The following is a 54,444-nucleotide window of genomic DNA, read 5'->3' on the forward strand; positions in this document are numbered from 1 at the left end:
GCCTCGTCGATGATGATCGTGTCGTAGGCGCGCAGCTCGCGGTCCGTCTGGATCTCGGCGAGCAGGATGCCGTCCGTCATCAGCTTCACGAACGTCGCGTCGGGGTTCACCTGGTCGGTGAAGCGGACCTTCCAGCCGACCGCCTCGCCCAGCGGGGTGTCCAGCTCCTCGGCGACGCGCTCGGCGACCGTCCGGGCCGCGATCCGGCGCGGCTGGGTGTGCCCGATCATGCCCCGGACACCGCGCCCCAGCTCCATGCAGATCTTGGGGATCTGCGTGGTCTTGCCGGAGCCGGTCTCCCCGGCGACGATCACGACCTGGTGGTCGCGTATCGCCTCCAGGATCTCGTCCTTCTTCTGGCTGACCGGGAGCTGGTCCGGGTACGACACGGCGGGTACCCGGGCGGCACGCAGCGACAGCCGCTCGGCGGCCTTCGTGGCCTCGGCGGCGATCTCGTCCAGCACGGACTGCCGGGCCTCGGGCTTGCGGATGCGACGGGCACCTTCGAGACGGCGGCCGAGCCGGTGCGCGTCGCGGAGCGAGATCTCTCCGAGCTGGGACTGGAGATCGGCGAAGGAAGTAGACATACGGAGCCCAGGATCTCACCCGGGCCCGACGAACGGCGAACGCATTTCGTGCGGTCCCGGTCACCGCGTCGGCACGTCACCACATCACCGCGTCGGCACGTCACCACATCACTGCGTCGGCGCATCACCGCGTCACTGCGTCGGCGCATCGTCGCGGCGGCACGGCACGGGGGCGTGGAATCGCAGCACGTACCATTTCGGGCAGCTGAGTCCGTAGCCCCGTCTCCCCGTTGCTCCAGCCCGGAAAGGCCGGTCGTCGTGTCCCGTACGCAGTGGTGCTGCCTGATGGCGGTGGTCGCGGTCGTACTGGGGCTGTTCTGCGGACCGGCCGCGATCGTCCCGGGCGGTCCCGGCGGCGGCGCGTCCGTGACCGCGGCGGGGACGGTGGCCGTGCCGCCCGGCTCCGGTCCTGTCTCCCGTCTCTCCCGTCCCGGCCCGGCGGTCGCGCCGGCCGAGCACGACGTCGACTCCGCTTCTGCTTCCGGTTCCGGTTCCGGTCCTGTGGTCGCGTCGGCCGGGGAGCGGCAGCGGGTGCCCGGGTGCGGCAGGGGCGGGAAGCGCGACGGCGGTGGGCCATCCCTGCCGGGCCGGGCCCGTGCCTCGTACGACCAGGCCCCCGGCCTCGCCGAGTGGGGGCTGCCCGCGGCCATCGGCCAGGAGCCCGTCCACCCGCCCGTGCGGATCGGGCTGCGCGGCCCGGAGCCCGCCGCCCCCACCCCCGTCGAACTCTCCGTGCTGAGGGTGTAGAGGACCGTCCCACCCGGTCCTTCCCTCCCCTTTCCTTTCTTCCGCCCCTTCAGCACGGAGTCCCGCATGTCCAAGCCCACGTCCTCCCGCACGTCGTCGTCCAGGAAGCCGGTGCTCTACGGCGCCGGGGTCGTCCTGGCCGCCGCGCTGCTCGGCTACGCCTCCTACCGGGCCACCGCCCCCGATTCCACGGCTGCCGGCACGTCCTCCTCGGCCGCCGACGTCACCGCCGAGCCGGACGCCGACGTCTACCCGGAGCTGGCGAAGCTGGCCCGGCGCGACGCGGGCGACAAGCTCGCGCAGGGCCGGGCGGACGCCCCCGTGGTCCTCATCGAGTACGCCGACTTCAAGTGCGGCTACTGCGGAAAGTTCGCCCGCGACACCGAACCCGCCCTGGTGAAGAAGTACGTCGAGAACGGCACCCTGCGCATCGAGTGGCGCAACTTCCCGATCTTCGGCGCCGAGTCCGAGGCCGCCGCCCGTGCCGCGTGGGCCGCCGGGCAGCAGGGCCGTTTCTGGCAGTTCCACGCCGCCGCGTACGCCGAGGGGGCCAAGGAGAAGGGCTTCGGCGAGGACCGGCTGAAGGAGCTCGCCCGGCAGGCCGGGGTCGCGGACCTCGCCCGGTTCGCGCGCGACGCGGACAGCTCCGCCGCCTCGGCCGCGGTGGGCAAGGACCAGGAACAGGGGTACGGGATCGGCGCGACCTCCACCCCGTCGTTCCTGATCAACGGCCGCCCGATCGCCGGGGCCCAGCCCCTGGAGACCTTCACCCAGGCCATCGACGCGGCGGCGAAGCAGGCCCGCACGACCGAGGAGGCCAAGGGCGGCAAGGACGCCGAGGGCGACACGGACAGCGGGGACGCCAAGGACGGCGAGGAGCGCGCGAAGTGACGGCCGACATCGGCTACTTCGCCGCCTTCCTCGGCGGGCTGCTCGCCCTGGTCAGCCCGTGCAGCGCCCTCCTGCTGCCCGCCTTCTTCGCGTACTCCATCGACTCGGCCTCACGGCTCCTGGCCCGTACCGGCATCTTCTACGCCGGTCTGGCCACCACCCTGGTCCCGCTCGGCGCCGCGGGCTCGTACGCCGGGCGGCTCTTCTACAGTCACCGCGACGCGCTCGTCCTCGGCGCGGGCTGGCTGATCATCGCGCTCGGCGTCGCGCAGATCGTGGGCCTGGGCTTCGCCTCGCGCCGGATCGCCGCCCTCAGTGGCCGCATCCGTCCCACCACCGCCCTGTCCGTCTACGCGCTGGGCGCCGTCTACGGGCTGGCCGGATTCTGCGCGGGCCCGATCCTCGGCAGCGTCCTCACCGTGGCGGCGGTCAGCGGCAGCCCGGTCTACGGCGGACTGCTGCTCGCCGTGTACGCCCTGGGCATGGCGGTCCCGCTCTTCCTGCTCGCCCTGCTCTGGGAACGCTTCGACCTCGGGCGTCGCGCCTGGCTGCGCGGCCGGACCCTCAGGATCGGCCGTTTCGAGGCGCACACCACGAGCCTGCTGTCCGGGCTGTTCTTCATCGGTCTCGGCGTGCTGTTCCTGGTGTACGACGGCACGACGGCGCTGCCCGGCCTGCTGGACGTGGACGATTCGTTCGCCGTCGAGCGGTGGGCCCAGCGCATGGGCGAGTACGTGCCGGACGCCATGGCGCTGGTCGCCGTGGTCGCGGTGGTGCTGCTGTTTTTGGTGGTACGGGCGTGGCGCGGCCGGGCCGGTGTGAACTCGGCGGACCGGGAAGAGGCCTGACACGACGAAGGCCCCGTCCACCGGACGGGGCCTTCGAATGGTGGCTGGGGCCGGGATCGAACCGGCGACCTATCGCTTTTCAGGCGATCGCTCGTACCAACTGAGCTACCCAGCCACGCAGCTCATCAGGGCTGCAGCGGTCCTGACGGGATTTGAACCCGCGGCCTCCACCTTGACAGGGTGGCGAGCACTCCAAACTGCTCCACAGGACCAAGCTGTTGTGCGACTAAGTGTCGCACAAGGTTGTGCGTGCCCCCAACGGGATTCGAACCCGTGCTACCGCCTTGAAAGGGCGGCGTCCTGGGCCACTAGACGATGAGGGCAGAACTGCTTTTCCTTCGACCCTGGGGTTTCGGGACGGTCGAGTCCTGACCGGCGCCCTTGGGCACGTCGGAGACTGTACTACGGCGTTTCGGGCTCAGCCAAACCGAATAGGTGAAGGGGTGCGCCGGGCGGGTGTCCCGTCGGTGGACGGCGGCTGACCTCGGCCGTCACCGCCCCGGGGCGGTCCGGGCCGCTCCCGCCACGGGGCGGCGGGCGGCGGGGGCGCGGGGACGCTCCGGACCGGGGTGTACGGGCGGGGCGTACGGGACAATGGCGGGGTGCTGGAGATGACGCGCGAAGAGTTCGAGGAACTGGTCGCCGAGGCGCTGGACCTGATCCCGCCGGAGCTGGCGCGGCTGATGGACAACGTCGCGGTGTTCGTCGAGGACGAACCGGACCCGAGCGATCCGGAGCTGCTGGGGCTGTACGAGGGCACCCCGCTGACCGATCGCGGCGAGTGGTACGCGGGGGTGCTGCCGGACCGGATCACCATCTACCGCGGGCCGACGCTCCGGATGTGCGAGTCCCGCGAGGACGTCGTCGCCGAGACCGAGATCACCGTCGTGCACGAGATCGCCCACCACTTCGGCATCGACGACGAGAGGCTGCACGCACTCGGCTACGGGTGAGCCGGGGCGGGGGCGTGTCCCCGGCGGGGGGCGGGGAGTTGGGCACGGAGCCCCGCCCGCTCCTTCCCGTACCGCTCCGCTCCCCTCTCGTGCTCCCGGAGGTGCCTCCCGTGCGCCAGTTCCCCGCCCCCGTCCGATGGGCGGCCGTCGTCGCAGCGACGGTCGCCGCGTCCACAGGCTGCATGAGCGTCGGTGACGGCGGGGGGAGCGGCGGGAGGCCCTCGCCGTCCCCGACGCCGTCCTCCGGATCGGAAGGGAGTGCGGCGCAGCCGGACGGCGGCACCGTGGCGGGCACCGGCCGGGTCCGTGCCGGGGGCGGCCGGGCCGAGGCGCACTCCGACTCCGAGCGGGGAGCCGCTGGCTCGCCGGAGCCCAGCGGTTCCGCCTCCACCGGGTCCCCGGGCGCTCCCGGCGACGGCCGTCCGGGAGCGGAGCCGGGCGGTCCGGAACCGACGTGGGGCGGCGGGACGCCGACGCCCCCGGCCTCGTCGCCCGGTCCCGGAGTGCCGCAGCCGTCCGATACGCCGACGCCGTCCGAGCCCGCGACCACCGAGCCGCCGGTCCCTTCCGAGCCGCCGCCCTCCGGTACGCCGGCGCCGCAGCCGTCCGGCTCGCAGGCCGCCCGGCTGCGCGGCCACCCGATGAGTGCCCCGTACGGCCCGGCGGTGCTGCGCACCCCGGAGGTGTCGCCGCAGGTGAGGCCGGTGTAGCGAGGGGCCGGAGGAGGCCGGTTTGCGCAATGTGGGAGGGAGTGCGTATGGTAGTAGATCGTTTGATCCCATTGCCCGGCGCCGAAACAGAAGCGCGCCGTGTGGCGCGTACTCTCCCTTGCCGTGGCTGGACCGCATTGAGGCGGTCGAAATTGCGAATCACGGAGTTACGGGCGCGTGCCGAGACTCCGGAAGGTTTCGCATTTCGCATGTCAATTTCCAGTTCTGACCGCACCGTCATGCCCGAGAGCATCGAGAACGACGAGCTCGTCGAGGCCGCGGAGGCCGTCGTCGCCGAGTCCGCCGACTCCATCGAGGCGGACGCCCCCCTGGCCGAGCAGGCCGACTCCGCCGACGTGGACGCCGAGCCGACCGTCACCTTCGCCGACCTGGGCCTGCCCGAGGGCATCGTCCGCAAGCTCGCGCAGAACGGTGTGACGGAGCCCTTCCCGATCCAGGCCGCGACCATCCCGGACGCCCTGGCCGGCAAGGACATCCTGGGCCGCGGCCGCACCGGCTCCGGCAAGACCCTCTCCTTCGGTCTGCCGACCCTGGCCGCGCTGGCCGGCGGTCACACCGAGAAGAAGAAGCCCCGCGCGGTCATCCTGACCCCGACCCGTGAGCTCGCGATGCAGGTCGCGGACGCGCTCCAGCCGTACGGCGACGTGCTCGGCCTGAAGATGAAGGTCGTCTGCGGCGGTACGTCGATGGGCAACCAGATCTACGCCCTGGAGCGCGGCGTCGACATCCTCGTCGCCACCCCGGGCCGGCTGCGCGACATCATCAACCGGGGCGCCTGCTCCCTGGAGAACGTCCAGGTCGCCGTCCTCGACGAGGCCGACCAGATGTCCGACCTGGGCTTCCTGCCCGAGGTCACCGAGCTGCTCGACCAGATCCCGGCCGGCGGTCAGCGCATGCTCTTCTCCGCCACGATGGAGAACGAGATCGGCACGCTGGTCAAGCGCTACCTGGACAATCCGGTGAGCCACGAGGTCGACAGCGCCCAGGGCAACGTCACGACCATGACGCACCACGTCCTCGTCGTGAAGCCGAAGGACAAGGCGCCGGTCACCTCCGCCATCGCCGCCCGCAAGGGCCGCACCATCATCTTCGTCCGCACCCAGCTGGGCGCCGACCGCATCGCCGAGCAGCTCGTCGAGGCGGGCGTCAAGGCGGACGCGCTGCACGGCGGCATGACGCAGGGCGCCCGCACCCGGGTGCTCGCCGACTTCAAGGACGGCTACGTCAACGCGCTCGTCGCGACCGACGTCGCCGCCCGCGGCATCCACGTCGACGGCATCGACCTGGTCCTGAACGTGGACCCGGCCGGTGACCACAAGGACTACCTGCACCGCTCGGGCCGTACCGCGCGGGCCGGCAAGTCCGGTGTCGTCGTGTCGCTGGCGCTGCCGCACCAGCGACGCCAGATCTTCCGCCTGATGGAGGACGCGGGCGTCGACGCCTCGCGCCACATCGTCGGCGGCGCGGGCGCCTTCGACCCGGAGGTCGCCGAGATCACCGGCGCCCGTTCGCTGACCGAGGTCCAGGCCGACTCCGCGAGCAACGCCGCCAAGCAGGCCGAGCGCGAGGTCGCCGAGCTGACCAAGCAGCTGGAGCGCGTCCAGCGCCGCGCCGGTGAGCTGCGCGAGGAGGCCGACCGCCTCGTCGCCCGTGCCGCGCGCGAGCGGGGCGAGGACCCCGAGGCCGCGGTGGCCGAGGCCACGGCCGAGGCGGAGGCCGCCGTCGAGGCCGCCGTCTCCGTGCCGGAGCAGCCCGTCCGCGACGACCGTCGCGACGAGCGCGGCAACTTCGAGCGCCGGGACAACCGCGGCCACGACCGTCCGTCGTTCAACCGCGACCGCCGGGACGACCGCGGTGGCGACCGGGGCTTCCAGCGCCGTGACGACCGGCCGTCGTTCAACCGGGACCGTCGCGACGACCGTCCGTCGTTCAACCGCGACCGCCGGGACGACCGCGGTGGCGACCGCGGTTTCCAGCGCCGTGACGACCGGCCGTCGTTCAACCGGGACCGTCGCGACGACCGTCCGTCGTTCAACCGCGACCGCCGGGACGACCGTCCCTCCGGCGGCTTCCGCTCCTACGACCGTCGGGACGACCGCGGTGGCCGCTCCTTCGACCGCCGCGACAACGACCGTCCGTTCAACCGTGACCGTCGTGACGACCGTCCGTCGGGCGGCTTCCGCTCCGGCGGCAGCGACCGTCCGTTCAACCGCGACCGTCGCGACGACCGTCCCTCCGGTGGCTTCCGCTCCGGCGGCGACCGTCCGACCGGCCGCCGTGACGACCACCGCTCCGGTGGCGCCGGTTCCTTCGGCCGCCGTGACGACAAGCCGCGCTGGAAGCGCAACGGCTGACCACGCCGACGACCCGAGGGCCCGCTGAAGGCCCGTCGAAAGCCCACGGAAGCGGGCCCGCTCCTCACGAGCGGGCCCGCTTCCCTTTTCCCCGGACCCGGCGGCGAAGGCGGTTTCGCGCCACGTACGGGAACCGGCCCACGCCGCAGGGGCGAACCCCTTCCCCACCACCCGCGGAAGCCGCTCGGTACGCGCCGGGGGAGGGCCCGGAGGCCGCCCGGACCCGGCCCGGCACCCCGCAGGAGTGTCGGGATTTTGCCGTGACGGGGCCCGGTAACCGATACCCGATCGGCGGCCGGGTCGCGGCGGGCTATGCTCAGGGGTGATTCGCCGAGGGCCGTTAGCTCAATTGGCAGAGCAGCGGACTTTTAATCCGTTGGTTGTGGGTTCGAGTCCCACACGGCCTACGCACGGCGGGGGAGGGGAAACCCTCTGGAACTGCCACGGAGCGCCCCACCCGGTTTCGACCGGGTGGGGCGCTCCGTCCGTCACCGGCCGGTCCCTTCACCGGAGGTCGTGGTCGGCCGCGCCGGTGCCGAGCAGGGCGAGGCCCACCGGGGTGAGGCTGTGGCGCACGGAGTTGCGCAGCCGGTCGCTGGAGACCAGGCCGGCGTTGCGCAGGACGGCCGCGTGCTCGCTGGCGGAGGAGAGGGAGATCCCGACGCGCCGGGCCAGTTCGCTCGTGGTGCACTCGCCTTCGAGGGATTCCAGAACCGCGGCCCTGGTGTGGCCCAGGAGCCGTGCGAGGTGCGGTCCCGCCGGGTCGGGCGAGGACGCCGCGGCGGGGACCACGGCCCGCGCGGGATGGACGAGGGTCGGCGGCAGGGCCGGGTCGGCCAGGGCGACCGGTGCCCGGTGGCAGAAGTACGACGGGATCAGGAGCAGCCCCCTGCCGTCCAGGCACATGTCCGTCTCGACCGGGTAGTCGGCTTCCAGGACGGGCGGACGCCAGCGCAGACCGGGGTCGAACGTGCGCAGCATCGCGTCGGTGCCCCGGAGGAACTGGGTGCGCAACCGCCAGGCGCGGTCGGCCTCGATCCGCGCACGGATGCGCTGCCACATCCCGCCGAGGGCGTGGTGCCGGTATGTGCGCAGTGCCTCGCCGAGGCGGTGGAGCACGGGCGGTCTGCCCTCCGCGACCGACCGGATCCAGGGGTCGGGCGGCTTGTCCTTCGTCAACCGGGCCAGCTGGGCGTGCAGTTGGGGCCGTGGTGTCGACAGCAGGGCGTCGAGTCCCGTCTCGAACCCCTCGGCGCTCTCGACCGGGGTGAGGAAGTCCGGGAAGTAGCCACGGGCCGGGACCAGGGGCAGCAGCAGGCGCAGCGGGGCCCGGCCGTTCCTGATGACGTGTTTCTGCCAGTGGAGCATGGCGGGGTCCGACTGCCGTTCCTGCAACTGGTGCAGGCTCAGTACGGATTCCCAGAGCGGGTCGGGACGGTCGGCGACACGGGTACGGGCCAGGTCCCCGGCCGTGAAGTGGATGCGCAGCATGTGTCTCCCAGGTGCGAGACGCGTTCACCGCTCCCCCCGAGCGGCGCTGACACCACCACGTTCCGGTGACGTCGGTGTGGTGACCTTGTGGCAACGGCGGGTGCTGGGGCAAGAAGGAGCGAGGCATTGGGACGACGGGACGCCTGAAGGGGCCTCAACTGCCGCCTTCGGGCCGGGTGGGACGGCGCGGGACGCGTCCCGTGTCCCCTCGGGGGAAGACCGGAACAACGGGAGGACAATGAGGTCCGACAAGAGGATGCCGGGACCGGCGGAACTGGCCGAACTGCTGGAAGAACTGAAGCAGCGCAGCGGGCGCAGCTACACGGCGCTGGCCCACCGCACCGGCCTCGGCCGGTCCACGCTCCACCGCTACTGCCGGGGCACGACCGTCCCCGGCAGCTTCGGGGTGGTGGAACGGGTGGCGCGGGTCTGCGGGGCGAGCCCGGCGGAGCCGGACCGGCTGTACCGGGTCTGGTCGCGGACGATTGCTGAGGAGGGCCCGGCCGCGACGAGCCGCACGGCGCGCCGCATCGGCTCCGGCGCGTGCTCCTCCCGCTGCGTGCGGCGGCCCTGATCCTGGTCCTGGCCCTCGTCCTCCTCGTCCCGGCAGGCAGCACGTACCTGCCGGACGACAGCAGGAGCGGCGGAACACCCACGGGCCCGGACACCGGGCGGCGGAGCGCCACCCCGGTCGGCCAGCGGTTCGACGGGCCGCTCTGGTCCGTCGCACCACGCCGGGTGCCGCCGGAGTTCTTCGGACTGACGATGAACACCGACACGGGAGAAATGCCCGCGTTCCGCACCGGCGCCGTGCGGCTGTGGGAGAGCGGGACCCGCTGGGGCTCCATCGAACGGCGGCGCCGCGACTACGACTGGTCGGTCCTGGAACGGTCGGTCGACTCCGCCGAACGGAGCGGGCTGCCGGTCCTGTTCACCCTCCCCGGTACGCCCCTGTGGGCCGCCAGGGACGGGCGCAGGGGCGGCTACGCCGATTCGTCCGCCTCGCCCCCGGCCGATCTGGCGGACTGGGACCGTTTCGTGGAGGAGGTCGCCACGCGCTACCGCGGCCGCATCGAGTCGTACGAGCTCTGGGACTACCCCAGCCACCCGCTGCACTACTCCGGGAGCGTCGCCGTCCTCGCGGAGATGGTCGAGCGGGCGGCCGGGATCATCCGCCGCGCCGATCCCGGGGCGCTGGTGGCCTGCCCGTCCTTCGGGGAGCTGTGGGGGAGCGGGGCCGCGAGCTGTTGCGGCGGTTCGTGCGCACCGGCGCGTACGAGAGCTGCGACGCCGCGGCCCTGAAACTGCCGCCGCACAGGGCCGATTCGCCGCCGGAGATCATCGACCTCGCCCGGAACGTACACCGCGTCCTGTACGAGGAGGGGGCGGGGGAGATCCCGGTGTGGAACACCGGGCCGGACCGGAGCGTCGCGGTCACTCCGCCGCTGGACGACCGCCGCGCCCGCGACTACGCGGTGCGCTTCTATCTGGCGGGGCTCTACAGCAGGCACTACGGAGTGCGGCGGATGTACTTCTACAGCTGGGGGAGCACCGGTGTGCCGCTCGTGGTGCAGCCCGTCGGCGGGCGGCCCACGGAGGCCGGGCTGCGCATGGGACGGCTGCGGCAGTGGCTGGCCGGTGCCCGGATCGCCGCGTGCGGGCAGGGTGCGCAAATGGGCCTGCCGGAGGGCGCGTACACCTGCCGCTTCGAACGGGACGGCAGGCCGTTCCTCGTCCGCCCCGTAGGTGCGCCCGGTGAGCGGTGGGCGCTGTTCCGACGCCGCCTCGTCGCGACGTGGGCAAGACGCCAGGGAGCCGGGAACAGGGGCGGGAAGGTGTTTCGGTCGTGGCCGAAGTTGCCCCCTCGGCAGGCTCGGACATGCCTGTGCCCGCCGCGCGGACCCGGCCGGGGACCGACCCGGGCGGGCCCGCCCGGCGGGCGGGGAACCGAGCGACGCGCTCGAAGGGCGGGCGACACTCGTACGGGGGATCGGGTGCCGCCGGAGTTCGGGGAGCCGTTACCGGCCGAGGGCCGCGGCGCCGGCCTGGGCGAACTTCTCGTCGAGGTCGCCGGACGGGGCACCCGCGACGCCGATGCCCGCGATCGGGGCGCCCTTGGCGGTGACGGGGGCGCCGCCGGCGAGGAAGAGGGTGCCGGGGATGTCCTTCAGCGTCGGGGCGTTCTGCAGGCGCTTGGCCAGCTCGGAGGTGGGGGCGTTCCAGGAGACGGCGGTGTACGCCTTCTTCACGGCCGACTCGTAGGACTGCGGGCCGGCGCCGTCGCCGCGCAGGGTGACGACGGTGGTGCCGTTGCGGTCGACGACGGCGACGGAGACCCGCTGGTTCTCCTTCTCCGCCGCGTCCAGCGTCGCCCGCGCGGCCTTCGTCGCGGCCTGGATCGTCAGGTGGGTGCTCTGCATGAGGTTCTTGTTGGACGCGTCGGCCGCGAGGGCGGCGGCGGGCGCGGCGGCCGGGGTGGAGGCGCTGGCGGACACGGCGCCGAACGTACCGGCTCCGAGGGCGGCGACGAGGGCGGCACCGGTCAGGACGCGGGTGCGCAGCGACAGCTTCTTCATGGGGACTCCTACGGCAGCGACGGACGAGCTCGTTCGGCTCTGTCATCCATGCTCCGGCCGCCCACGGCCCCGTACGGTCGATGAACCGGCTCGTTGCCGGGCGCGGGACGGCCGACGGCCCCATCAGCCGATCGGTTGATGCGAAGCCGCCCATCCGGGGTGACCATGGATGTATTCGTGCAGGTCAGCAGCATCGATGCGGTGAGGATCGAGAGGTACGAGGTGGAGCACCGACCCCGATCGGCACCCGGCACGGGCCGGTCGGCCGACGCCCCGGCCGCAGGAGGTGCGGCCACCGCCTTCTCCGCCCGGTCCCTGTCCGCGGGACGTGCCGGGCGCGCCCCCGCCGAACGGGCGGCCGACCCGGACGCCCGGTGGCTGACGCTCCTGATGCACACCGCGTTCTTCCTGCTGCTCGGCGCCTCGCTCACCCGCTTCCTGCTGCGGCACCCCGGCGAGGCCCGCACCCCGTGGATCATCGCGCTCTCCGTGGCCCTGGCCGCGCTGTACGTGCTCGGACCCGTGCTCGGTTCGCGTCCGACGCCGCGCTCCCTGGTGTGGCTGGGGGTGCTGGTCGCCGTGTGGATGGTGCTGGTGGTCCTCGCGCCGAGCTTCGCGTGGTGCGCGGTGCCGCTCTTCTTCACCGGGCTGCACATCCTCCCGCCGCGCGCCGCGCTCGCCCTCGTCTGTCTGCTCACCCTGTTCGTCGTCGCCGCACAACTGCGGCTGGCCAAGGGGTTCGACCCGAACCTGGTGCTCGCCCCGCCCGCCGTGGCGGCCGTCGCCACGGCGGTCTTCGTCCACATGCAGCGTCAGACCGCGCGCCAGCGCGAACTGTCCGAGCAGCAGCGCGAACTGATCGACGACCTGTTGCGCACCCGCCGCGAACTGGCCGCCACCGAACGCCGCGAGGGAACCCTCGCGGAACGCCAGCGGCTCTCCATGGAGATCCACGACACCCTCGCGCAGGGCCTGTCCAGCCAGCAGATGCTGCTCCAGGCCGCCGACCGCACCTGGGACACCGACCCGGCGACCGCCCGCCGCCACGTCCGTACGGCCACCACCATCGCGGAGAGCAACCTCACCGAGGCCCGCCGCTTCGTCCACGACCTGGCCCCGGCCGACCTCGCGGAGGGCGGCGGGCTGGAGGCGGCCCTGCGCGCCCTGGCCACCCGCGAGACGGCGCAGGCGCAGGGGCGGTTCACCGTCCACTGCCATGTGGAGGGGGAGGGCCACGTCGCGCTGCCCGACCGGGTGCAGTCCGCGCTCCTGCGCATCGCCCAGGGCGCGCTGGCCAACGTGAAGGAGCACGCGCACGCGACGGAGGCGGCGCTGACGCTGACCCACCTCGACGACCGGGTCGTCCTGGACATCGCCGACGACGGGCAGGGTTTCGTGCCCGCCGAGCACACCGGCCCCGCCAGGGGCGTGCGCGGCCACGGGCTGCCCGCGATCCGGGCCCGGCTGCACCAGCTCGGCGGCACACTGACGATCGAGTCGGCGCCGGGCGAGGGTACGGTGCTGTCCGCCGCCGTGCCGCTCATCCCGGTTTCCGCCCCACCGAGCGCCCCGGAGGACCCCGCATGACCGCGACGACGCCCGTACGCATCCTGCTCTGCGACGACCACGTCGTCGTACGCGCCGGTCTGCTCGCCCTCCTCGGCAGCGAACCGGACATCGAGGTCGTCGGCGAGGCCGGCAGCGGCGAGGAGGCCGTCGCCCTGGCCGCCAAGCTCACCCCGGACGTCGTCCTGATGGACCTCCAGCTCGGCGCGGGCATCGACGGCGTCGAGGCGACCCGCCGCATCGCCACCACCGGGGCCCACGTCCTGGTCCTCACCACGTACGACACGGACGCCGACATCACCCGTGCCATCGAGGCGGGCGCCACCGGCTATCTGCTGAAGGCCGAGCGCCCGGAGGAGCTCTTCGCCGCGATCCGCTCGGCGGCCCAGGGCCGTACGACGCTCTCCCCGCCGGTGGCCAGCCGGGTCATGGCCCGGATGCGCAAGCCCCTGCCCACCCTCACCGACCGGGAGCTCGACATCCTGGCCCAGCTCTCCCACGGCCTGGGCAACCGCGACATCGCCCGCGCCCTGTTCATCAGCGAGGCCACGGTCAAGACCCACCTGGGCCGGATCTACGACAAGCTCGGCGTCGACACCCGCGCGGGCGCCGTCGCCGTGGCGAAGGAACAACGCCTGCTGCCGTAGGCCGGGTCCGACACATGCCCCCGGCCGGGGCGGCGAGTCCCCGTGCGGGTCGGCCGGTCGGGCGGCCGGCCCGCCCGGCTTCCACCCGGCCCCGGGCATGACACCATCGAGACGTGCTCGACATCGGCTACTCCCTCTCCCGTCGCTTCCCCGACCCGCCGCAGACCGACTACCGCCGCGCGGACGTCCACGCGCTGCGGCACGACCTGTTCTCCGGGGACGTCTACCTCGCGGACACCAAGGAGGACCGCGAGGTTTCCACAGCCTGGGGATGGGTGCCGGTGCTCGACTTCGCGTGGGCGCTGTGCGACATCGTCGAGCAGATCGACCGGGACCCGCGCGGCAACCGTTCGCACCGGCAGCAGTTCGCCGAGCTGGACTTCACCGAGTCGTCCGACCGGATGCTCTTCGAGCGCCGCTTCGGCTGGGTGGACATCGAGGCCGACTGGATGCCCGGCGACGAGCCCCCGCTCACCTTCGGCCACTCGCTGCTGCGCCGCGAGGCCCGCGACTTCCTGCACGACCTGATCGCGGACCTCTCCGACATGCACGAAGGTCTCGCCGACAATCCCGTGATCTGGGACCTCCAGGCCCGCTTCCCCCGCGTCTGACCCGCGCGGACCCCGTACACCCGCGGGGTCGGCCCTCCCTCGCGTCCTACCCGCGCCGCGTACATCCGCAGGGCCGGCCCTCCCCCGTGTCCGCCCCGCGCCGACCCGCACCGGGCCCGCACGCCCGGAAGGTCGGCCCTCATCCGCGCCCGACCCGCGCGCGGGCCCCCGTATCCGCTTGCCGGCCCGTGGTCGTCACGCCTCCACCCGCACCCCGATCTGCGCCGCGAACGCGGGCGCCAGCTCCATCAGTTGTGCCGGGCTGATCACCGCACCCGACAGCCGCTCCACCCCGCGCGCGATGTCCAGCTCCGCGACCGCCCGCAGGTCCACCGAATCCATCCGCGCGGAGCTGAAGTCGACCCGCTTCAGCACGCAGTCGCGGAACTCCACCCGCGTCAGCTGCGCGTCCCCGAAATCGGGCTCGGCGAGCACACAGCCCTCGAACACCACGTCCTTGAGCCGCGCCTTCCGCAGATTCAGGTAGTCGATCTTCCCCCCGCGCACGAGCACCCGCTCCAGCACCGCCCCGTGCAGCTGCACCCCGCCCAGCCGCGCGTCCACCACCTCCACGTCGCGCAGCGACACCCTCGCGAGGTCGGTGCCCACCCCCCGTACGCCCGTCAGCACCGAGTCGATGAACCGCGCTCCGGTCAGCTTCGCGCGGTCCAGCGCGCAGCCCTCCAGCGCACAGTCCAGGAACCGGGCTCCCGGGCCCGACGCGTCCGCGAGGTCCGTCCCGGCGAACCGCACCCCGTCGTAGTCCCCGTCCGGCTCCAGTCCCGCGCCGTCGTACGGGACGAGCGGCGGCAACCGCACCTCCGGCCGCCGCGCCGCCGCGATGCCGTCCGTCTTCCTGCTGCTGCGTGCCATGCCCTCCATCGTGACCCACGCCACTGACAACGCCCCCTCGCCGGTGTCACGAACCGCGCCCCGCGAACCGTCCCGTAGTCGGCAGCACGCTCCAGAACAGGAGAAGGAGAGCGGGACATGCAGCGCATCCACATCATCGGCGGCGGCCTCGCCGGATTCACCGCGGCGATCACCGCCGCCGAGTCCGGCGTCCGGGTGACCCTCCACGAGGCCCACCACACCCCCGGCGGACGGGCCAGGACCGCCGAGGGCCCGTACCGCACCAACGAGGGCCCGCACGCCCTCTACCGCCGCGGACCGCACTGGGCCTGGCTCGCCCGCCGCAACCTCCTCGGCCCCGTCGCCACCGTGCCGCTCCTCGAAGGCACCCGGCTCCGCTTCCGCCTCGGGGGCACCCTGCGCCGCACCCCGCCGCTCGCCCTCCTCCGGCTCGCCCGCCGCAGCGCCGAACGCGCCCCCGTCGACGTCGACTTCCGCACCTGGGCCACCGGACTGGCCGGTGAGGAGGCCGCCCGCACGGCCGCGCGCTACGCCGCCGTGGCGCTCTACCACCACGACCCCGGCGCGCTCTCCGCGGCGTTCGTCCAGGAACGGCTGCACCGCGCCGCCGCGCTGCCGCCCGAGGCCCGCTACCCCGTGGGCGGCTGGGCCCAGGTCGTCGACCGGATGGCGGCCCGCGCCTGGAACCTCGGCGTCCGGGTCGAGACCGCGGCCCGCGTCGACGCCGCCGCCCTCGACGAGCTGTCCCGGCAGGGTCCGGTGATCGTCGCCACCTCCCTCGACTCGGCCCGCGCCCTGCTCGGTGACTCCTCGCTGACCTGGGACAGCGGCAGGACCGCCCTGATCGACCTGGCCCTGCGCACCCGGCGCGGCGACGCCTTCGCCGTGTCCGACCTCGACGCCCCCGGCTGGATCGAGCGCTTCAGCGCCCAGGACCGCACCCTCGCGCCCGCCGGGCAGCAGCTCGTCCAGGGGCAGTTCCCCCTCGCCCCGGGGGAGCCCAGGTCCGTCGGCATCGCCCGCGCCGAGGAAGTCCTCGACCTCGGCTTCCCCGGCTGGCGGGAGCGCGTCGAGTGGCGGCGCGAGGCCACCTCCTCCGGCCGCACCGGGGCGGTCGACCGGCCCGGCACCACCTGGCGCGACCGGCCCGCCATCGACCGCGGCGACGGCGTCTACCTCGCGGGCGACCAGGTCGCGGCGCCCGGCCTGCTCAGCGAGGTGTCGTTCAACAGCGGCCTGGAGGCGGCCCTGCTCGCCGTCGGGGCGACGGAGACCCGCCGCCCCCGCCCCGGCCGCACCACTCGCGTCACGCGGGCGAAGGAGCCCGGCCTCAAGCGGGCCTGAGCCCGACGGCCGACGACCGGCGACCAGCGACCGATAGGCGCGCGGGCCGACGGGTGCGCGGACCAGCGGGTGCGCGGGTCGACGGGTGCGCGGGCCGCGGAAACCGCCGGCCGACGGCCCTGTGCACTCCCGCCTTCAGCCCTCGGCCTTCCGGGATCTACCGCCCGCCGAGTTCGGCCAGCGCCCCGTCCGTCAGCCGGTACACCGTCCACTCGTCCTGCGGCCGTGCGCCCAGCGACTCGTAGAACGCGATGGACGGGGCGTTCCAGTCCAGGACCGACCACTCCAGACGCTGGTAGCCGCGGTCCACGCAGATCCGGGCCAGCTCCGTCAGCAGCGCCTTCCCGTGCCCGCCGCCGCGCCGCTCCGGGCGTACGTACAGGTCCTCCAGGTAGATGCCGTGCACCCCGCGCCAGGTGGAGAAGTTCAGGAACCACAGCGCGAAGCCGACCGCCTCGCCGTCGCCGGCCTCGGCGATGTGCGCGTACGCGGCGGGCCGCTCGCCGAACAGCGCCTCGTGCAGCTGCTCCTCGGTGGCCTTCACCTCGTGCAGGGCCTTCTCGTAATCGGCCAGCTCACGGATCATGGCGTGGATGACGGGGACATCGGCGGGGACAGCGGTGCGAATCATGGGGGCAGCGTAAACGGGGAGGTCCGTTCCGGTCCGCCCCGTCCCACGGGCCGGACCGGGTGGCGATCGGCCCGGCCGGAATGTCGGTCCCACCGACGATCACGGGCCCGTGCGTCAATCGGTCATGACTCCGCGCAGCCCCGCCCCGCCCACCCGGCGCCGCACCGCCGCCGGTTCATGGCTCCGCACCCTCGGATCGTGGCTCCGCGGCATCGTCTCGTGGGTCCGCAGCGCGCCCGGCACCCACCTCTGGCTGACCGCGCTCTTCGTCACCACCGTCATCGTCCACCGGATGTCACCGGACTTCGAGGAGGACTTCCTGCGCGAGCGCTCGACCAACCTCCACGGGCTCTCCCAGGACCCCGTGCGCGTCCTGATCACCAGCGCCTTCTGGATCGACGGCGGGCGCTGGCTCCCCTACGCCGCCCTGTACACCGTCTTCCACGCCCCCGCCGAACGCCGGCTCGGCACCCCGCGCTGGCTCGCCGTCGTCGTCCTGGCCCACGTCCTCGCCACCCTCGTCAGCGAAGGCGTCCTGGCCTGGGCGATCCGGCACGGGCACGTACCGCAGTCCGCCGCGGGCACCCTCGACGTCGGGGTCAGCTACGCGCTCGCGGGCGTCGTCGGCGTCGTCACGTACCTCGTTCCGCCGACCTGGCGCCGCGTGTACCTCTTCGCCGTCCTCGTCTTCTACGGCATCCCCCTCGCCACCGGCCGCACCTTCACCGACCTCGGCCACTTCACCGCCGTGCTCGTCGGTCTCGCCTGCCGTCCACTGGTCCCGGACCGGACCGGGACGAAAACCCCCGCGGCGCAGTAACGTCCCGCCCGGAGAGAAACACCCTTCACGCCACGGCGTCACACCGGACGGCGTCACACCGGACAAACCAGGGGCAACATGAGCACCGGCAGCACCGTCAACGGCGGCATATCGTTCTGGTACGCGGACCGGGGCACTCCCCCCGCCCGGGAGCCCCTGCCCGGCGACACCACCGCCGACGTCTGCATCGTGGGCGGCGGATACACCGGGCTGTGGACCGCCTACTACCTCAAGAAGGCCGTCCCCTTCCTCAACATCACCGTCCTCGAAGCCAAGTTCTGCGGCTACGGCGCCTCCGGACGCAACGGCGGCTGGCTCTACAACGGCATCGCGGGCCGCGACCGCTACGCGAAGCTCCACGGCCACGAGGCCGCCGTCCGCCTCCAGCAGGCGATGAACGAGACCGTCGACGAAGTCGTCCGGGTGGCCGCCGAGGAGGACATCGACGCCGACATCCACCAGGGTGGTGTCCTCGAAGTCGCCTACACACCTGCCCAGTTGGCCAGGCTCAAGGACTTCCACTCCGTGGAGATCGCCTTCGGCGAGACGGACCGCGTCCTGCGCGGCGCCCGCGAGACCTGCGAGCGCGTCAACGTCACCGGAGCCGTCGGCTCCACCTGGACCCCGCACGGCGCCCGGCTGCACCCGGTCAAGCTCGTCAAGGGCCTCGCCGCCACCGTCGAGGCGCTCGGCGTCACCATCCACGAGTCGACGCCCGTCACCGAGATCAGGCCCAAGCACGCGCACACCCCGTACGGCACCGTCCGCGCCCCGTACGTCCTGCGCTGCACCGAGGGCTTCACCGCGAACCTCAAGGGCCAGCGGCGCACCTGGCTCCCCATGAACTCCTCGATGATCGTGACCGAGCCGCTCCCCCGGTCCGTCTGGGACACCATCGGCTGGGACGGCCGCGAGACCCTCGGCGACATGGCGCACGCCTACATGTACGCCCAGCGCACCGCGGACGACCGCATCGCGCTCGGCGGCCGCGGCGTCCCGTACCGCTACGGCTCCGGCACGGACAACGACGGCCGCACACAGCCCGCCACCATCGAGGCCCTCCGCGAGATCCTCGTCCGGTTCTTCCCCACCACCGCGGGCGCCCGCATCGACCACGCCTGGTCGGGCGTGCTCGGCGTGCCCCGCGACTGGTGCGCCACCGTCACCCTCGACCGCTCCACCGGCCTCGGCTGGGCGGGCGGGTACGTCGGCTCCGGCGTCGCCACCACCAACCTCGCCGCCCGCACCCTGCGCGACCTGATCCAGCAGGACTCCGGCCAGAGCGGCCCCACCGAACTGACCGAACTGCCCTGGGTCGGCCACAAGGTCCGCCGCTGGGAGCCGGAGCCCTTCCGCTGGATCGGCGTCCACGGCATGTACGCCGCCTACCGCGCCGCCGACCGCCGCGAACTCACCTCGTCGCGGGCCGGCACGGACCCCATCGCGAAGATCGCCGACCGGCTGGCCGGGCGGCACTGACCGGAACGACGAACCGCGGGCCCCGCCACCGGGTGGTGGCGGGGCCCGCGGTTCGTTCGGTCGGAGCCGTACTCGCTCAGTGGGGCAGGGGTCGTGTCACTCCGAGCGACAGAAGTCCTTGCCGTGACACGGCTTGGGCTTCGGCTTGGGCTTCGGCTTGCAGTGCTTGTCGTGCTTACCGGGCTTGTCGGGGCACGGCTTGGGCTTGGGGTTCGGCTTGCAGTGCTTGCCGCTGCACGGCTTCTTCTCGACGGTGATGCGGGCCTGGTCCTGGTTCGACCGGACGGTCCCGTTCTCCGCCGTGGCCACCGCGCGGTTGATCACCTCGCCGCGCTTGGCGTCGGCGGCCGTGACCCGGTAGGTGCCGGTGCAGGTGGTGCTGGAGCCGGGCTGCCCGGCCGGGGCGAGCGTGGTCGCCTCGCAGGTCACACCCGTCACCCGGTCGTCGGTGATCGAGACCCCCGTCAGCGGCTGGGAACCGGTGTTGGTGACGGTGTAGGTGTACGTCACCTCGTCGCCGACGCGGTACCGGCGCGAGTCGTCCACCTTCTTCGTCAGCTGCAGCCCCGCCTCGGTCCCGGCCCGCAGGGTGACGTCGTCGGGCTCCGACTCCACCCGGGTGGAACCGGACCGCCCGTGCGCGGCGGCCACGTTGACGACCGATCCCCGCGCGGCGTCCGCCTCGGTGACGGTGTACCTGCCGGTGCAGGTGGTGGAGGCCCCCGGGGCCAGCGTCGTCTGCTCGCAGACCACGTTCGGCACGAGGTCGTCGGTGACCCCGACGCCGGTCAGCGTCGCGTTGCCGGTGTTGGTGACGGCGTAGGTGTACGTCACCACGTCACCGGGCCGGTACACGCGGGTGTCGTCGGCCGACTTCTCCAGCCGCAGCCCCAGTTGGGAGGCGACCAGTACGTTCGCCTCGTCGGGCTCCGACTCCACCGACTCGCCCCCGGAGTGACCGTGCGCGGTGGCGACGTTGGTGACCGACCCCCGTTCGGCGTCGGCGGCCGTGATCGTGTACCTGCCGGTGCAGGTGGTGCTGGAGCCGGGCTGTCCGGCCGGGGCGAGGGTGGTCGCGTTGCAGTTCACGCCCGTCGTCACCCGGTTGTCGGTGACCGAGAGCCCCGTCAGCGCCTGGGGGCCGAGATTGGTGACGGTGTAGGTGTACGTCACCTCGTCGCCGACCTCGTACACGCGGCTGTCGTCGACCGACTTCTCCAGCCGGACCCCGGGCCCGGACTGGACCTCCAGGGTGACGTCGTCGGGCGGTGAGTCGATCTGCGTGCCGTTGGAACGCCCGTGCGCGGTGGCGGTGTTGGTGACCGAACCGGCCGCGGCGTCCGCCTGCGTCACGGTGTAACTGCCGGTGCAGGTCATCGTCTCGCCCACGGCGAGGGTGGTCTTCGGACAGATGATGCCGGTGACCCGGTCGTCGGTCACGGTCACGTTCGTCAGCGGGACGTTGCCGCTGTTGGTCACCACGTACTCGTAGGGCACCTTGCTGCCCGGCGTCACCGGGGTCGGCAGCGGCGGGTTCTGGGAGACCTGCTTGACCAGGTTGAGCCGGGGCAGCTCGGCGGCCGGGTGGACGGTGAGGTTGCGGATGAGGTGGACGTCGGTGAACAGTCCGGTCGACGCGGCGAAGCCGAACTTGTAGGTGGAGGGCACCGGTTGGGGCGCCGGGGTGGACAGCACCTGCTGGGTGCCATTGCCGTCGTGGAAGTCGATCGAGACCGTGATCACCGGGTTCGGCGCCGGGGAGATCTCCACGGTCACCGTGCGGCGCGAGGGCTCCAGCAGCGCTTCGGCCTCCTGCGGCGTGGCGTCCGCCGGAATCGAGGTGGTCGGCCCCTGCAACTGCCCCGGAAGCGTGGAGGGCCAGGGCCCGGTCGTCGAGAAGTTGCTGGTCGTCGCGTCGAGGAAACAGTAGCCCTCGGTGCCGTTGCCCGGCCCGCGCAGCGTCACCATGTTCGCGCCGGGCGCCGGGATCCGGAAGGACGTACCGGCCGGGGAGCGGGTGGCGCAGCCGTTGCCGCGGTGCTCCCAGTCGCCGAAGTAGTTCCCGAGGACGTCCAGGCCGACGCCCACGTAGCCGTGGTTGACGCCCGGCAGGAAGGGCTGGTTCGGGTCGTCGTCCGGAAGCTTCTGCGCGTAGCCCAGGCTGCCGCCGAAGGCCCCGGGCGAGGTCAGCGATGCGGCGCCGTCGATGAGGAAGAAGGAGATGCCGTCGGCCGGCGGGTTGGTCGTCCCGCCGTACTGCCACTGGTCGAAGGTCGTGACCAGTCCCTGGTTCGCCGGGAGGGCGTGGTTGTAGAGCACCGCGGCGGACTGGTCGTTGGACGCGTCGGTCAGCCGGAGGTAGCCGTGGGGTGCGGCGCCGTTCGGCGGTACGGGCCCGGTGGCACCGGCCGGGCAGCCGGTGAGCGGGTGGGTGCCGGGGCCCTGCACCGGGGCCTCGGGCGCGCCGGTCAGGCAGGCGGGTCCGAACGCCTGGAACCCCGCGTTCGCCTCGGCCCCGGTGAACGTCTCGTCCACCAGCGGTGCGCCCACGGGCTGCGCGGCGGCCATCTGGCCCGGCAGCCCCAGACCGGCGGCCACCAGCCCCAGCACCCCCAGCCCGCCCGCGGCCAACCGCCCCAGCCGGCTCCGTCCACGACCCTGTCCGCGGACCTGTCCCCGCCCCTGTCCCCGACTCCTGGTCGGAGCACCGAAATGTCTCAGCCTCATGCCGGGCAACGTAGGGATTCCGCCCGGCGACCGGACGTGACACGCACCGCGATCGCCGCCCTCCCTCCTTCCGGCGTACGCATCCGAATGACGGCCGACGGCACCGGGTCGTCCGAACGGACCGCCCGGCTCCGCGATCCGGTGCTCACGCACGGCGACCCGGTGTTCACGTACCTTCCGAAGGCCGTCCCGACCGGACCGACGACGCGACCCCACCCCAACAGCTGAACAAGCATTCAGTATCCGCACGCATTGACAGGGGCGATCCGCACTCCGAATACTGACTGTTCATTCAGTAAGGAGTCTGCGCAGTGCCTGGAGAAACCCCACCGGAGCCGCCCGTTACCACCCGTGCCCGGCCCCCGCGAGACGACCTCACCGGTGGGGAAGCCCTGGTGCGGGCGCTCGCCGCGCACGGCGTGACCCGGGCGTTCGGCATCCCCGGCACCCACAACCTGGAGATCTACCGGCACCTGGCCGCCCACGGCATCGACCACCTCAACCCCCGCCACGAACAGGGGGCGGGCTACGCCGCCGACGCCTACGCCCGGGTCTGCGGCCGGCCCGGCGTGGCGATCACCACCACCGGCCCGGCCCTGCTGAACATCGCGGCCGCCGTCGGCCAGGCGTACTCCGACAGCGTCCCGCTGCTCGTCGTCTCGCCCGGCATGCCGCTGCGCCACCCCCGGCAATCGACCGGGCTGCTGCACGAGACGCGCAGCCAGACCGAGGCACTGCGGGGCGTCGCGGCCGTCAGCCACCGCGTCTCCTCGGTCGAGGAGATCGGTGTGGCGGTCGCCCGCGCCTTCACCCTCTTCCGCACGCGGCGCCCCCGGCCCGTGCACATCGAGATACCGCTGGACCTGATCACCGCCGTGGAACCGGCCGGGCCGGTACGGACCGCCCCGCCGCTCTCCCCCGCAACGGCGGCCCCGGCCGCGCTCGCGGCGGCGGCCGGGGCGCTGCGCTCGGCCGCCCGGCCCGGGATCGTGCTCGGCGGCGGGGCTCGCGGAGCCGCCGCCGAATGTCTGCGACTGGCCGAGGAGCTGGGCGCCCCCGTGGCGACCTCGGCCAACGGCAAGGGGATCGTCGCGGAGACCCATCCGCTGTCGCTCGGCGTCTCCCTGCACAGCCGGGCCGTCCGGCGCTGGCTGGCGGAGCGCGACGTGGTGCTCGCCGTCGGCACCGAACTCGCCGAGTCCGACCTGTGGGAGCCCCTGCCCGCGCTCGGCGGCACCCTCGTCCGGGCCGACATCGACCCGGCGCAGATGTACGCGGGGCCGCCCGCCGACATCCCCCTGGTCGGCGACGCCCGCCCCACCCTGCGCTCACTCCTCGCCGCCCTCCCCGGGGTCGACGGCACGCACCACAAAGCCCACGGCGGGCCGCCCCCCGGAGCCCACGGCGCGCACCACGAAACCGACGGCACGCGCCCCGGGCCCGACGGGGCGCACCCCGGAACCCATGGCGCGCGCCCCGGAGCCGACCGGACGCACTTTGCGGTGCACCGGGCCGTCGCCGCGCTGCGGGACGAGCGGAACGCCGAGTCCCGGAGCCGGGACGCGCACCTGCTGCCGTACCTGGCGGCGATCGGCTCGGTGCTCCCCGCGAACACGGTGCTCACCTCCGACAGCGCCCAGTGCTGCTACTACGGCGCGATCCCGCACCTGCCGATCACCCCGGAGGGCCGCTACCTGCACCCGACGGGCTTCGGCACGCTCGGCTACGCACTGCCCGCCGCCATCGGCGCCAAGGCCGCGGACCCCGCCCGGCCGGTCGTCGCACTGAGCGGCGACGGGGGCCTCCAGTTCTCCGTGCAGGAGCTGGCCACCGCCGTGCAACTGGAGCTCCCCCTGCCCGTCGTGGTCTTCGACAACGGCGGCTACGGCGAGATCCGCGACGAGATGGCCTCCCGCGGCGACCGCCCCACCGCGGTCGACCTGCCACCCGTCGACCTGCCCGGCCTGGCCCGCGCCTACGGCGGTCACGGCGTACGTGCCGACTCCCCCGAGGCGCTCGCCGGGGCCCTGCGCCGGGCCCTGTGCACCCCGGGCCCCACCCTCATCACCGTCCCCCAGGAGCTCCCGCGATGACCACGTCCCCCACCGCCCCACTGATCTCCCTCACCTGGACCGACCAGGAGACCGGCCACCAGGGGCACCTGGTCGTCGACCGGCTGGTGCGCGGCGTCTCCAGCGGCGGCCTGCGGATGCGCGCCGGCTGCACGCTGGAGGAGGTCACGGGCCTGGCCCGGGGCATGACGATGAAGGAGGTGCTGCACTACGACCCGCGAAACCGCTACATCCCGCTGGGCGGTGCCAAGGGCGGCATCGACTGCGACCCGCGCGACCCCGCCGCCTACGGCGTCCTCGTCCGCTACCTGCGCGCGGTGCGTCCCTACGTCGAGCACTTCTGGACCACCGGCGAGGACCTCGGACTCACCCAGGACCTGGTCGACCGGGCCGCCGCCGAGGCGGGCCTGGTCTCCTCCGTCCAGGCCGTGTACCCGCTCCTCGACGACGAGAAGGCCGCCCGGCGGCGCCTCGCCGACGCCTTCGCGATCGATGTGGACGGCATCGGCCTGGACGAACTGGTGGGCGGCTGCGGCGTCGCCGAATCGGTGCTCACCGCGCTGGACCGGGCCGGCGTCGCCCACCGGGGCACCCGCGTCGCGGTGCAGGGCTTCGGCACCATGGGCGGTGCCACCGCCCGCTTCCTGGACCGGGCCGGGCTGCGCGTCGTCGCCGTCGCCGACGTCAAGGGCACCGTCGCCAACCCCGCAGGGCTGGACGTCGAGGCGCTGCTCGCCGCCCGCGACGGTCACGGCACGGTGGACCGTACGGCACTGCGCGCCGAGGACCGCGAACTGCCGGCCGACGCCTGGCTGACGACCGGGGCCGAGGTGCTGGTACCGGCCGCCGTCTCGTACGCCATCGACACCACCAACCAGGCCGACATCACCGCCCGTTGGATCGTCGAGGCCGCCAACATGCCGGTGCTCCCAAAAGCGGAGGCGCTGCTCGCCGCCCGCGGCGTCACCGTCCTGCCGGACGTCGTCGTCAACTCCGGCACCAACGCCTGGTGGTGGTGGACGCTCTTCGGGGACATAGGTGCCGACGCCGAGGAGGCGTTCGCCCACGTCCGCCGGTCGATGCGTACCCTGGTCGACCTGGTGCTGGCCCGTGCCGAGGCCGAGAACCGCACCCCCCGGGCCGCCGCGCACGCCCTGGCCGCCGACCGGATACCGGTCGTCACGGAACGCTTCGGTTCATACCGCTGACCGCCCCGGCCCATTCCCGTCCCCGCCGCGTTCCTGCAATCCGGAACCGGAAATACGAAAAGGCTTGCGGGGAATCGACTTTCGATTCCCCGCAAGCCCCGTTTCGAATTCACCGAAACCGAACCAGAACCGAAGGATCTCTCTCCCCCCAGGAATCCCGGACATCTCCAGGAACCTCAGAGACCTCACGGCCAGAGACGCCGGGGATTTCGAAGTTCCCCGACCCGAGGGCTGACGGTCCGCGCACTCCTCACTTGACGAGGCGGATGGAGTTGTACGGGGTGTAGTCGTAGTCGGCGTACGTGTTGGCCTTCTGGTGGCCGCCGCAGTTCTTGCCGGCCGCGTCGTAGCAGTTGCGGGCGGTGGCACCACCGGTCTGGTGGTTGTAGATCCGCTTGGTGCCGTACTGGTTGTAGATCTTGTGGACGCCGTAGGAGTAGAAGATGTAGGTGGGCTTGTCGTTGGCCCAGCTGCCGTTCGGGTAGAGACAGACCGCCCCGGACGGGCAGCCGCGGATCGTGGCCGCCGCCCCCGCCGCGGCGGCGCCCCCGCCGAGCGTCAGCACCGAACCGACGGCGAGCACGGCGGCGGACGCGACGGTCCTGGTGATCGCGTTCCGGACCTTGCGCATATGCGATTCCCCCTTGTCAATACCGCGGTCCCCATTAAGGACCGCGATTCCCCTGTGTTGACCGCTCATTCATGAGCTCCCTCACATAATGGAAGTGCAGATCGCCGGGGGGCGAACAGTTTGCACCACAGGGAAAACGGTTCGGATCACCAATCGGGGGGTCGATGAAACTGCGCATCCACTTCACGGCGGACGACCTGGCGCGAACCACGGTGGCCACCCGCCCGGACGACATGTGGGAATTGGTGAACAGCCTCCGCATCCTCCAGTCGCCGCGACCGCCGTCGGAGTACGAACCATGGCTGCGCCACGTCCGGAACCGATTCGCCGAACGGGATCTCAGACCTCTCGTCCGGTACGTGACCACCCTCGTCCCGCGCCGGGGGAGCTTCCCCGATTTCCTCACCCCGTCGGGCGCGGACGGTTTCGAAGCCTCGCTCGACCTCATCCGCGCCACCCCGGCCGCCCGCCTCCGCGACGAACTCGCCACGCACTTCGGACGACGCACCCCGCCCCCGTGGGCCCGCCGGCTCGCCGACGGCGACCGCCACGCCCGGCAGGAACTCCAGGACGCCCTCACCACGTACCACCGCGAACTGCTCGCGCCCCAACTCCCGCTGATCCGCGAGACGTTCCACCTCGAACGCGCACAGCGCAGCCGGGACTTCCTGGAAGGCGGCGTCGAACAACTCCTGCGCACCCTGCCGCCGTCGATCCGCTGGACGTCCCCGACCCTGGTCGCCGACTACCCGCGCGACCGCGACCTGCACCTGCGCGGCCGGGGCATCACACTGATTCCCTCGTTCTTCTGCACGAAATCCCCGGTGACGCTCCTCGACCCGGACCTTCCCCCCGTACTGGTCCACCCCGTCACCGGCCACCCCCTGCCGACCGCGGAACCCGACGGCCTGACCGACCTCCTGGGCCGGACCCGCGCCCTGGTCCTCCAGGCACTGACCCCGCCCTGCTCGACCGGCGAACTGGCCCTCCGCACCGGCGTGTCCATCGGCACCGCGAGCAAACACGCCTCGGTCCTGCGCCGGGCTGGACTCGTCAGCAGCACCCGGAGGGGCTGCATGGTCCTGCACGCCCTGACCCCCCTCGGCCGCGCCCTGGCCCGCCCCCGCAGCACGCGTCCGGCCCCCGACGGGAACCACCCCCACCGCACACCATCCGCGCGTTCGGCCACGGAACGAAAAAGACCCAGGCCAGAGGGCATCTGACCTGGGTCTCCACGGAGCCCCCTGTCGGATTCGAACCGACGACCTACGCATTACAAGTGCGTTGCTCTGGCCAGCTGAGCTAAGGAGGCGTGCCGGAGCAGTGTAACCAACACCTCGCCCCGGAAGGACCCGAAATTTCGCCTACTTCGAACTACTGACAGATTCGAAATGGCCAGGTAGCGTCGCGGAAGGTTCGCTCAAGTGGACCAGACCACTCCCTTACTCGGATCGTCCGGCACGTTCCTGCCGGTGAAGGAGAAGATTCAGCATGGCCAGTGTCACGTTCGACAAGGCGTCCCGCATCTACCCCGGCTCCACGAAGCCGGCCGTGGACCAGCTGGAGATCGACATCGCGGACGGCGAGTTCCTCGTCCTCGTCGGCCCTTCCGGCTGCGGCAAGTCGACCTCCCTGCGCATGCTCGCGGGTCTCGAGGACGTCAACGGCGGCGCGATCCGCATCGGTGACCGCGACGTCACGCACCTGCCGCCGAAGGACCGGGACATCGCCATGGTGTTCCAGAACTACGCGCTGTACCCGCACATGACCGTCGCGGACAACATGGGCTTCGCGCTCAAGATCGCCGGGGTCAACAAGACCGAGATCCGGGCGAAGGTCGAAGAGGCCGCCAAGATGCTGGACCTCACCCAGTACCTGGACCGCAAGCCGAAGGCGCTCTCCGGTGGCCAGCGTCAGCGTGTGGCGATGGGCCGCGCCATCGTGCGCGAGCCGCAGGTCTTCCTCATGGACGAGCCGCTGTCGAACCTCGACGCCAAGCTCCGCGTCTCCACCCGTACGCAGATCGCCTCGCTCCAGCGCCGCCTGGGCATCACGACCGTGTACGTCACCCACGACCAGGTCGAGGCCCTCACCATGGGCGACCGGGTCGCGGTCCTCAAGGACGGGCTGCTCCAGCAGGTCGACTCGCCGCGCAACATGTACGACAAGCCGGCGAACCTCTTCGTGGCCGGCTTCATCGGCTCCCCGGCCATGAACCTGGTCGAGGTCCCGATCACCGACGGCGGCGTGAAGTTCGGCAACAGCGTCGTCCCGGTCTCCCGCGAGGCGCTCTCCGCCGCCGCGGACAAGGGCGACACGACCGTCACGGTGGGCATCCGCCCCGAGCACTTCGACATCGTCGAGCACGGCGGCGCCGCCGCGAAGGCCCTCTCCAAGGACAGCTCCGACGCCCCGGCCGGCCTGGCCGTCTCGGTCAACGTGGTCGAGGAGCTCGGCGCCGACGGCTTCGTCTACGGCTCCGCGCGGGTCGGCGGCGAGGACAAGGACCTGGTCGTCCGCGTCGGCGGCCGCGCCGTCCCGGAGAAGGGCACCAAGCTCCACGTCGTGCCGCGCCCGGACGAGCTGCACGTCTTCTCCACCTCGACGGGCGCCCGCCTCACCGACTGACGCCCCCGCAGCAGCGCACCACGGCCCCGCACTCCCGGTGGAGTGCGGGGCCGTTCGCGCGCCGCGGGGCGGATTCGGGTTTGGGACGCGCCACCCCGGATTCCCCGGCACACCGGGCATTTCGACGCCGTACGTCAACACGGGATTCGAAAAGCACTCTCGAACCTTCCCCCTCAGGGGTGACGAAATGTCGCCATATCATTACCGCCCGCTACGCTCGCTGCGTGACCCAGACTGCGCGCCGCATCGGCCGATCCCTCGCCTTCGTCCTGCCCGTCGTGATGGTCCTCTCCGGGACCCTCGCCGTCACCAGCGTGCCGTGGGCGGCGAACAGCTCCGAGCCGCAGGTCCTGACCGCGTCGGCTCACGACATCTCGAAGCGCGCCGAGGCGCGCACCCCGCAGGACGTCCTGCGCGACCGGCTGCTCGTGGAGCTCCAGGAGAAGGACCCGGGCGTCGCGCTGACGGACCTCCAGCGCTCCGTCGAGGGCCGCCCCTCGCTCGCCCGGCACTGCATGTCGATCGCGAAGGCCCTGGGCCGCGCCGCGGTCGACAAGTACGGCCCCACACGGGCCCACCGGTTCTCCCGCCCCGTCTGCGACACCTCGTTCGCCTCGGGGGTCGCACAGTTCAGCTGACCGGACGTTCCGGGCACCGCCTATCGTGCCTGGCATGCATACGTATCCGACGCAGGCCGTGGTCCTGGCAGGTGGCCAGGGGTCGCGGCTGCGCCCGTACACCGACGACCGCCCCAAGCCGATGGTCGAGATCCCGGGCACCGGGACTCCGATCATCGGCCATCAGCTTTCCTGGCTGGCCGCCGAAGGCGTGACCGACGCCGTGGTGTCGTGCGGTCATCTGGCCGAGGTGCTGCAGGAGTGGCTGGCCGCGGCGGTGCTGCCGCTGCGCGTGACGACCGTCGTGGAGTCCGAGCCGCTGGGCCGCGGCGGTGGGCTGAAGTACGCCGCCGCCCGACTGCCCGACCCCGAGCAGCCCTGGTACGCCACCAACGGCGACATCTGGACGCGCTTCTCCCTGCGCGAGATGGCCGCGTTCCACGCCGAACGCGATGCGACCGCCACCCTGGCCCTGGCCCGCCCCCGCATCCCCTGGGGTGCCGTGGAGACGGACGCCTTCGGGCACATCACCGACTTCATCGAGTCGCCACCCTCGCCGTACCTGATCAACGCCGGTGTGTACGTCTTCTCCCCGGCCTTCACGAAGCTGCTGCCGGACCGGGGCGACCACGAGCGGACGACGTTCCCCAGACTGGCCCGTGAGCGCAGGCTCGCCGGGTACCCGCTGCCGCACGGGGCGTACTGGCGGGCCATCGACACGGCGAAGGACCTGACCGAGGCGGCCAAGGAACTCGGCGCACAGTAAGAACGCGCAGCAGGAACGCACAGTAAGAGCACGCGGTGAGAACGTGCGACAGGCAACCGCAATGAGCACGCGGTACGGAGCGGTGGCCGGGCGGCTGCCGCGACCACGCGAAGGGGCGGTCACCGGAACCAACCGGTGACCGCCCCTTCGTGACGAGCCGGCACGAGGGCCGTGGGCCGTGGGCGTGGGCTCCTCGCCCGGTGCCCACGACCCCGCCCGTCCACGGCTCAGCCGAGCAGGCCGCCGATGGGGTTCTGTCCGCCGCCGGAGGAGGAACCTCCGGTGGAGTCGCCGTCGTCCGAACCGCCGCCGGAGGAACCGCCGCCCGTGCCCGTGGGGCCGGAGGACGTCGGGCCCGAGCTGCTGCTGGACGGGGGCTGCTGCGGCGTCGTCTGCGGCGGCGCCTGCTGGCTCGTACCCTGCGTCTGGCTGGGCTGCCCCGCCCCGGCCGTCTGCCCGGACGACTCTCGGACGGTGTCCGCGGCGGGCGTGGACGCCCCCGCGGTGGGGGTGGTGGGGGCGATGCTGCGGGACGGGGTGGGCCGGTCGCCGGCGGGCGAGTGCGTGGCCCGGCCGCTGCGGGACTCCTCGGGGAGCGGGGAGCCGGGCAGCCGGTTGGTGGGCTCGCCGTTCGGACCGGGCACCGTGACGACCACGGAGGAACGCACCGCGCCACCGAGCAGGGAACCCACCAGCAGGGTGAGACCGACGACGAGGGAGGCGACGACGGCACCCCGGCGCAGCACCCGGCGGCGCAGGTCCCAGATCGCCGAGCGCGGGCCGAGCCTGCGCCACGCCTCGCCCGCGAGCCGTCCGTCGAGCGAGTAGACCGGCGCGCCCGCGATGATCAGCGGGCTCCAGGCGGCGAGGTAGATGATGTCCGGCGCGTCGTAGACGGCGACGTTGCGCCAGCTGACGGTGACCAGCAGGGCGGCGGACAGGAGCGCGCCGACCGTGGCGGAGACCCGCTGCCAGAGGCCGAGGACGGTGAGCACGCCGACGACGACCTGGAGGAAGGCGACGGTCAGTCCGGCACCGACGGGGTGGGAGAGCGCGAAGTCGCGCAGCGGCTCGGCCAGCGCCCAGGGGTGCAGCGAGTTCAGCCACTTGACCATGGAGCCGCGCTCGCCGCCGTCGAAGAAGACGGGGTCGCACAGCTTGCCCATGCCGGCGTAGATGGAGATGAAGCCCAGGAAGACCCGGAGCGGCAACAGCACGACGCCGAGGTTCATCCGGCGGCCCGGGTAGTAGGCGTGCCGGACGGAGTCGCCGTGGCGCCCGCTCCGGTCCTCCGCCTCCTCGTAACCGTCCTCGTCGAGGCCGTCCTCGTCGAAGCCGTCCGCGGCGTACGCCCGCGTGCCGTACGGGGGGCTGTCGACGGAGTCGTAGGCGCCGACCGCCTGGCGCATGGGCGGCAGCAGCGGGCCGTTGCCGTAGGGGCCCGGCTGCTGGGGCGCGGTGATGACGGGGTTGGGCTGGGTCTCCTCCAGGCAGTCGATGCCGCCGCTGCCCTGCCCGCCGTCGAACTCCGGGGCCGCGTAGGGGGCGTAGGAGTCGTACCCGGCTCCCGGACGGCCCGCGGTGGAATTGCGTACGGCCTGGAGGAGCCCGGTGGCGCCGGGGTCGCCGGGGGCGGACCTGCCGCTCCACACGACGGGCGCGCGCCGACCGCGCGCCGTTCCCGCGCCGCCGCTCATGGCTGGGATCCTGGGCACGCCGGCGGGCGCCAGACCGCGCAGCCGTGCGCGCTGGCCGGGGGCGAGCTGCACCCGGAAGCTGGCGTGGTTGACGATGACCTGCGCAGGATCGCAGTCCACCTTGGTCATGCTCAGGGCGGGTAGTTCGTCGAACCGAGGCGTTCTGGTGTCCACACTCATCTAACCGAGTGATGTGTGGTTAGGACACTGCCTTGACGGGCCCGATCTGTCCGAGGCCCGTCAACGGGGGGCGCCCCGGACGGCCGCCCCCCGGTCGGGTGTCGTTCAGGCCCGGCGGCGCGCGACCTCGTACAGGACGATCCCGGCCGCCACACCGGCGTTCAGCGACTCCGCGCCGCCCGGCATCGAGATGCGGACCCGGTAGTCGCAGGTCTCGCCGACCAGACGGCCGAGGCCCTTGCCCTCGCTGCCGATGACGATGACGACGGGCCCGGCGAGCTCCTCCAGGTCCTCGACGGTGTGCTCGCCGTCGGCGGCGAGGCCGACGACCGTGAGACCGGCCTTCTGGTAGCCCTCCAGGGCTCGGGTCAGGTTCGTCACCCGGGAGACCGGCGTGCGCGCCGCCGTGCCCGCCGAGGACTTCCAGGCGCCCGCCGTCATCCCGGCCGCGCGCCGCTCGGGCACGACCACGCCGTGGCCGCCGAAGGCGGAGACGGAGCGGACGATCGCACCCAGGTTGCGCGGGTCGGTGACCCCGTCGAGGGCGACGATGAGGGGGTCCTCGCCGTTGTCGTACGCGGCGGCGGTGAGGTCCTCCGGGTGCGCGTACTCGTACGGCGGGACCTGGAGGACGAGGCCCTGGTGGTTCAGGCCGTTCGTCATCCGGTCCAGCTCGGGGCGCGGGGCCTCCATCAGGTTGACGTTGCCGCGCGCGCCGGCGAGCTGGAGCGCCTCGCGGACCCGCTCGTCGTTGTCGATGTACTGCTGGACGTACAGGGTCGTCGCCGGGACGCCGTCGCGCAGGGCCTCGTAGACCGGGTTGCGGCCGACGACCATCTCGGAGGTGCCCTTGACGCCGCCGCGGCGCGGGGCGGGGCGGCGGGCCGCGGCCTGCTTGGCCTGGGCGTTGGCGATGCGGTTCTTCTTGTGTCCCTTGCGGGCGGAGGCGGGCGGCGTCGGGCCCTTGCCCTCCAGGCCACGGCGTCGCTGCCCACCGCTGCCGACCTGCGCGCCCTTCTTGTTGGACGTCCGGCGGTTCCTGCGCTGGCTGTTCCCGGCCATGACCTACCTGTTTCGTTGCTTCTCAGACATGCGTGCGTAAGTGAAGTGTGCCGCCCGGAACGCCGGGCGGCACACGGGGGCGGCTACTGGCGCGGGCCGAGTGTCCACCGCGGTCCGGCCGGGCTGTCCTCGATGACGAGTCCGGACTGGCCCAGCTGGTCGCGGATGGCGTCGGCGGCGGGCCAGTCCTTGCGGGCACGGGCGGCCTCGCGCTGGTCCAGGACGAGGCGTACGAGCGTGTCGACGACCCCGTGCAGGTCGTCGCCGCGGTCGCTCTCGCCCGCCCAGTGCTCGTCGAGCGGGTCGAGGCCGAGGATGCCGAGCATCGCGCGGACCTCCGCGAGCCGGGCGACGGCCGCCTCCTTGTCGTCGGCGGCCAGTGCGGAGTTGCCCTGGCGGACCGTGGTGTGGACGATCGCGAGCGCCTGCGGGACGCCCAGGTCGTCGTCCATCGCCTCGGCGAAGGCCGGCGGCACCTCGGCGGCGGGCTCGACCGTCTCGCCCGCCTTCTCGTTGACGCGCTGCACGAAGCCCTCGATCCGCGCGAACGCGGACTCGGCCTCGCGCAGGGCCTCCTCGCTGTACTCGATCATCGACCGGTAGTACGGGGTGCCGAGGTAGTAGCGCAGCACGATAGGGCGCCACACCTTGACCATCTCGCTGACCAGCACGGAGTTGCCCAGCGACTTCGACATCTTCTCGCCGGACATGGTGACCCAGCCGTTGTGCACCCAGTACTTCGCGAACTCGTCGCCGTACGCCTTGGCCTGGGCGATCTCGTTCTCGTGGTGCGGGAAGATCAGGTCGATGCCGCCGCCGTGGATGTCGAAGGCGCTGCCGAGGTACTTGTGCGCCATGGCGGAGCACTCCAAGTGCCAGCCGGGGCGGCCGCGGCCCCACGGGGTCTCCCAGCTGGGCTCGCCCGGCTTGGCCGCCTTCCACATGGCGAAGTCGCGCTGGTCGCGCTTGCCGGTCTCGCCCTCGCCGGACGGCTGGCGCAGATCGTCCAGGTCCTGGTTGGACAGCTCCAGGTAGCCGGGGAAGGAGCGCACGTCGAAGTAGACGTTGCCGTCGGCCTCGTAGGCGTGACCGCGCTCGATCAGGCCCCGCATCATCTCGATCATCTCGGGGACGTGGCCGGTCGCCCGGGGTTCGTAGGTGGGCGGGAGGCAGCCGAGCACGTCGTACCCGGCGTTGAACGCCCGCTCGTTCTCGTACCCGATCCCCCACCACGGGCGGCCCTGCTCGGCCGACTTCGCGATGATCTTGTCGTCGATGTCGGTGACGTTCCTGATGAACGTGACGTCGTAGCCGCGGTATTCGAACCAGCGGCGCATGATGTCGAAGTTCAGCCCGGACCGGATGTGCCCGATGTGCGGGGCGGCCTGGACGGTCGCACCACAGAGGTAGATCGAGACACAGCCCGCCGTGAGCGGGACGAAATCACGGATCTGCCGGGCGCTGGTGTCGTACAGGCGAATAGTCACGCCTCAAGGGTAGTGGGCGCGCACCAGTGCCCCGCGACCCCTTGGGGATCGCGGGGAAAAGTTTCGCGCGGCGGGCGCCCTCAGAGGTGTCCGACGACCTTCCGCGGGGTGATCCGGACGACCACCCGCGGGGCGTCCTCGGCGGCCGCGGCGTTGAAGTCCGCGTAGTCCTTGCCGGTGTACTTCCGGGACAGTTCGTCGATGAGTTCCTGGCCGCCCTCGGTGGTCAGCTCGGCGGTGCCGCGGATCTCCGCGTACGTGTACGGGGCGTCGAAGGGCTGCACGACGACGGAGACCCGCGGGTCGCGGCGCAGGTTCTTCTCCTTGCGGCGGCCGATCGTCGTCGAGACGAGCACGTCGTCGCCGTCGCGCTTGACCCAGACCGGGGAGACCTGGGGGCTGCCGTCGGGCTGGATGGTGGCGACGGTGACGAAGACCGGGCTGTCGAGAAGCGTCTTGAGGTCGTCGGAGAGTGCGGCGGTCATGGGGTACGTCCTCCCGGAAGATCGATGGTGCTTCTACCCGTACCCCAACCCCGGCCCGGCTCCTCCGCTTCCCGGCCCTGCCCACCGGAAGGGTCAACGCCTGCACGGCGCCCGCCGACGGAACGGTGTCGACCGCGGCCCACCGGACCGGGCCGGGAGCCCGGAGCGGCCTCCCGGTGCCGGACGTCGCAACCCGCGCCCCGCCGGGGTCCGCGCGGGTCGGGGCCGTACGGCGGTCAGCCCGTGCGGTACACCAGCGCGGTCGCGATCCCGGCGAGGCCCTCGCCCCGCCCGGGGAAGCCGAGCCCGTCGGACGTGGCCGCGGAGAGCGAGACGGGCGCTCCCACGGCGTCCGACAGCACCTTCTGCGCCTCCTCGCGCCGCTTGCCGATCTTCGGCCGTACGCCGACGACCTGGACGGCGACGTTGCCGATCTCGAAGCCCTCGGCCCGCACGATCCGTGCCGCCTCGGTCAGCAGGGTCACTCCGGCGGCGCCGGACCACTCGGGGCGCCCGGTGCCGAAGTGCTGCCCGAGGTCACCGAGCCCGGCGGCCGAGAACAGCGCGTTGCACGCGGCGTGGGCGACGACGTCGGCGTCGGAGTGCCCGGCGAGGCCCGGCCCCTCGCCCTCCCAGAGCAGCCCCGCGCACCACAGCTCGCGGCCCTCCTCGAAGGCGTGGATGTCGGTGCCGATCCCGACCTGCGGGATCACCGGAGCGGCCCGTCCCGCAGAAGCCGTCGTTCCTTCGGAAGCCGCTGTTCCCGCGGAAGCGGTCGTTTCCTCAGAAGCCATCGTTCGCCCTCCTGCGCGCGAGTACCGCCTCGGCCAGCACCAGGTCCAGCGGCCGGGTCACCTTGAACGCCTCCTCGTGCCCGGGGACCACCACGACGGGCGCCCCGAGCTGCTCCACCATGCCCGCGTCGTCCGTGGCGCCCTCGCCGTCCACCGCGACGGCGGCGTGCGCGCGCACCAGCGTCTCCCGGTCGAAGCCCTGCGGGGTCTGCACCGCGCGCAGCCTGGCCCGCACGGGCGTCCCGAGCACCGGCTCCGGCTCCCCCTGCGCCCCGGGCTCGACCTCCTTGACGGTGTCGGCGAGCGGCAGCGCGGGGACGACGGCGGGCGCCCCGTCGCGCACCGCCTCGATCACCGCGTCCACCGTGTCGACGGGCACCAGCGGGCGCGCCGCGTCGTGGACGAGGACGACGGACACGTCCTCGGGCAGGACCTCGACGCCGAGCCGCACGGACTCCTGCCTGGTCTCCCCGCCGGGCACCACGAGGTAGTCGGTGCGCTCGGGCAGGGCGTGCTCGTCGAGCAGGTTCTTGACCTCGGGGGCGCCGTCCGGCGGTGCGACGACGACCACCAGGGAGACGGCCCGGGAGGCCGCCATGGCCCGTACCGCGTGGATGAGCATGGGCGTCCCGCCCAGCACACGGAGCGCCTTGGGGGCCCCAGGGCCGAGCCGCACGCCGCGACCGGCCGCGGGAATCACCGCGGCGGTGCGGTACGGACGCGATTGATCAGACATCGGTTGCACTCCGGAGCTTCGGCATGTTTGTTTCCACGGCCGACGTGGGTATGGCCACAAGCGAGCCGGGCGCCACGTCCCGATTCGACCGGGCCCTTTCCGTGACACCCAGTCGAAATCGGACGAACCGCACCGGTCACTCGGGATCGGCTGCAATCGGCCGCACAAGATCACGAGCAACGTATCGGGGGCATCGCCGATGAAGCCAACGCATCGGTGAATCGAAACGCAATCCGGACGGGCGGCGTTCCGAATCCGGACATGCCGCACCGGGTCCGGACATGCCGCAGTGCCCGACGACATACCGTGAATTCGGTCGTCAGCGGGCACCGCGGCACATTTATTGCAACCGGTGCGAACCGGATCAGGACGCGAGAACCTCGTCGAGCAGAGCCTCGGCCTTGTCCTCGTTGGTGTTCTCCGCGAGAGCGAGCTCGCTCACCAGGATCTGGCGAGCCTTGGCGAGCATGCGCTTCTCACCCGCGGACAGTCCGCGCTCACGCTCACGGCGCCAGAGGTCGCGCACCACTTCGGCGACCTTGATGACATCGCCGGAGGCGAGCTTCTCGAGATTTGCCTTGTAGCGCCGGGACCAGTTCGTCGGCTCCTCGGCATACGGTGCGCGAAGCACCTCGAAGACCCGGTCCAGCCCTTCCTGGCCGACCACGTCGCGCACGCCCACGAACTCCGCATTGTCCGCCGGCACACGAACCGTCAAGTCGCCCTGGGCGACCTTGAGCACCAAGTAGGTCTTGTCCACGCCTTTGATCTGGCGAGTTTCGATAGCCTCGATCAGCGCGGCCCCGTGATGGGGATAGACCACGGTGTCGCCAACCTTGAACGTCATGTGACAGGTACCCCTTCCGTGGCTATCAAGAGTAACACGAGAACTGCTTCTCCTGAATGGCGTTTTCGCAGGTCAGGGCATATCTCAGGGCTTGACAACAGCAACGCGCACGTGCTGCGGAAGGCTTCCGGAAGGCGGTATTCGCAGGTCGGAGCGGTTGTGCGGGCGAGGTGAAACACGCACGTCACGCACGCTGGAAGCGACTCCGAGAGGGGTCTAACGTCCCGTTTTGTCGGATTCCTGACGCCGAAGTTTCCCTACTCCGTTCGGAGATCGATCACTCGTACGGATGTAAGTGGCGTCGATCAATGGAATTGATCGACAACCCGATGCGAGCACTTATGCGCATGGAATGCGCCATGCTCCATGAATTGATCACCGGCAATATGTGAACGGCATGTGTCGACCCGTTTCGGACCGCGCGGACCTGCAAACCTTTGCCGGACACGGGTCGCGAAGGGGGCGCGGTCGCGGAAGTTACCGGTAAGTCCGGAAGTCCGGGAACCGCTGTTCCCGATCTCGCCGGATCTCGTCCGGTCGGGGGCGGACGGACCCGGATTCGGACCTGGATTCGGGCCGGGCCGGACGGGGCGCCCTCGGGGCACGGGCCCGTGCCGGCTCGCACGGGCCGGGAGGGCGTACCGGCCGCGGGCCGCACGGGCCGGGCGTCGCGCGGCGCACGGCGCTTCGAAGACAGCCCCTAGGGGCGGGTCGGGTGTGGGGCGGCGGGGGCGGCTCGGTAGCCTAAGGCCGCTGACACACCCTTAGGGCGACTTTACGTCGCCTCCCCCGTCCGCAGTCCGAACCGTTCAAGGAGTTGCCGCCGCCGTGAGCCGCAGCCTTCGACACGGCGCCCTCGCCGCCACAGCCATCGCGTTCTCGATCGCCTCGCTCGCCGCGTGCGGCGCGGGCAACGACGCAGCGACGCTGCAGATCAAGCCGGACAATGCCGCCACCACCATCGGCGACATCAGCGTCCAGAACGTGAGCGTCGTCACCCAGCCCGAGCCCACCGCCGAGGGCCCGGCCGTCGTCACCGCGACGGTGTTCAACAACGGCACGAAGCCGCAGACCCTGGAGGCCGTCACCCTGCCGGGTTCGAGCACCCCGGTGAAGCTGCAGCCCGCCAAGGGCGCCGGACCGATCGTGGTCCAGGCCGGCGACAAGGTGGTCCTGGGCGGCGCGGGCAACGCCTCCGCCGTGATCGAGAGCGGCCTGGAGGCCGCCAAGGCCGGTGACGTGCAGCGCGTCGTCTTCAAGTTCAGCACGACCGGTGAGGTCCCGCTCGGCGCGTTCGTGGTCCCGGCGAAGAGCTTCTTCGAGGGCTACGGCCCGAGCTCGCTGCCGACCCCGCCGGTGAAGTCGCCCGAGACGCAGCCGACCGGCACCTCCAGCCCGACCGGGAAGCCCACCGGCGGCCCCGCCGGTTCGGAGAACGACGAGACCACCCCGACCGACGCCGCGTCCGCCTCGGCCGAGGGTCACTGACGCACCGGGCCACCGACGCCGTCCCGCCCACCGCGCGGGCGGCGACGGGGCGGCCCGGAGGTGCGAACGGCGGAGGGCGCCCCCGACTCGGGGGCGCCCTCCGCCGTTCGCGTACCGGCCGGCCTACGGCTCGAACTTGTACCCCAGGCCCCGCACCGTCACCAGGAAGCGCGGCGCGCCCGGGTCGGGCTCGATCTTGGCGCGCAGCCGCTTGACGTGGACGTCGAGGGTCTTGGTGTCGCCCACGTAGTCCGCGCCCCAGACCCGGTCGATGAGCTGCATGCGGGTCAGGACCCGGCCCGCGTTGCGCAGCAGCATCTCCAGCAGGTCGAACTCCTTGAGCGGCAGATCGACCTTGCCACCGGCCACGGTGACGACGTGGCGGTCCACGTCCATCCGCACCGGGCCCGCCTCCAGGGCGGCCGGGGTGACCTCCTCCGGCTCCCCGCGACGGCGCAGCACCGCACGGATGCGGGCGACCAGCTCCCGGGAGGAGAACGGCTTGGTGACGTAGTCGTCGGCTCCTATTTCCAGGCCGACGACCTTGTCGATCTCGCTGTCCTTCGCCGTGACCATGATCACCGGGACGTTGGACCTGCTGCGCAGCTGACGGCAGACCTCCGTGCCGGGCAGGCCCGGCAGCATCAGGTCGAGCAGCACGAGGTCGGCGCCGTTGCGCTCGAACTCGTCGAGCCCGTCGGGGCCCGTGGCCGCGATCGCGACCTCGAAACCCTCCTTGCGGAGCATGTAGGACAGGGCGTCGCTGAAGGATTCCTCGTCCTCGACGACGAGCACTCGGGTCACGGAAGGACCTCCGGGGCAGGGAATGGTTCAAGGGTGTCGGGGTGGGCGGGTCCGTAGGGACCCTCGTCGCCGTCGACGACGAGCGGTCCGCCCGAGCTGCGGTCCCGTTCCCGCGCGGGGCCCGCTTCGGGCAGCCGCAGGGTGAAGGTGGAGCCCTGGCCCTCCGAGCTCCAGACCGTGACCTCCCCGCCGTGCGAGGCGGCCACGTGTTTCACGATGGCGAGGCCGAGGCCGGTGCCACCGGTGGCCCGTGAGCGGGCCGGGTCGACGCGGTAGAAGCGTTCGAAGACCCGCTCGCGGTCCTTCTCCGAGATGCCGATGCCCTGGTCGGTCACGGCTATCTCGATCTGGTCCCCGCCGGGCACGGACACGCGCCGGGCGGCGATGCCCACTCGGGTGCGGGCGGGGCTGTAGTTGACGGCGTTCTCGACGAGGTTGCCGAGCGCCGCGGCGAGCTGGCCGCGGTTGCCCCAGATGCGGAGCTCCGCGGTGCCGCCGGCCGCCATGGTGATCTGTTTCGAGCCGGCCTGCTGGCGGCAGCGGTCGATGGCCTCGGCCACCAGCTCGTCCACCCGGACCGGTTCGGCGTCCTCCAGCGGGTCGTCGTTCTGCACCCGCGAGAGGTCGATGATCTCCTGTACGAGGTTGGTCAGCCGGGTCGCCTCTATCTGCATCCGGCCCGCGAACCGCTCCACCGCCTCCGGGTCGTCGGAGGCGTCCAGCACGGCCTCGGAGAGCAGCGAGAGCGCGCCGACCGGGGTCTTGAGCTCATGGCTGACATTGGCGACGAAGTCCCGTCGCACCGCTTCGATGCGACGGGCCTCGGTGAGGTCCTCGACCAGCAGGAGCACCAGCCGGGAGCCGAGCGGGGCGACCCGGGCGGAGACCGCGAGGGCCTCGCCGCGTCCCGTGCCGCGCCGGGGGAGGTCCAGTTCGACCTGCCGTATCTCACCGTCCCGGCGGGTGTCCCTGGCCATGTTGAGCATCGCGTCCACGGCCAGCCGGCCGCCCCGTACCAGACCCAGCGCGTAGGCGGCCGAGCTGGCCTTGACCACGCTGTCGCTCTCGTCGAGCACGACCGCCGAGGAGCTGAGCACGGAGAGGACCGTGTCCACCCCGGGCGGCAGGGGCGCGTTGCTGTCCGGCCGCATGGAGGTGCGCGTCGGCTTCTTCTGGTCGCGCTCGCTCCAGCGGAACGCCAGCATGGCGATCACGCCGGTACACGCACCGCCGATCGCCGCAGCTGCGGCGACTGCCGCGTTCACGTCCATACGTCAAGGTTATGCAGGTCCGGGAGGACTATCCCAGCCATCCGAGTGCCTGTCCGAACACTCGTCGCCCAGAGTTCACCGAGGAGCAAGGGTTGGTTCACTTGGGCGGCCGGAAGGCGACGCGTACGCCGATCAGGGTGGCAGCGTGGGGTTCATACCTGGCCCCGGCCTTACGAATGAGGACTGGAGAGGGACTTCCATGCGTGACGCGTACCACGAGGAACTCGACTCGATCGGCGAGGGGCTGGTCGAGATGGCCCGGCTCGTCGGGTCGGCGATCGGACGGGCGACGACGTCCATGCTCGATGCCGATCTGAAGCTCGCGGAGAGCGTGATCGCCGCGGACCAGAAGGTCGACGACCTCCAGCACGACCTGGAGGCGAGGGCCATCGCCCTGCTCGCACGCCAGCAGCCCGTGGCGACGGACCTGCGAATCGTGGTCACCTCCCTGCGGATGAGCGCCGACCTGGAGCGTTCGGGCGACCTCGCCCAGCACGTCGCCAAGCTGGCCCGGCTGCGGTTCCCGGAGTCGGCGGTGCCGAACGACCTGCACGCCACCATCCTGGAGATGGGACAGCTGGCGCAGCGCCTGATGGCCAAGGCCGCCGAGGTGATCATCACCAAGGACGTCGACCTGGCGCTCCAGCTGGAGCAGGACGACGACGAGATGGACCAGCTGCACCGCACGCTGTTCCAGCACCTGATGGACGACCGCTGGAAGCACGGCATCGAGACGGCCGTGGACGTGACGCTGCTCGGCCGGTACTACGAGCGCTTCGCCGACCACGCGGTGTCGGTCGCCAAGCGCGTCGTCTACCTGGTGACGGGCGAGCACGCCGACGAGATCCAGCAGCCGGCCCCGGTGGAGGGCGCCTGACCCCGGTGCTCCCGTGCTCCCCCGGCCGTGGAGGCGCGGGGCCGTCCCCGAGGAGACGGCGGTGAGAGGCGTGCACGGGCGCGTGGGGGCGCATCCCGGTCGCACGTGTGTCTCTGCGCACGTGCGCCGTTGATGCGCCCGCCCGGGTGGGCATGCAATGGGGTGGGGCGGCACGCCTTGTCCGTACGCCCCGGTCGTACGCGCTCGGTCGAGGCGTACGACCCTGTCGTACGTCCTGAGGAGGAACCATGGCCGATTCCCCCACGACCGACCCCCGGCAGGAGACGCCCGCCGACGCGGTGCACCTGCCCCTGCTCGGCGCCTGCGGCTGCGGCTCCGGCTGCGGCTGCGGCTGCCAGTCCGGGGCCCCGTGCCAGTGCGGTGGCTGCTGCGGCTGACCCGCCGCCACGGAGCGACAGGGCGCCCCGCGCGGAACGGATCCGTTCCGCGCGGGGCGTCGTCGTGTGTTGCGACGACCATTGGAACGGAAGGCGCGGGGCCGGGCCTTCAGGCCTTCAGACGGTCCGCTCGACGGCCGGTTCGGTTCCGGATGCTGCCCCGGTGCCGAAGGCCGGTTCGGTTCCGGATGCTGCCCCGGTACCGGCCCCGGAGACCTGCCCGCCCCCGGCGGACACCGCGCCGTCCTCCCCCGGCAGGCCCCGGATCAGCAGCCAGTACCCGAGCGCGGCCCCGGTCCCCAGGACGGCGCACGCCCCCCACAGCCACTGCGCCCCGAAACGGTCGATCACCAGACCCGACATCAGCGGCGCGATCAGCGCGGCCGCCGACCACGACATCGTGTACATGCCCTGGTAGCGGCCCCGGCCCTCGGCGGGCGAGAGCCGGACCACCAGACTGCTCTGGATCGGCGCGTTGACGATCTCGGCGACCGTCCAGACGCAGATGGTCAGCGCGTAGACGGCGACCGACCCGGCGAACGCGGTCAGCCCGAACCCGTACCCCGCCAGCAGCGACGACACGATGAGCAGCTGCCGCGGGTCGCGGTGCTGGATGAAGCGGGTGACGGGGATCTGGAGCACCACGATCAGTACGCCGTTGACGGCGACGGCCGCGCCGAAGTCGGAGCTGGAGAACCCGTCGGCCCCCATGGCCACCGGCAGCCCCACGTACCCCTGCTGGAAGATCAGGGCGATGACGAAGGAGAGCCCGACGACGCTCATGAACCGGCCGTCGCGCAGCACGGTGGAGAGCCGGACCCCGCCGTCGGCGCCCCCGGGGCCCGCGGCCCCGGACACCTCCGGCTTCGCGGGTCGCGACTCGGGCACCTTCACGAAGACGACGACGGCGCAGGCCAGCGTCATCGCGGCCTCGCCGAGGAACCCGGCGAGATAGCTGTACTCGGCGACGAACCCGGCCCCGGCGGACGAGACGGCGAAGCCGAGGTTGATCGCCCAGTAGTTGAGCGAGAAGGCCCGCACCCGGTCCTCGGGCCGGACGATGTCGGCCATCATGGCCTGCACGGCGGGCCGCGAGGCGTTGCCCGCCATGCCGACGCAGAAGGCGACCGCCGCGATCGCCACCGGGTGGACCATGAACCCGAGCACGGCCACGGAGACCGCGGTCGAGACCTGCGCGATGAGCATCGTGGGCCGACGGCCGAGCCGGTCGGTCATCACCCCGGCCCCGAGCGAGGAGACCACCCCGCCGAGGCCGTGCAGCGCGACGACCAGACCGGCGTACGAGGCCGAGTAGCCCCGGTCCAGGGTCAGGTAGAGCGCCATGAACGTGGCGACGAACGCGCCGAGCCGGTTGACCAGCGTGCTGGTCCACAGCCACCAGAACTCCCTGGGGAGTCCGGACACGGATTCGCGCACGGACCGTCTGAGGCCGGCGACAGACATAGGGAGATCCCCCCGGGGAAGCGCGGAACGAACGCCACCGGTAAGCGGCCCGGCGACAGCCCGAACGTTACGAATCCCTGCTTCCGGCACGCCAGCGAATTGACGCCGCCCGTCAATCGTCCCGCCCCCACCAGCGACGATCGCCCTTCCTCCACCCTCTGCGTCCGCCCTGTGGCCGGTCGCGCGGTGCTCGTACGGGTTCGATTACGCTCGGACCCATGGCCGACGCACCGTACAAGCTGATCCTCCTCCGCCACGGCGAGAGCGAATGGAACGCGAAGAACCTGTTCACCGGTTGGGTGGACGTCAACCTCACCGAGAAGGGCGAGAAGGAGGCGGTCCGCGGCGGTGAGCTGCTCAAGGACGCCGGTCTGCTCCCCGACGTCCTGCACACCTCCCTCCAGAAGCGCGCCATCCGCACCGCCCAGCTCGCGCTGGAGGCCGCCGACCGCCACTGGATCCCGGTCCACCGTTCCTGGCGGCTGAACGAGCGCCACTACGGCGCCCTCCAGGGCAAGGACAAGGCGCAGACGCTGGCCGAGTTCGGCGAGGAGCAGTTCATGCTCTGGCGCCGCTCCTACGACACCCCGCCGCCCGCCCTGGAGGACGGCACCGAGTTCTCGCAGAGCGACGACCCGCGCTACGCGACGATCCCGCCGGAGCTGCGCCCGCGCACCGAGTGCCTCAAGGACGTCGTCGTCCGCATGCTGCCGTACTGGTACGACGGCATCGTCCCGGACCTGCTCGCCGGCCGCACGGTCCTGGTCGCCGCCCACGGCAACAGCCTCCGGGCCCTGGTCAAGCACCTCGACGGCATCTCCGACGCCGACATCGCGGGCCTGAACATCCCGACCGGCATCCCGCTCGCCTACGAACTGGACGCCGACTTCCGCCCCGTGAACCCGGGCGGCACGTACCTCGACCCGGACGCGGCGAAGGCCGCCATCGAGGCCGTGAAGAACCAGGGCAAGAAGAAGTAGGCCGTATCGATCGAGCCCTCTGCCTGCGGGATTTCCCGTCGGCAGGGGGCTTGTTCGTGTCCCGGTCCGCCCCGGGCGTCTCCTGGACTCCTGCGCCGGAGGGGGTGCCATGAACGGCCGGAACCGGGACCGGGACTGGGACGACGACGGCGACTACGAGAAGGCGGTCGGGCGGGCCGAGCACGCGACGCGGGTCGGCTGGGCCGCGATCGCGGGCGTGACGGGGCTGTTGGGCGTGGTCGTGGTGGCCGTCGTCGCCGTCTGCCTGGTCGCCGTCGTTGCCATGGCGTATGTCGTGGTCGTCATGGACTAGCCGGACGGAGCGACTACTCCGGGGGTCCGCAGAGGCCGCCGAGTTCGGCGGCGAGCTCCGGGTCCCGCATGCCCGGCAGGGCGTAGCCCTCGTTCTCGTCCCAGGGAATGTCGCTGTCGTCCATGTGGACATGCCACTCCGCGCCCTGGACGGCGCGGCGCAACTCGGTGACGGAGTCGAGCACATGGGCCGTCACCGGCAGCCACCGGTCGGGGTCGGCCGGCAGCTTCGTGGACCCGGTGAGGAGCTCGTCGTCCCGGTCGACGTCGTCCAGGTCGTACAGGTACAGGCTCTCCTCGTCGTCGTACGGGAACGACTCCGCGCGTGCGGTGACGAGGCGTTCGACGGCGGCCGACTCGATCTCGGTCAGTGGGGTCGCCCGGCGGGCGCTGTAGTAGATGGAGACGCTCATGGGCCGAGCGTACGACGGGGGTATGACAACGCCGGTCGGTCACCGGGCGGCGGGATCGGGCCGGCCCGGCTCCTGGTGCAGCGCCCGTGCCACGCGCTCCGCGAGGCCGTCCCAGGGGCGGCACTCGACCACCGGCAGTCCGTGCCGGGCCGCCTGGTCGGCGAGCCAGTGCGAGTACGCGGCGCTGACCTGCGCCCGGTTCCTCTGTTCGCCGCTCTCGGGCTCCCGGGAGGCGTAGTTGGCGGTGATCCGGTCCGGGTCGTCCTCGTGCAGGAACACCGCCCGCACGCGGCGGCCGAAGTCCGCGCCCTCGTGGACGGCCGTCGCGGCGGCGGCCGGGGTGAGGTAGTCGCCCTCGACCACGGCGGGCACGTCGACGGTCAGGCGGTTGCGGACCACGCCCAGCACCGCGGGCTCCAGGGCGCGGGCCGTGGCGATCTGAAGGTCCAGCACCTCCCCGGTGGTGAGCCGGTCGATGTCCGGGACGTCGTCGAAGTGGTGGACGGCGGGGTGCTGCTCGGCCGTCGTCATCGCCTCGACGGCGCTGACCACGTCGTCGAACTCGACCACGAACGCATGCCGCTCATCGGCCAGTTGCGCTGCAAGCCTGCTCTTGCCGATCCCCGACGCCCCGCCGATCAGCACTATGTCCCATGATGTTCCTGCCATGCGGCGAACGTATCGTGCGCGTTCCGCGTCCGCCGTGCCGCCTGGCGCTACCGTGAGTCGGACACCGGCCCACGCACCGGTTCGCGAACGCCGGCCCGCACCCGGGCGGAGCCGACCGGACGGGCCGTGCGGCGGGAGCAAGGAGAGCGGGGAGAGCAATCATGGGCGAAACCCTGAAGACCTTCGTCGGCGGCGCCGAAGTCGACGTGCCCAACAGCATCCCGGCCATCCGTGCCGCGTTGCCCGAGGAGAGACGCGAGGAGTTCGACCGCGCCATCAACGACGCCGGGGTGGGGGAGATCCAGGCGGTCATGCGGCACTGGATGCTGGAGGCCGTGCCCGACCCGGAGGCCGAGAAGATCCTGGACCGGCTGGCACAGGACGAGGCCGAGAGGCGGAGCGTCGCTTGAGCTTCCGCATCTCCTACGCCCCGCCCGCCGACGACACCCTGGCCAAGATGCGTGACGGCGAGACCTTCCGCGACGAGATGGCACGCACCCTGGGCCTCGATCCGTACGGACACGGGTCTACCGCCGTCAAGAGCGAGCGCGACCGCCGTGAGGCGACGGTCGCCGGTGCGATCGTGCTCTACTACGTCTCCAGGTCCGTCCTGATCGTCACCGTGGTGAGGCTCGTCCCGCTGCCCTGATCCGGCACGAACCGTTCAGCACGGACTTCTCAGTACGAACTTCTCAGTAAGAATTTCTCAGCACAAACCATTCAGCACGGACCGGGCAGCACGGACCGTCCGGCGCGGGACCGCCGCCGCGAGGGGGTGCGGCGGTCCCGGCCGCCCTCTCAGGCCAGCTTCGCGGCCTGGGCCTCGATCACCGCGGTCGGCAGCTCGAAGCTCCCGCCGCCGCCCATCGCTGCCAGGTTCATCGAGGAGAACGAGGCGAACGAGGAACCCTGGCGCAGCGCCGCCAGCTTCAACTCGCCCTTCTCGCCGTCCTGTTCCAGCTCCACCGTCCAGGCGACCGACTCCTCGCCGGCCTCGATCCGGGCCTCGGTGATCCTGCCGACCTTCTGCTTCTCACCGGCCGCCGTGAACTCGAACCCACCGGCGCACTCGGTGGCCGCGGTGCGCAGCGCGGCCACCGAGTCCTGCGCGCCCTTGCCCTCGTACGAGCCGAGGGCCAGCTGCGTCGTCGTGATGTCGAAGGCCGACTTGAAGGCGTCCTCGGCGTCCGCGACGTCCTTGTTCATGGCGTCCTTCTTGGGCTCGCTGACGACGGTGCGCTTCGTGAACACGCCGGGCTCACCGACCTGAGCGCCCATCAACGCGTCGGCGAGCGGGGCGCACGCCTCCTTCTCGACCTTGATGTCGTCGGCCGCGATCACGTCCTTGGCCGCGGCCTCGGAGATCTTGTGTCCCTTGACGTCGCCCTGGGCCAGCGCGGCCTTCTCCAGCTCGGCGGCGCTCAGCACCTTGGCGGCCGTCGGCTCCGCGGCGGCGGACTCCTTGCCCTTGGCGTCCGCCCCCTTGCCGCCGGACCCGGAGTCCGAGCCGCCGCAGCCGACGGCGAGCAGGGCCAGGGACACCGCAGCGGCGGCAACAGCGGTACGGCGTACGGCGGAGGAGCGCATGGGTCCTGTCCGTCTCTCTGAGCGGGGATTTCGGGTGCGCTCACTTTATGAGCGAAATTTGGTTTGACGATCAATCAATTGGGGCACGGGATGCGATCGTGACGACGTCGTGATCATTCTGTGAAAGCACTATTCGTCACCGCAAGGCGCGTCGAATACCGACACCGGCGGGCGAGCCGCCCCTTTCCGTCACATGCGCAGCCCCGGGCGGGGCCGGGTCCTGTCGCGGTGAGGTCTGCGCTCCGTCGGACGACCGGGTCCTGTCGCAGTGAGGCCTGCGCTCCGTCGGTCGGCCGGTGCCCCTTGCGCCGCGCGGCAGTTCGGCGAGGCCGGGGGTCAGTCGGCCGGGCGCCGGGTCAGGTGGGCGAACGCGTCCAGGTTCCGCGTGGACTCGCCACGCGACACCCGCCACTCGTACTCCTTGCGGATGGCGCTCGCGAAACCCAGCTCCAGCAGGGTGTTGAACGAGCCGTCGGCCGCTTCGAGGACCGTGCCGAGCAGCCGGTCCAGTTCCTCCGGGGTGACCACGGACAGCGGCAGCCTGCCGACCAGATAGATGTCGCCGAGCCGGTCGATCGCGTAACTCACGCCGAAGAGGCGGAGGTTGCGCTCCAGCAGCCAGCGGTGGACCGCCGCGTCGTTCTCGTCGGGGTGGCGGACGACGAAGGCGTTGAGGGAGAGCGAGTGCTTGCCGACGCGCAGGGAGCAGGTGGTGGACAGCTTGCGTGTACCGGGCAGCGTGACCACGTAACCGCCCGGCTCGGGGCTCTCCCACGCGAGCCCGGCTTCCTCCAGGGTCGCCTCGATGACCCGCGCGGCCCTCGACGCCGCATCGGCCGGCACCGTCGCCGTTTCGGTCGGTGCCGCTCCACCGGGTACGTCGTCGGGGTGGTCGGGTACGTCAGCCATGGTGCGAGCGTACGCGGCGACGGCGGTGTTCGTGCATCGCGGCCGTGTACACCTCGGCCGTCGCGGAAGCCGCGGTGTCCCAGCCGAAGCCCTGGGCGTGCGCGGCGGCCGCCGCGCCCATGCGGGCGACCAGTTCCGGCGCGTCGGCGAACCGGGCCAGGGCCTGCGCGTACGCGGCGGGGTCGTGGCCGGGTATCAGGAAGCCGCTGACCCCGTCCCGCACCGCCACCGGCAGACCGCCCACGGCCGCCGCGACGACCGGGGTGCCCGCCGCCTGGGCCTCTATGGCGACCAGCCCGAAGGACTCGCTGTACGAGGGCATGACCAGCACGGACGCGGCCCGGAACCAGTCCGCGAGCTGTTCCTGCCCGACCGGCGGCTGGAACCGTACGACGTCGGCGATACCGAGCCGGGCCGCCAGCTTCTGCAGCCCCTCCGGCTTGGCGAGCCCGCTGCCGCTCGGGCCGCCGACGACCGGTACGACCATCCGGGAACGCAGCGTCGGATCGCGGTCCAGCAGGACGGCGACCGCCCGCAGCAGCACGTCGGGGGCCTTCAGCGGCTGGATGCGGCCCGCGAAGAGCGGAATCAGCGCGTCCTGCGGCAGCCCGAGGCGCGCCCGTGCCGCGGCGCGCCCGTCGGCGGGGCTGAAGCGGTCCAGGTTGACGCCGGGGTGGACGACGGCGACGGAGTCCGGGGCGGCCTCGTAGAAACGGACGAGCTCGTCCGCCTCTCCGGCGGTGTTCGCGATCAGCCGGTCGGCCGCGTCGACGATCTGGGTCTCGCCGATGACGCGGGCGGCCGGCTCGGGGGTGTCGCCCTCCGCGAGCGCCGCGTTCTTCACCTTCGCCATGGTGTGCATGGCGTGGACGAGCGGGACGCCCCAGCGCTGGGCGGCGAGCCAGCCGACGTGGCCGGAGAGCCAGTAGTGGGAGTGGACCAGGTCGTAGTAGCCGGGGCGCTGACCCGCCCACGCCTGCATCACACCGTGTGTGAAGGCGCAGAGCTGGGCGGGCAGCTCCTCCTTGGCCAGGCCCTCGTACGGCCCCGCGTCGACGTGCCGGACCAGGACGCCGGGCGCCAGCTCGACCACCGGGGGCAGTCCGCCGGTGGTGGACCGGGTGAAGATCTCGACCTCGATGCCGATCGCGGCGAGGCGCCTGGCCAGCTCCACGATGTAGACGTTCATGCCGCCCGCGTCGCCCGTGCCCGGCTGGTGCAGCGGCGAGGTGTGCACGGAGAGCATCGCGATGCGGCGGGGCTTGCGGTGACCGCCGGGAAAGGCTGCGGGGAACCTGAGGCGCGGGGCGACCCGGCTGCTGCCGAGCCGGGAGACGTACTGGGTCACGTCGTCCGGTCCTCCTCATTCGGGGTTCAGGCTCGTTCAGGGCACGACACCGGAGGGACCTGCGCCCCTTTCGAGGGCTGCAACAGCGGAATCTCTCCTTTCATTTCCGCTTTGCCAAATCATTACGACGATCGATCGCCCCCCGGTGGCCGGTCCGTACCCGGCCCGCGCCCGGTCCGGTCGGGCTCCGCGCCCGGTCCGCGTCCCCGTCCGTGCCCGGTCCGGGTGGGCTCCGCGGAATCGTTACGCTCGCTGTCATGCGCCCCATCGGCACCGCGACCCGCGGGACCACCAATCCGAACCGGCTCCGCCGCATGGACCGCTGGATCGCCGCCACCCACGGCCCGGCCCTGCGCCGCGCCGACCGCCCCGTCGCCGTGGACCTCGGATACGGTGCCGCCCCCTGGACCGCCGTCGAGCTGCTGCACCGGCTGCGCACCGCCGAGCCGCGCACCGCCGTGGTCGGCATCGAGATCGACCCGGAACGGGTCGCGGCGGCGAAGCCGTACGAGCGCGAGGGCCTGACCTTCCTGCACGGCGGGTTCGAGATCCCGCTCCCCGAGCGCCCCGATCTCGTCCGGGCGGCGAACGTGCTGCGCCAGTACGACGAGGGCGAGGTCGCCGAGGTCTGGGAGCGGCTGTGCGCGCGCCTCGCGCCGGGCGGGCTCCTGGTGGAGGGGACCTGCGACGAGATCGGGCGCCGGCACGTCTGGGTGGCGCTCGGCCCGGAAGGTCCGCGCACGGTCACGTTCGCGACCCGGCTCGGCTCCCTGGACCGCCCCTCCGACCTCGCGGAACGCCTGCCGAAGGCCCTGATCCACCGCAATGTGCCGGGCGAACCGGTCCACGCGTTCCTGCGGGACTTCGACCGGGCATGGGCGGCGGCGGCCCCGTACGCGTCACTGGGCGCCCGGCAGCGCTGGATCACGGCGGTGCGGGCGCTGTCGGGCGACTGGCCGCTGGCCGACGGGGTACGGCGGTGGCGCCAGGGCGAGGTCACGGTGGAGTGGGACGCCCTCCGGCCCGGCACGCGCTGAACGGCCCGGACTCGGCCACCCCGGACGTCCCCCGACAGGCCGGCCCCGATCGGCGGGCGAACGGAACGGCCGGCGGGCGGGAACAACTGACGAGCGGCAACCGCGGATGAACGGGAACGGCCGGCGGGCGGGAACGAGAACGGGCCCTCGTTCGTCCAGAAGAGGGGGACGGGGAAGCGGGGGCACGGGGGAGATTCACGGGGCGGCAAGGGGCTCGGGGGGAGCGGCGCCGGGCGGCGACCGATCCATGTGACCGTCAGGACAGCAGGTGTGCGCCTCTGTTGCTTTTCGGTACGACATGGCACGATCGCGTCATCGGCGAAAAGTTACTGACGGGAAATCAGATTCATTCGGAGGGGAATCCCGTGAACCGACGTCACTGTGCCTCGGCCGCGATCACTCTGGTCTGCGCGCTGTCCGTGCTCATAACGCCGGTCCCGGCCTTCGCCGCACCCACGCCCCCCTCCCCCTCGAAGTCCGGGGCCGAGGCGCCGAAGAAGACTCTCGAAGAGGTCCGCCAGGAGATCGACGACCTCTACCGCAAGGCGGGGACGGCCACCGATGCGTACAACCTCGCCGAGGAGCGGGCCGAGAAGCAGTCCGGCGAGATCGTGAAGCTGGCCCGCGCCATAGTCGTGGGCCAGGCGAAGATCGCCGAACTGAAGACCCAGGCGGGCGCCCAGGCCCGTGAGCAGTACCGCACCGGCGGGCTGCCGCCCGGCGCCCAGTTCATGCTCAGCGACGACCCGCAGCTGTTCCTGGACGGGGTGAGCCGGGTCCGGGAGGGCCAGCAGGCCGCGAAGGGCGTTCTGGGGGAACTGACCAGGACCCAGCAGGACTTGGAGACGTACACCAAGGACGCGAACGCCAACTGGAAGAAGCTCGAAGCCAATCGGGTCAAGCAGGCCAAGGCCAAGAAGAAGATCAACGCGCAGATCGCGGCGGCGAAGAAGCTGGAGTCCCGGCTCAAGAAGGAGGAGCGGGCCCGTCTGCTCAAGCTGGAGCAGGAGGCCGCGTACCAGCAGCAGACGGCCTGGCTCAGCTCCGGCGTCCTGAAGGACATCAACCGCAGGGCGAGCGAGCGCGGCAAGAAGGCGGTGGCCTTCGCGACGGCCCAGATCGGCAAGCCGTACGTCTGGGGCGCCGAGGGTCCCCGCTCGTACGACTGCTCGGGGCTCACGTCCCAGGCGTGGGCTGCGGCGGGCCGCCCGATCCCGCGCACCTCGCAGGAGCAGTGGCGGCTGCTGCCGCGCATCGACATCAAGGACATGCGCCCCGGCGACCTGATCATCTACCACGCCGACGCCAGCCACGTGGGCATGTACGTCGGCGACGGCGCGATCGTCCACGCCCCCCGCCCCGGGCGCAACGTCACGCTGGCGGGCGCGGGCTCGATGCTGATACTCGGAGTGGTCCGCCCGGACAAGTGACGCCCGGTGGCCGCCCCACCGGAGTGACTCGCGCCACCCGTGCCCGCCGCCCCACGTGACCTTTGTCATGCCCCGGTGGCCGCGCACCCACCGGCACTTCTCGCCGGATCCGTGACGGGACGCGGCTTATGGCTGCGCCTGTGACGACAACCGCACCCGGAACGCCATTCCGTTCTCCCGCCGAGGACCGCTATCGTCCCCGTCTGGCGGGTCGTCGATCGGCGCTCCGCCGCGCCCTCGGGGGGAGGGAAGGAAAACCGAAACAATGCCCGTATCCATACCGCAGCCATGCGACGCCACCGCTGCGGACGCCTCCTTCGGCTCCGACCTCGTCCTCCTGGTCATCGGGGACGACCCGGCGGGCACCTTCACCGTCCCCGAGCTCCCGGCCGCGGCCGGTACGCGGATCCGCATCCGCACCGCCCGCAACCTGACCGAGGCGGGCCGACTGCTCACGGACGACGTCGACTGCGTCCTGCTGGACCTGGCCCTGCCCACCGGCAGCGAGACCCGTGCCGCCGCCTCCGGGGCGGGGGGCGCCGCGGGCCCCGACGAGCTCGCCGCGCTCCGGCACGTACTGCGGATCGCGCCCCGCCACGCCGTCCTCGCCCTCACGGCGGGGGACGACGCCGAGCTGGCCGCCGAGGCGGTACGGGTCGGCGCCCAGGACTACCTCTGCCGCGACGACCTGGACGGAAGGCTGCTCGGCCGCGCCATCCGGTACGCCGTCGCCCGCAAGCGCGCCGACGTCGCCCAGCGCAGGCTCACCGAGTCCACGCTGCGCGCCCAGGAGAACGCCCGCCTCGAACGCGGCCTGCTCCCCACCCCGCTGCTCGAAGGCTCCGACCTGCGCTTCGCTGCCCGCTACCGGCCCGGCCGCAGCCGAGCGCTGCTCGGCGGGGACTTCTACGACACGGTCCGCACGCCCGACGGCACCGTCCACGCGATGATCGGCGACGTCTGCGGGCACGGCCCCGACGAGGCGGCGCTCGGCGTCGAACTCCGCATCGCCTGGCGGGCGCTGACCCTGGCCGGGCTGTGCGGCGACGACCTGCTCTCCACCCTCCAGCAGGTCCTGGAGCACGAGCGGGAGAGCGAGGAGATCTTCGCGACGCTCTGCACCGTGGACATCGCCCCCGACGGCCGCCGCGCCGGCCTCTGCCTGGCGGGCCATCCCGCCCCGCTCATCGCCCGGCAGGGACAGGCCGCGCACCTCCTCCCGTACGAGGACGGCGGCCCGGCGCTGGGACTGCTGCCGCACGCCCGCTGGCCGCGCCGACAGGTGGACCTCGGCGGCACCTGGAGCCTGATGATGTACACGGACGGGCTGATCGAGGGGCGGGTCGGGCCGACCGGCACCCAGCGGCTCGGCCAGGACGGCATGGTCGCGATGATCAACCGGCAGCTGACCGAAGGGCTCACCGGCGAGGACCTGCTGGACGCCGCGGTCACGCAGGTACGGGAGCTGAACGGCGGCGAGCTGACCGACGACGTCGCGGTCCTGCTGCTCGACCGCGATCAGGAACACCTCCGCCGGGCCCCGGACGGCGACCGGGGCGGGAGCATCCCTCGCCCCCGCCCCGGATCGGGCTCACCCACGGCCTCCGCGGGCGCCGCGAACGGTCAGCGCCCGCCGTTGTAGGGCCCGTACGGACCGTCGCTGCTGGAGCCGCCCCGGCGGCCACCGCCCGAGACCGCCTGCAGCGCGGGCCGTACGTCCACCAGGAAGACGATGGACGCGACCACCCCCGCCAGCTGGAGGAACAGCATCGGCACGAAGAGGTTCACGGCGACGGCGATGCCGAGGATGATCAGCCAGAAGGACTTCTTCTGCTTGTCCGCGGCCCGGTAGGCGTCCTCACGGGCCATCGCCGCCATGACCAGCGCGACCACGGCCAGGGCGAGCATGACCATGTAGAGCAGCCAGATGAATGTGCTGAATCCTGTGAGCAACATGGTGTGCACCGCCTAATCAAGTGGATGAGCGCCTCGCGGCCAAGGTACCGGGACAACGGGCCGGGTACCCGTGAAGGTGCCCGGCCCGCGCTCCGCCACACCCCCGGGCGCCCGGCCGCCGTCACGGAGCCGGGGCGCCCCGGGTCCTACTTCGTGCTCGGCGGGGTGGTCTTCTTCGCGGCGGGCTTGCGCGCGGGCGCCTTCTTCGCGGGCGCGGGCGTGGTCCTTCCCGCCGCACCGGCGGCCTTCGGAGCGGGCTTCGCCGCCGGCTTCGGGCCGGGCTTCGGGCCGGGCTTCGCAGCGGCCTTCGTCGCGGGCCTCGGCGCGGACGACGACTTCGCCGTACCCGTCGCGGTGGCCGGCCTCGCCTTCGCGGTGCCCGCCGGGCGGGGCTCCTTGCGCGGCTCGACGACGA

54 protein-coding genes and 5 tRNA genes (2 of these 59 running past the window's edge) are annotated in these 54,444 nt (G+C 72.3%); 31 read left to right on the plus strand and 28 right to left on the minus strand.

Translation table 11 applies throughout. The features are described 5' to 3' along the window. Positions 1–587, minus strand: partial view of an ATP-dependent RNA helicase HrpA gene (gene hrpA, locus ACWCXX_RS08230; RefSeq protein ID WP_451125518.1) — the 5' end (the start) only. It extends 3,334 nt beyond the left edge of the window; only the first 587 of its 3,921 coding nucleotides appear in the window; the start codon lies at positions 585–587; its stop codon lies beyond the left edge, outside the window. A 258-nt stretch (positions 588–845) separates the two neighbouring features. On the opposite strand from hrpA, the gene ACWCXX_RS08235 reads away from it, so the two are divergent. The 3 genes from ACWCXX_RS08235 (at position 846) to ACWCXX_RS08245 (ending at position 3,073) form a co-directional block, all read left to right on the plus strand. Next, positions 846–1,334, plus strand: coding sequence for a hypothetical protein (locus ACWCXX_RS08235; RefSeq protein WP_451125519.1), 489 nt, complete (start codon positions 846–848; stop codon positions 1,332–1,334). Between the two features lie 66 nt (positions 1,335–1,400). After that, entirely contained in the window at positions 1,401–2,225 is an 825-nt protein-coding gene (locus ACWCXX_RS08240; RefSeq protein WP_451125520.1) for a DsbA family protein, read from the plus strand. After that, positions 2,222–3,073, plus strand: coding sequence for a cytochrome c biogenesis CcdA family protein (locus ACWCXX_RS08245; RefSeq protein ID WP_451125521.1), 852 nt, complete (start codon positions 2,222–2,224; stop codon positions 3,071–3,073). The genes ACWCXX_RS08240 and ACWCXX_RS08245 overlap by 4 nt, the downstream gene beginning before the upstream one ends. 38 nt (positions 3,074–3,111) lie before the next feature. Here the strand turns inward: ACWCXX_RS08245 and ACWCXX_RS08250 are convergent. The 3 genes from ACWCXX_RS08250 to ACWCXX_RS08260 form a co-directional block, all read right to left on the minus strand. Next, positions 3,112–3,188, minus strand: a tRNA-Phe gene (locus tag ACWCXX_RS08250). A gap of 22 nt (positions 3,189–3,210) precedes the next feature. Beyond that, positions 3,211–3,285 (minus strand) — tRNA-Asp (locus tag ACWCXX_RS08255). 38 nt (positions 3,286–3,323) lie between these two features. Beyond that, positions 3,324–3,396: transfer RNA gene (locus ACWCXX_RS08260), tRNA-Glu, on the minus strand. Positions 3,397–3,675: 279 nt separating this feature from the next. On the opposite strand from ACWCXX_RS08260, the gene ACWCXX_RS08265 reads away from it, so the two are divergent. The 4 genes from ACWCXX_RS08265 (at position 3,676) to ACWCXX_RS08280 (ending at position 7,518) form a co-directional block, all read left to right on the plus strand. Further along, the gene (locus ACWCXX_RS08265; RefSeq protein ID WP_451125522.1) at positions 3,676–4,026 is read left to right on the plus strand and encodes a metallopeptidase family protein; all 351 of its coding nucleotides are present in this window, start codon (positions 3,676–3,678) and stop codon (positions 4,024–4,026) included. Between the two features lie 110 nt (positions 4,027–4,136). Beyond that, positions 4,137–4,736 carry a hypothetical protein gene (locus ACWCXX_RS08270; RefSeq protein WP_451125523.1) on the plus strand — a complete coding sequence of 200 codons (600 nt, stop codon included), beginning with the start codon at positions 4,137–4,139 and terminating at the stop codon, positions 4,734–4,736. Between the two features lie 239 nt (positions 4,737–4,975). Further along, positions 4,976–7,111, plus strand: coding sequence for a DEAD/DEAH box helicase (locus ACWCXX_RS08275; protein ID WP_451125524.1), 2,136 nt, complete (start codon positions 4,976–4,978; stop codon positions 7,109–7,111). Between the two features lie 334 nt (positions 7,112–7,445). Continuing rightward, positions 7,446–7,518: transfer RNA gene (locus ACWCXX_RS08280), tRNA-Lys, on the plus strand. Positions 7,519–7,615: 97 nt separating this feature from the next. On the opposite strand, the gene ACWCXX_RS08285 is transcribed toward ACWCXX_RS08280, so the two are convergent. Continuing rightward, positions 7,616–8,602 (minus strand): ArsR/SmtB family transcription factor, encoded by a 987-nt coding sequence (locus ACWCXX_RS08285; protein WP_451125525.1) that lies wholly within the window; start codon positions 8,600–8,602, stop codon positions 7,616–7,618. A gap of 238 nt (positions 8,603–8,840) precedes the next feature. On the opposite strand from ACWCXX_RS08285, the gene ACWCXX_RS08290 reads away from it, so the two are divergent. Next, positions 8,841–9,176 (plus strand): helix-turn-helix domain-containing protein, encoded by a 336-nt coding sequence (locus tag ACWCXX_RS08290; protein ID WP_451125526.1) that lies wholly within the window; start codon positions 8,841–8,843, stop codon positions 9,174–9,176. Next, on the plus strand, positions 9,146–9,904 hold the full coding sequence (locus ACWCXX_RS08295; protein WP_451125527.1) for a hypothetical protein: 759 nt from the start codon (positions 9,146–9,148) through the stop codon (positions 9,902–9,904). The genes ACWCXX_RS08290 and ACWCXX_RS08295 overlap by 31 nt, the downstream gene beginning before the upstream one ends. Positions 9,905–10,620: 716 nt before the next feature. On the opposite strand, the gene ACWCXX_RS08300 is transcribed toward ACWCXX_RS08295, so the two are convergent. Next, positions 10,621–11,178: a GlcG/HbpS family heme-binding protein gene (locus ACWCXX_RS08300; RefSeq protein ID WP_451125528.1), complete on the minus strand. Its 558-nt coding sequence runs from the start codon at positions 11,176–11,178 to the stop codon at positions 10,621–10,623. A gap of 165 nt (positions 11,179–11,343) precedes the next feature. Here ACWCXX_RS08300 and ACWCXX_RS08305 point away from each other — a divergent pair, with 165 nt between their 5' ends. The 3 genes from ACWCXX_RS08305 to ACWCXX_RS08315 all read left to right on the plus strand — a co-directional run bounded on the left by ACWCXX_RS08305 (position 11,344) and on the right by ACWCXX_RS08315 (position 14,002). Then, complete coding sequence (locus ACWCXX_RS08305) at positions 11,344–12,765, plus strand: sensor histidine kinase (protein ID WP_451125529.1); 1,422 nt, start codon at positions 11,344–11,346, stop codon at positions 12,763–12,765. Next, positions 12,762–13,391 (plus strand): response regulator, encoded by a 630-nt coding sequence (locus tag ACWCXX_RS08310; RefSeq protein WP_451125530.1) that lies wholly within the window; start codon positions 12,762–12,764, stop codon positions 13,389–13,391. The genes ACWCXX_RS08305 and ACWCXX_RS08310 overlap by 4 nt, the downstream gene beginning before the upstream one ends. Before the next feature lie 113 nt (positions 13,392–13,504). Further along, positions 13,505–14,002 (plus strand): hypothetical protein, encoded by a 498-nt coding sequence (locus ACWCXX_RS08315; RefSeq protein ID WP_451125531.1) that lies wholly within the window; start codon positions 13,505–13,507, stop codon positions 14,000–14,002. Positions 14,003–14,197: 195 nt separating this feature from the next. Here ACWCXX_RS08315 and ACWCXX_RS08320 read toward each other — a convergent pair whose 3' ends face one another. Then, positions 14,198–14,884 (minus strand): pentapeptide repeat-containing protein, encoded by a 687-nt coding sequence (locus ACWCXX_RS08320; RefSeq protein WP_451125645.1) that lies wholly within the window; start codon positions 14,882–14,884, stop codon positions 14,198–14,200. Between the two features lie 108 nt (positions 14,885–14,992). On the opposite strand from ACWCXX_RS08320, the gene ACWCXX_RS08325 reads away from it, so the two are divergent. Beyond that, positions 14,993–16,219 carry an NAD(P)-binding protein gene (locus ACWCXX_RS08325; RefSeq protein WP_451125532.1) on the plus strand — a complete coding sequence of 409 codons (1,227 nt, stop codon included), beginning with the start codon at positions 14,993–14,995 and terminating at the stop codon, positions 16,217–16,219. 157 nt (positions 16,220–16,376) lie between these two features. Here ACWCXX_RS08325 and ACWCXX_RS08330 read toward each other — a convergent pair whose 3' ends face one another. After that, positions 16,377–16,850, minus strand: coding sequence for an N-acetyltransferase family protein (locus ACWCXX_RS08330; protein ID WP_451125533.1), 474 nt, complete (start codon positions 16,848–16,850; stop codon positions 16,377–16,379). Between the two features lie 124 nt (positions 16,851–16,974). On the opposite strand from ACWCXX_RS08330, the gene ACWCXX_RS08335 reads away from it, so the two are divergent. Continuing rightward, positions 16,975–17,670, plus strand: a complete 696-nt coding sequence (locus ACWCXX_RS08335; protein ID WP_451125534.1) for a rhomboid-like protein — start codon at positions 16,975–16,977, stop codon at positions 17,668–17,670. A gap of 78 nt (positions 17,671–17,748) precedes the next feature. Next, entirely contained in the window at positions 17,749–19,149 is a 1,401-nt protein-coding gene (locus tag ACWCXX_RS08340) for an NAD(P)/FAD-dependent oxidoreductase (RefSeq protein WP_451125535.1), read from the plus strand. A 96-nt stretch (positions 19,150–19,245) separates the two neighbouring features. On the opposite strand, the gene ACWCXX_RS08345 is transcribed toward ACWCXX_RS08340, so the two are convergent. Next, positions 19,246–21,876, minus strand: a complete 2,631-nt coding sequence (locus tag ACWCXX_RS08345) for a DUF7507 domain-containing protein (protein WP_451125536.1) — start codon at positions 21,874–21,876, stop codon at positions 19,246–19,248. A 311-nt stretch (positions 21,877–22,187) separates the two neighbouring features. On the opposite strand from ACWCXX_RS08345, the gene ACWCXX_RS08350 reads away from it, so the two are divergent. Both ACWCXX_RS08350 and ACWCXX_RS08355 read left to right on the plus strand, forming a co-directional pair. After that, entirely contained in the window at positions 22,188–23,969 is a 1,782-nt protein-coding gene (locus ACWCXX_RS08350; protein WP_451125537.1) for a thiamine pyrophosphate-dependent enzyme, read from the plus strand. Further along, on the plus strand, positions 23,966–25,156 hold the full coding sequence (locus ACWCXX_RS08355) for a Glu/Leu/Phe/Val dehydrogenase dimerization domain-containing protein (RefSeq protein ID WP_451125538.1): 1,191 nt from the start codon (positions 23,966–23,968) through the stop codon (positions 25,154–25,156). The genes ACWCXX_RS08350 and ACWCXX_RS08355 overlap by 4 nt, the downstream gene beginning before the upstream one ends. Before the next feature lie 250 nt (positions 25,157–25,406). Here ACWCXX_RS08355 and ACWCXX_RS08360 read toward each other — a convergent pair whose 3' ends face one another. Further along, positions 25,407–25,787: a hypothetical protein gene (locus ACWCXX_RS08360; RefSeq protein ID WP_451125539.1), complete on the minus strand. Its 381-nt coding sequence runs from the start codon at positions 25,785–25,787 to the stop codon at positions 25,407–25,409. 164 nt (positions 25,788–25,951) lie between these two features. Here ACWCXX_RS08360 and ACWCXX_RS08365 point away from each other — a divergent pair, with 164 nt between their 5' ends. Next, on the plus strand, positions 25,952–27,010 hold the full coding sequence (locus ACWCXX_RS08365; protein WP_451125540.1) for a winged helix-turn-helix domain-containing protein: 1,059 nt from the start codon (positions 25,952–25,954) through the stop codon (positions 27,008–27,010). Positions 27,011–27,025: 15 nt separating this feature from the next. Here the strand turns inward: ACWCXX_RS08365 and ACWCXX_RS08370 are convergent. Next, positions 27,026–27,099, minus strand: a tRNA-Thr gene (locus ACWCXX_RS08370). Between the two features lie 179 nt (positions 27,100–27,278). Between ACWCXX_RS08370 and ACWCXX_RS08375 the strand changes: the two genes are divergently transcribed. The 3 genes from ACWCXX_RS08375 to ACWCXX_RS08385 all read left to right on the plus strand — a co-directional run bounded on the left by ACWCXX_RS08375 (position 27,279) and on the right by ACWCXX_RS08385 (position 29,798). Continuing rightward, positions 27,279–28,415, plus strand: coding sequence for an ABC transporter ATP-binding protein (locus tag ACWCXX_RS08375; RefSeq protein WP_451125541.1), 1,137 nt, complete (start codon positions 27,279–27,281; stop codon positions 28,413–28,415). A gap of 224 nt (positions 28,416–28,639) precedes the next feature. Continuing rightward, positions 28,640–29,053, plus strand: a complete 414-nt coding sequence (locus ACWCXX_RS08380) for a hypothetical protein (protein WP_451125542.1) — start codon at positions 28,640–28,642, stop codon at positions 29,051–29,053. Between the two features lie 34 nt (positions 29,054–29,087). Further along, positions 29,088–29,798 (plus strand): nucleotidyltransferase family protein, encoded by a 711-nt coding sequence (locus ACWCXX_RS08385; protein ID WP_451125543.1) that lies wholly within the window; start codon positions 29,088–29,090, stop codon positions 29,796–29,798. A 227-nt stretch (positions 29,799–30,025) separates the two neighbouring features. Here the strand turns inward: ACWCXX_RS08385 and ACWCXX_RS08390 are convergent, their stop codons facing one another. The 7 genes from ACWCXX_RS08390 to ACWCXX_RS08420 all read right to left on the minus strand — a co-directional run bounded on the left by ACWCXX_RS08390 (position 30,026) and on the right by ACWCXX_RS08420 (position 37,086). Beyond that, positions 30,026–31,675 (minus strand): DoxX family membrane protein, encoded by a 1,650-nt coding sequence (locus ACWCXX_RS08390; protein WP_451125544.1) that lies wholly within the window; start codon positions 31,673–31,675, stop codon positions 30,026–30,028. A gap of 105 nt (positions 31,676–31,780) precedes the next feature. Continuing rightward, positions 31,781–32,737: a 23S rRNA (guanosine(2251)-2'-O)-methyltransferase RlmB gene (gene rlmB / locus ACWCXX_RS08395; RefSeq protein ID WP_148837186.1), complete on the minus strand. Its 957-nt coding sequence runs from the start codon at positions 32,735–32,737 to the stop codon at positions 31,781–31,783. 83 nt (positions 32,738–32,820) lie between these two features. Continuing rightward, positions 32,821–34,224, minus strand: coding sequence for a cysteine--tRNA ligase (cysS, locus tag ACWCXX_RS08400; RefSeq protein WP_451125545.1), 1,404 nt, complete (start codon positions 34,222–34,224; stop codon positions 32,821–32,823). A gap of 80 nt (positions 34,225–34,304) precedes the next feature. Beyond that, positions 34,305–34,709, minus strand: a complete 405-nt coding sequence (locus tag ACWCXX_RS08405; protein ID WP_451125546.1) for a PPOX class F420-dependent oxidoreductase — start codon at positions 34,707–34,709, stop codon at positions 34,305–34,307. A 236-nt stretch (positions 34,710–34,945) separates the two neighbouring features. Next, positions 34,946–35,503 carry a 2-C-methyl-D-erythritol 2,4-cyclodiphosphate synthase gene (ispF, locus tag ACWCXX_RS08410; RefSeq protein ID WP_451125547.1) on the minus strand — a complete coding sequence of 186 codons (558 nt, stop codon included), beginning with the start codon at positions 35,501–35,503 and terminating at the stop codon, positions 34,946–34,948. Beyond that, entirely contained in the window at positions 35,493–36,239 is a 747-nt protein-coding gene (ispD, locus tag ACWCXX_RS08415) for a 2-C-methyl-D-erythritol 4-phosphate cytidylyltransferase (RefSeq protein WP_451125548.1), read from the minus strand. Before ispD ends, ispF begins: the two co-directional genes overlap by 11 nt. A gap of 364 nt (positions 36,240–36,603) precedes the next feature. Continuing rightward, complete coding sequence (locus tag ACWCXX_RS08420) at positions 36,604–37,086, minus strand: CarD family transcriptional regulator (RefSeq protein WP_006380568.1); 483 nt, start codon at positions 37,084–37,086, stop codon at positions 36,604–36,606. An 828-nt stretch (positions 37,087–37,914) separates the two neighbouring features. Between ACWCXX_RS08420 and ACWCXX_RS08425 the strand changes: the two genes are divergently transcribed. Continuing rightward, a complete protein-coding gene (locus tag ACWCXX_RS08425; RefSeq protein ID WP_451125549.1) occupies positions 37,915–38,574 on the plus strand; it encodes a DUF461 domain-containing protein in 660 nt (219 codons plus the stop codon). Between the two features lie 123 nt (positions 38,575–38,697). On the opposite strand, the gene ACWCXX_RS08430 is transcribed toward ACWCXX_RS08425, so the two are convergent. Further along, positions 38,698–39,378: a response regulator transcription factor gene (locus tag ACWCXX_RS08430; protein ID WP_072487966.1), complete on the minus strand. Its 681-nt coding sequence runs from the start codon at positions 39,376–39,378 to the stop codon at positions 38,698–38,700. Next, positions 39,375–40,649: a sensor histidine kinase gene (locus ACWCXX_RS08435; RefSeq protein ID WP_451125550.1), complete on the minus strand. Its 1,275-nt coding sequence runs from the start codon at positions 40,647–40,649 to the stop codon at positions 39,375–39,377. The genes ACWCXX_RS08430 and ACWCXX_RS08435 overlap by 4 nt, the downstream gene beginning before the upstream one ends. A gap of 199 nt (positions 40,650–40,848) precedes the next feature. Here ACWCXX_RS08435 and phoU point away from each other — a divergent pair, with 199 nt between their 5' ends. Then, positions 40,849–41,526: a phosphate signaling complex protein PhoU gene (phoU, locus tag ACWCXX_RS08440; protein WP_451125551.1), complete on the plus strand. Its 678-nt coding sequence runs from the start codon at positions 40,849–40,851 to the stop codon at positions 41,524–41,526. A 248-nt stretch (positions 41,527–41,774) separates the two neighbouring features. Next, the gene (locus tag ACWCXX_RS08445; protein WP_199883326.1) at positions 41,775–41,924 is read left to right on the plus strand and encodes a hypothetical protein; all 150 of its coding nucleotides are present in this window, start codon (positions 41,775–41,777) and stop codon (positions 41,922–41,924) included. A gap of 117 nt (positions 41,925–42,041) precedes the next feature. Here ACWCXX_RS08445 and ACWCXX_RS08450 read toward each other — a convergent pair whose 3' ends face one another. Beyond that, the gene (locus tag ACWCXX_RS08450) at positions 42,042–43,388 is read right to left on the minus strand and encodes an MDR family MFS transporter (protein WP_451125552.1); all 1,347 of its coding nucleotides are present in this window, start codon (positions 43,386–43,388) and stop codon (positions 42,042–42,044) included. 218 nt (positions 43,389–43,606) lie between these two features. Between ACWCXX_RS08450 and ACWCXX_RS08455 the strand changes: the two genes are divergently transcribed. Together ACWCXX_RS08455 and ACWCXX_RS08460 are read left to right on the plus strand one after the other, a co-directional pair. Then, entirely contained in the window at positions 43,607–44,368 is a 762-nt protein-coding gene (locus ACWCXX_RS08455) for a phosphoglyceromutase (RefSeq protein ID WP_451125553.1), read from the plus strand. 109 nt (positions 44,369–44,477) lie between these two features. Next, positions 44,478–44,681: a hypothetical protein gene (locus tag ACWCXX_RS08460; protein ID WP_451125554.1), complete on the plus strand. Its 204-nt coding sequence runs from the start codon at positions 44,478–44,480 to the stop codon at positions 44,679–44,681. A gap of 13 nt (positions 44,682–44,694) precedes the next feature. Here ACWCXX_RS08460 and ACWCXX_RS08465 read toward each other — a convergent pair whose 3' ends face one another. Both ACWCXX_RS08465 and ACWCXX_RS08470 read right to left on the minus strand, forming a co-directional pair. After that, positions 44,695–45,093: a hypothetical protein gene (locus ACWCXX_RS08465; protein WP_451125555.1), complete on the minus strand. Its 399-nt coding sequence runs from the start codon at positions 45,091–45,093 to the stop codon at positions 44,695–44,697. 39 nt (positions 45,094–45,132) lie between these two features. Continuing rightward, a complete protein-coding gene (locus tag ACWCXX_RS08470; protein ID WP_451125556.1) occupies positions 45,133–45,762 on the minus strand; it encodes an AAA family ATPase in 630 nt (209 codons plus the stop codon). A gap of 161 nt (positions 45,763–45,923) precedes the next feature. Here ACWCXX_RS08470 and ACWCXX_RS08475 point away from each other — a divergent pair, with 161 nt between their 5' ends. Together ACWCXX_RS08475 and ACWCXX_RS08480 are read left to right on the plus strand one after the other, a co-directional pair. Next, positions 45,924–46,172, plus strand: a complete 249-nt coding sequence (locus ACWCXX_RS08475) for a hypothetical protein (RefSeq protein ID WP_148837165.1) — start codon at positions 45,924–45,926, stop codon at positions 46,170–46,172. After that, positions 46,169–46,411, plus strand: coding sequence for a hypothetical protein (locus tag ACWCXX_RS08480; RefSeq protein ID WP_451125557.1), 243 nt, complete (start codon positions 46,169–46,171; stop codon positions 46,409–46,411). Before ACWCXX_RS08475 ends, ACWCXX_RS08480 begins: the two co-directional genes overlap by 4 nt. Positions 46,412–46,560: 149 nt before the next feature. Here the strand turns inward: ACWCXX_RS08480 and ACWCXX_RS08485 are convergent, their stop codons facing one another. The 3 genes from ACWCXX_RS08485 to mshA form a co-directional block, all read right to left on the minus strand. Continuing rightward, entirely contained in the window at positions 46,561–47,349 is a 789-nt protein-coding gene (locus ACWCXX_RS08485; RefSeq protein WP_451125558.1) for a hypothetical protein, read from the minus strand. Positions 47,350–47,685: 336 nt separating this feature from the next. Next, complete coding sequence (locus ACWCXX_RS08490; RefSeq protein ID WP_451125559.1) at positions 47,686–48,258, minus strand: YbjN domain-containing protein; 573 nt, start codon at positions 48,256–48,258, stop codon at positions 47,686–47,688. After that, complete coding sequence (gene mshA / locus ACWCXX_RS08495; RefSeq protein ID WP_451125560.1) at positions 48,251–49,606, minus strand: D-inositol-3-phosphate glycosyltransferase; 1,356 nt, start codon at positions 49,604–49,606, stop codon at positions 48,251–48,253. The genes ACWCXX_RS08490 and mshA overlap by 8 nt, the downstream gene beginning before the upstream one ends. A 257-nt stretch (positions 49,607–49,863) precedes the next feature. Between mshA and ACWCXX_RS08500 the strand changes: the two genes are divergently transcribed. From ACWCXX_RS08500 to ACWCXX_RS08510, 3 genes are all read left to right on the plus strand, one after another. After that, a complete protein-coding gene (locus ACWCXX_RS08500) occupies positions 49,864–50,643 on the plus strand; it encodes a class I SAM-dependent methyltransferase (protein ID WP_451125561.1) in 780 nt (259 codons plus the stop codon). A 365-nt stretch (positions 50,644–51,008) separates the two neighbouring features. After that, positions 51,009–52,073 carry an NlpC/P60 family protein gene (locus ACWCXX_RS08505; RefSeq protein WP_451125562.1) on the plus strand — a complete coding sequence of 355 codons (1,065 nt, stop codon included), beginning with the start codon at positions 51,009–51,011 and terminating at the stop codon, positions 52,071–52,073. A 265-nt stretch (positions 52,074–52,338) separates the two neighbouring features. Beyond that, entirely contained in the window at positions 52,339–53,715 is a 1,377-nt protein-coding gene (locus ACWCXX_RS08510) for a PP2C family protein-serine/threonine phosphatase (RefSeq protein ID WP_451125563.1), read from the plus strand. Here ACWCXX_RS08510 and ACWCXX_RS08515 read toward each other — a convergent pair. Both ACWCXX_RS08515 and ACWCXX_RS08520 read right to left on the minus strand, forming a co-directional pair. After that, the gene (locus ACWCXX_RS08515) at positions 53,697–54,029 is read right to left on the minus strand and encodes a DUF2516 family protein (protein ID WP_451125564.1); all 333 of its coding nucleotides are present in this window, start codon (positions 54,027–54,029) and stop codon (positions 53,697–53,699) included. The two genes, ACWCXX_RS08510 and ACWCXX_RS08515, sit on opposite strands and share 19 nt — an antisense overlap. Before the next feature lie 146 nt (positions 54,030–54,175). Continuing rightward, on the minus strand, positions 54,176–54,444 hold the 3' end of the coding sequence (locus ACWCXX_RS08520) for a hypothetical protein (protein ID WP_451125565.1). Its footprint extends 436 nt past the window's final position; only the last 269 of its 705 coding nucleotides appear in the window; the start codon falls outside the window, past its right edge — the gene reads right to left on this strand; it ends in the stop codon at positions 54,176–54,178.

The organism is Streptomyces sp. NPDC001732, assembly GCF_053596315.1.

Coding starts and splice junctions, on each gene's coding strand:
- ACWCXX_RS08240 (WP_451125520.1), top strand. CDS start 1,401: ATGTCCAAGCCCACGTCCTCCCGCACGTCGTCGTCCAGGAAGCCGGTG.
- ACWCXX_RS08275 (WP_451125524.1), top strand. CDS start 4,976: ATGCCCGAGAGCATCGAGAACGACGAGCTCGTCGAGGCCGCGGAGGCC.
- ACWCXX_RS08285 (WP_451125525.1), bottom strand. CDS start 8,602: ATGCTGCGCATCCACTTCACGGCCGGGGACCTGGCCCGTACCCGTGTC.
- ACWCXX_RS08290 (WP_451125526.1), top strand. CDS start 8,841: ATGAGGTCCGACAAGAGGATGCCGGGACCGGCGGAACTGGCCGAACTG.
- ACWCXX_RS08300 (WP_451125528.1), bottom strand. CDS start 11,178: ATGAAGAAGCTGTCGCTGCGCACCCGCGTCCTGACCGGTGCCGCCCTC.
- ACWCXX_RS08305 (WP_451125529.1), top strand. CDS start 11,344: ATGGATGTATTCGTGCAGGTCAGCAGCATCGATGCGGTGAGGATCGAG.
- ACWCXX_RS08310 (WP_451125530.1), top strand. CDS start 12,762: ATGACCGCGACGACGCCCGTACGCATCCTGCTCTGCGACGACCACGTC.
- ACWCXX_RS08320 (WP_451125645.1), bottom strand. CDS start 14,884: ATGGAGGGCATGGCACGCAGCAGCAGGAAGACGGACGGCATCGCGGCG.
- ACWCXX_RS08325 (WP_451125532.1), top strand. CDS start 14,993: ATGCAGCGCATCCACATCATCGGCGGCGGCCTCGCCGGATTCACCGCG.
- ACWCXX_RS08330 (WP_451125533.1), bottom strand. CDS start 16,850: ATGATTCGCACCGCTGTCCCCGCCGATGTCCCCGTCATCCACGCCATG.
- ACWCXX_RS08335 (WP_451125534.1), top strand. CDS start 16,975: ATGACTCCGCGCAGCCCCGCCCCGCCCACCCGGCGCCGCACCGCCGCC.
- ACWCXX_RS08340 (WP_451125535.1), top strand. CDS start 17,749: ATGAGCACCGGCAGCACCGTCAACGGCGGCATATCGTTCTGGTACGCG.
- ACWCXX_RS08345 (WP_451125536.1), bottom strand. CDS start 21,876: ATGAGGCTGAGACATTTCGGTGCTCCGACCAGGAGTCGGGGACAGGGG.
- ACWCXX_RS08355 (WP_451125538.1), top strand. CDS start 23,966: ATGACCACGTCCCCCACCGCCCCACTGATCTCCCTCACCTGGACCGAC.
- ACWCXX_RS08360 (WP_451125539.1), bottom strand. CDS start 25,787: ATGCGCAAGGTCCGGAACGCGATCACCAGGACCGTCGCGTCCGCCGCC.
- ACWCXX_RS08365 (WP_451125540.1), top strand. CDS start 25,952: ATGAAACTGCGCATCCACTTCACGGCGGACGACCTGGCGCGAACCACG.
- ACWCXX_RS08375 (WP_451125541.1), top strand. CDS start 27,279: ATGGCCAGTGTCACGTTCGACAAGGCGTCCCGCATCTACCCCGGCTCC.
- ACWCXX_RS08385 (WP_451125543.1), top strand. CDS start 29,088: ATGCATACGTATCCGACGCAGGCCGTGGTCCTGGCAGGTGGCCAGGGG.
- ACWCXX_RS08390 (WP_451125544.1), bottom strand. CDS start 31,675: ATGAGTGTGGACACCAGAACGCCTCGGTTCGACGAACTACCCGCCCTG.
- rlmB (WP_148837186.1), bottom strand. CDS start 32,737: ATGGCCGGGAACAGCCAGCGCAGGAACCGCCGGACGTCCAACAAGAAG.
- ACWCXX_RS08405 (WP_451125546.1), bottom strand. CDS start 34,709: ATGACCGCCGCACTCTCCGACGACCTCAAGACGCTTCTCGACAGCCCG.
- ispF (WP_451125547.1), bottom strand. CDS start 35,503: ATGGCTTCTGAGGAAACGACCGCTTCCGCGGGAACAGCGGCTTCCGAA.
- ispD (WP_451125548.1), bottom strand. CDS start 36,239: ATGTCTGATCAATCGCGTCCGTACCGCACCGCCGCGGTGATTCCCGCG.
- ACWCXX_RS08420 (WP_006380568.1), bottom strand. CDS start 37,086: ATGACGTTCAAGGTTGGCGACACCGTGGTCTATCCCCATCACGGGGCC.
- ACWCXX_RS08435 (WP_451125550.1), bottom strand. CDS start 40,649: ATGGACGTGAACGCGGCAGTCGCCGCAGCTGCGGCGATCGGCGGTGCG.
- phoU (WP_451125551.1), top strand. CDS start 40,849: ATGCGTGACGCGTACCACGAGGAACTCGACTCGATCGGCGAGGGGCTG.
- ACWCXX_RS08445 (WP_199883326.1), top strand. CDS start 41,775: ATGGCCGATTCCCCCACGACCGACCCCCGGCAGGAGACGCCCGCCGAC.
- ACWCXX_RS08450 (WP_451125552.1), bottom strand. CDS start 43,388: ATGTCTGTCGCCGGCCTCAGACGGTCCGTGCGCGAATCCGTGTCCGGA.
- ACWCXX_RS08455 (WP_451125553.1), top strand. CDS start 43,607: ATGGCCGACGCACCGTACAAGCTGATCCTCCTCCGCCACGGCGAGAGC.
- ACWCXX_RS08460 (WP_451125554.1), top strand. CDS start 44,478: ATGAACGGCCGGAACCGGGACCGGGACTGGGACGACGACGGCGACTAC.
- ACWCXX_RS08465 (WP_451125555.1), bottom strand. CDS start 45,093: ATGAGCGTCTCCATCTACTACAGCGCCCGCCGGGCGACCCCACTGACC.
- ACWCXX_RS08470 (WP_451125556.1), bottom strand. CDS start 45,762: ATGGCAGGAACATCATGGGACATAGTGCTGATCGGCGGGGCGTCGGGG.
- ACWCXX_RS08475 (WP_148837165.1), top strand. CDS start 45,924: ATGGGCGAAACCCTGAAGACCTTCGTCGGCGGCGCCGAAGTCGACGTG.
- ACWCXX_RS08485 (WP_451125558.1), bottom strand. CDS start 47,349: ATGCGCTCCTCCGCCGTACGCCGTACCGCTGTTGCCGCCGCTGCGGTG.
- ACWCXX_RS08490 (WP_451125559.1), bottom strand. CDS start 48,258: ATGGCTGACGTACCCGACCACCCCGACGACGTACCCGGTGGAGCGGCA.
- ACWCXX_RS08500 (WP_451125561.1), top strand. CDS start 49,864: ATGCGCCCCATCGGCACCGCGACCCGCGGGACCACCAATCCGAACCGG.
- ACWCXX_RS08510 (WP_451125563.1), top strand. CDS start 52,339: ATGCCCGTATCCATACCGCAGCCATGCGACGCCACCGCTGCGGACGCC.
- ACWCXX_RS08515 (WP_451125564.1), bottom strand. CDS start 54,029: ATGTTGCTCACAGGATTCAGCACATTCATCTGGCTGCTCTACATGGTC.